This is a genomic window from Microcoleus sp. w2-18bC1, from assembly GCF_036700365.1.
Classification (GTDB): Bacteria; Cyanobacteriota; Cyanobacteriia; order Cyanobacteriales; family Microcoleaceae; genus Microcoleus.
The window spans coordinates 25,988-74,003 of sequence record NZ_JAUBOS010000028.1 but is presented as its reverse complement, the minus strand read 5'-3'; the positions used below and the strand labels follow the sequence as shown (position 1 = coordinate 74,003).

39 protein-coding genes and 1 pseudogene are annotated in these 48,016 nt (G+C 46.2%); 22 read left to right on the top strand and 18 right to left on the bottom strand.

Annotation, left to right across the window (positions count from 1 at the left end):
• Nucleotides 1–840: 840 nt before the first annotated feature.
• From QT979_RS16400 to QT979_RS16385, 4 genes are all read right to left on the bottom strand, one after another.
• On the bottom strand, nt 841–1,395 hold the full coding sequence (locus QT979_RS16400; protein WP_006635267.1) for an NYN domain-containing protein: 555 nt from the start codon (nt 1,393–1,395) through the stop codon (nt 841–843).
• 180 nt (nt 1,396–1,575) lie between these two features.
• On the bottom strand, nt 1,576–2,436 hold the full coding sequence (gene murI, locus QT979_RS16395; RefSeq protein ID WP_333215140.1) for a glutamate racemase: 861 nt from the start codon (nt 2,434–2,436) through the stop codon (nt 1,576–1,578).
• A 149-nt stretch (nt 2,437–2,585) separates the two neighbouring features.
• Nucleotides 2,586–4,382, bottom strand: a complete 1,797-nt coding sequence (locus QT979_RS16390; protein ID WP_333215142.1) for an N-acetylmuramoyl-L-alanine amidase — start codon at nt 4,380–4,382, stop codon at nt 2,586–2,588.
• Nucleotides 4,383–5,983: 1,601 nt separating this feature from the next.
• Nucleotides 5,984–7,006, bottom strand: a complete 1,023-nt coding sequence (locus tag QT979_RS16385; protein ID WP_333311039.1) for an alpha/beta fold hydrolase — start codon at nt 7,004–7,006, stop codon at nt 5,984–5,986.
• A gap of 417 nt (nt 7,007–7,423) precedes the next feature.
• On the opposite strand from QT979_RS16385, the gene infC reads away from it, so the two are divergent.
• The 3 genes from infC to QT979_RS16370 all read left to right on the top strand — a co-directional run bounded on the left by infC (nt 7,424) and on the right by QT979_RS16370 (nt 11,798).
• Nucleotides 7,424–7,960: a translation initiation factor IF-3 gene (gene infC / locus QT979_RS16380; protein WP_006635262.1), complete on the top strand. Its 537-nt coding sequence runs from the start codon at nt 7,424–7,426 to the stop codon at nt 7,958–7,960.
• A gap of 107 nt (nt 7,961–8,067) precedes the next feature.
• Entirely contained in the window at nt 8,068–11,112 is a 3,045-nt protein-coding gene (locus tag QT979_RS16375; protein ID WP_333215147.1) for a HEAT repeat domain-containing protein, read from the top strand.
• 209 nt (nt 11,113–11,321) lie between these two features.
• On the top strand, nt 11,322–11,798 hold the full coding sequence (locus tag QT979_RS16370; protein ID WP_190660410.1) for a Crp/Fnr family transcriptional regulator: 477 nt from the start codon (nt 11,322–11,324) through the stop codon (nt 11,796–11,798).
• Nucleotides 11,799–12,030: 232 nt separating this feature from the next.
• On the opposite strand, the pseudogene QT979_RS16365 reads toward QT979_RS16370, so the two are convergent.
• Together QT979_RS16365 and QT979_RS16360 are read right to left on the bottom strand one after the other, a co-directional pair.
• Nucleotides 12,031–12,563, bottom strand: a pseudogene (locus QT979_RS16365) (transposase); the annotation flags it as partial.
• A gap of 201 nt (nt 12,564–12,764) precedes the next feature.
• On the bottom strand, nt 12,765–13,178 hold the full coding sequence (locus QT979_RS16360) for a peptide chain release factor 1 (protein ID WP_333217039.1): 414 nt from the start codon (nt 13,176–13,178) through the stop codon (nt 12,765–12,767).
• Between the two features lie 166 nt (nt 13,179–13,344).
• On the opposite strand from QT979_RS16360, the gene QT979_RS16355 reads away from it, so the two are divergent.
• Entirely contained in the window at nt 13,345–13,551 is a 207-nt protein-coding gene (locus QT979_RS16355) for a hypothetical protein (RefSeq protein WP_190740439.1), read from the top strand.
• 238 nt (nt 13,552–13,789) lie between these two features.
• Complete coding sequence (locus QT979_RS16350; RefSeq protein WP_333217037.1) at nt 13,790–14,212, top strand: DUF6335 family protein; 423 nt, start codon at nt 13,790–13,792, stop codon at nt 14,210–14,212.
• Nucleotides 14,213–14,305: 93 nt separating this feature from the next.
• Here QT979_RS16350 and QT979_RS16345 read toward each other — a convergent pair whose 3' ends face one another.
• The 3 genes from QT979_RS16345 to QT979_RS16335 all read right to left on the bottom strand — a co-directional run bounded on the left by QT979_RS16345 (nt 14,306) and on the right by QT979_RS16335 (nt 17,252).
• Nucleotides 14,306–14,986: a response regulator transcription factor gene (locus QT979_RS16345; RefSeq protein WP_333217035.1), complete on the bottom strand. Its 681-nt coding sequence runs from the start codon at nt 14,984–14,986 to the stop codon at nt 14,306–14,308.
• Entirely contained in the window at nt 14,983–16,437 is a 1,455-nt protein-coding gene (locus QT979_RS16340; RefSeq protein WP_333311036.1) for a HAMP domain-containing sensor histidine kinase, read from the bottom strand. The genes QT979_RS16345 and QT979_RS16340 overlap by 4 nt, the downstream gene beginning before the upstream one ends.
• A gap of 203 nt (nt 16,438–16,640) precedes the next feature.
• Complete coding sequence (locus tag QT979_RS16335; protein WP_333311034.1) at nt 16,641–17,252, bottom strand: cupin; 612 nt, start codon at nt 17,250–17,252, stop codon at nt 16,641–16,643.
• 408 nt (nt 17,253–17,660) lie between these two features.
• On the opposite strand from QT979_RS16335, the gene QT979_RS16330 reads away from it, so the two are divergent.
• The 4 genes from QT979_RS16330 (at nt 17,661) to QT979_RS16315 (ending at nt 20,953) form a co-directional block, all read left to right on the top strand.
• The gene (locus QT979_RS16330; RefSeq protein WP_333311033.1) at nt 17,661–18,134 is read left to right on the top strand and encodes a thioredoxin domain-containing protein; all 474 of its coding nucleotides are present in this window, start codon (nt 17,661–17,663) and stop codon (nt 18,132–18,134) included.
• 200 nt (nt 18,135–18,334) lie between these two features.
• Nucleotides 18,335–19,180 (top strand): cytochrome c biogenesis protein CcdA, encoded by an 846-nt coding sequence (locus QT979_RS16325; protein ID WP_333311031.1) that lies wholly within the window; start codon nt 18,335–18,337, stop codon nt 19,178–19,180.
• A 77-nt stretch (nt 19,181–19,257) separates the two neighbouring features.
• Complete coding sequence (locus tag QT979_RS16320; RefSeq protein WP_333216080.1) at nt 19,258–19,905, top strand: YHS domain-containing (seleno)protein; 648 nt, start codon at nt 19,258–19,260, stop codon at nt 19,903–19,905.
• A gap of 346 nt (nt 19,906–20,251) precedes the next feature.
• Entirely contained in the window at nt 20,252–20,953 is a 702-nt protein-coding gene (locus tag QT979_RS16315) for a DUF4079 domain-containing protein (protein ID WP_333311029.1), read from the top strand.
• Nucleotides 20,954–21,150: 197 nt separating this feature from the next.
• On the opposite strand, the gene QT979_RS16310 is transcribed toward QT979_RS16315, so the two are convergent.
• From QT979_RS16310 to QT979_RS16300, 3 genes are all read right to left on the bottom strand, one after another.
• On the bottom strand, nt 21,151–22,029 hold the full coding sequence (locus QT979_RS16310) for a sugar ABC transporter permease (protein ID WP_333216084.1): 879 nt from the start codon (nt 22,027–22,029) through the stop codon (nt 21,151–21,153).
• A 265-nt stretch (nt 22,030–22,294) separates the two neighbouring features.
• On the bottom strand, nt 22,295–23,758 hold the full coding sequence (locus QT979_RS16305) for a CIA30 family protein (protein WP_333216086.1): 1,464 nt from the start codon (nt 23,756–23,758) through the stop codon (nt 22,295–22,297).
• Between the two features lie 123 nt (nt 23,759–23,881).
• Entirely contained in the window at nt 23,882–26,401 is a 2,520-nt protein-coding gene (locus QT979_RS16300) for an ATP-binding protein (protein ID WP_333216088.1), read from the bottom strand.
• 488 nt (nt 26,402–26,889) lie between these two features.
• On the opposite strand from QT979_RS16300, the gene QT979_RS16295 reads away from it, so the two are divergent.
• Nucleotides 26,890–27,264 (top strand): hypothetical protein, encoded by a 375-nt coding sequence (locus tag QT979_RS16295; RefSeq protein ID WP_333083474.1) that lies wholly within the window; start codon nt 26,890–26,892, stop codon nt 27,262–27,264.
• 135 nt (nt 27,265–27,399) lie between these two features.
• On the opposite strand, the gene QT979_RS16290 is transcribed toward QT979_RS16295, so the two are convergent.
• Together QT979_RS16290 and QT979_RS16285 are read right to left on the bottom strand one after the other, a co-directional pair.
• On the bottom strand, nt 27,400–28,257 hold the full coding sequence (locus QT979_RS16290) for an Hpt domain-containing protein (protein WP_333216090.1): 858 nt from the start codon (nt 28,255–28,257) through the stop codon (nt 27,400–27,402).
• Between the two features lie 191 nt (nt 28,258–28,448).
• A complete protein-coding gene (locus tag QT979_RS16285) occupies nt 28,449–29,375 on the bottom strand; it encodes a DMT family transporter (protein WP_333216092.1) in 927 nt (308 codons plus the stop codon).
• Between the two features lie 420 nt (nt 29,376–29,795).
• Between QT979_RS16285 and QT979_RS16280 the strand changes: the two genes are divergently transcribed.
• A complete protein-coding gene (locus tag QT979_RS16280; RefSeq protein WP_333216094.1) occupies nt 29,796–30,599 on the top strand; it encodes an SDR family oxidoreductase in 804 nt (267 codons plus the stop codon).
• Nucleotides 30,600–30,773: 174 nt separating this feature from the next.
• On the top strand, nt 30,774–31,781 hold the full coding sequence (locus QT979_RS16275; protein WP_333216096.1) for an NAD(P)-dependent alcohol dehydrogenase: 1,008 nt from the start codon (nt 30,774–30,776) through the stop codon (nt 31,779–31,781).
• A gap of 60 nt (nt 31,782–31,841) precedes the next feature.
• Here QT979_RS16275 and QT979_RS16270 read toward each other — a convergent pair whose 3' ends face one another.
• On the bottom strand, nt 31,842–32,651 hold the full coding sequence (locus tag QT979_RS16270; RefSeq protein WP_333311025.1) for a calcium-binding protein: 810 nt from the start codon (nt 32,649–32,651) through the stop codon (nt 31,842–31,844).
• A 198-nt stretch (nt 32,652–32,849) separates the two neighbouring features.
• On the opposite strand from QT979_RS16270, the gene QT979_RS16265 reads away from it, so the two are divergent.
• From QT979_RS16265 to QT979_RS16235, 7 genes are all read left to right on the top strand, one after another.
• A complete protein-coding gene (locus QT979_RS16265; RefSeq protein ID WP_333214377.1) occupies nt 32,850–33,830 on the top strand; it encodes an ATP-binding cassette domain-containing protein in 981 nt (326 codons plus the stop codon).
• A 202-nt stretch (nt 33,831–34,032) separates the two neighbouring features.
• On the top strand, nt 34,033–34,821 hold the full coding sequence (locus QT979_RS16260) for an ABC-2 family transporter protein (RefSeq protein WP_333214375.1): 789 nt from the start codon (nt 34,033–34,035) through the stop codon (nt 34,819–34,821).
• 330 nt (nt 34,822–35,151) lie between these two features.
• Nucleotides 35,152–37,716: a nitrite reductase large subunit NirB gene (gene nirB / locus QT979_RS16255; RefSeq protein ID WP_333311023.1), complete on the top strand. Its 2,565-nt coding sequence runs from the start codon at nt 35,152–35,154 to the stop codon at nt 37,714–37,716.
• Nucleotides 37,717–37,895: 179 nt separating this feature from the next.
• A complete protein-coding gene (gene nirD / locus QT979_RS16250) occupies nt 37,896–38,255 on the top strand; it encodes a nitrite reductase small subunit NirD (RefSeq protein ID WP_333311021.1) in 360 nt (119 codons plus the stop codon).
• Between the two features lie 185 nt (nt 38,256–38,440).
• Nucleotides 38,441–40,567 carry a HEAT repeat domain-containing protein gene (locus tag QT979_RS16245; RefSeq protein ID WP_333311019.1) on the top strand — a complete coding sequence of 709 codons (2,127 nt, stop codon included), beginning with the start codon at nt 38,441–38,443 and terminating at the stop codon, nt 40,565–40,567.
• Between the two features lie 300 nt (nt 40,568–40,867).
• Entirely contained in the window at nt 40,868–41,398 is a 531-nt protein-coding gene (locus tag QT979_RS16240) for a peptidoglycan-binding protein (protein WP_333214367.1), read from the top strand.
• A gap of 232 nt (nt 41,399–41,630) precedes the next feature.
• The gene (locus QT979_RS16235) at nt 41,631–42,701 is read left to right on the top strand and encodes a patatin-like phospholipase family protein (RefSeq protein WP_333214365.1); all 1,071 of its coding nucleotides are present in this window, start codon (nt 41,631–41,633) and stop codon (nt 42,699–42,701) included.
• Nucleotides 42,702–42,763: 62 nt separating this feature from the next.
• Here QT979_RS16235 and QT979_RS16230 read toward each other — a convergent pair whose 3' ends face one another.
• From QT979_RS16230 to QT979_RS16220, 3 genes are all read right to left on the bottom strand, one after another.
• Nucleotides 42,764–42,955 carry a hypothetical protein gene (locus QT979_RS16230; protein WP_333311017.1) on the bottom strand — a complete coding sequence of 64 codons (192 nt, stop codon included), beginning with the start codon at nt 42,953–42,955 and terminating at the stop codon, nt 42,764–42,766.
• A 7-nt stretch (nt 42,956–42,962) separates the two neighbouring features.
• The gene (locus QT979_RS16225) at nt 42,963–44,672 is read right to left on the bottom strand and encodes a pentapeptide repeat-containing protein (protein ID WP_333311015.1); all 1,710 of its coding nucleotides are present in this window, start codon (nt 44,670–44,672) and stop codon (nt 42,963–42,965) included.
• Nucleotides 44,673–44,958: 286 nt separating this feature from the next.
• A complete protein-coding gene (locus QT979_RS16220) occupies nt 44,959–45,375 on the bottom strand; it encodes a hypothetical protein (RefSeq protein ID WP_333214361.1) in 417 nt (138 codons plus the stop codon).
• 50 nt (nt 45,376–45,425) lie between these two features.
• On the opposite strand from QT979_RS16220, the gene QT979_RS16215 reads away from it, so the two are divergent.
• The 3 genes from QT979_RS16215 to QT979_RS16205 are packed head-to-tail and all read left to right on the top strand — an operon-like array spanning nt 45,426 to nt 47,618.
• Nucleotides 45,426–45,581 carry a hypothetical protein gene (locus QT979_RS16215; protein WP_333075628.1) on the top strand — a complete coding sequence of 52 codons (156 nt, stop codon included), beginning with the start codon at nt 45,426–45,428 and terminating at the stop codon, nt 45,579–45,581.
• Nucleotides 45,582–45,630: 49 nt separating this feature from the next.
• A complete protein-coding gene (locus QT979_RS16210; RefSeq protein ID WP_333311013.1) occupies nt 45,631–47,400 on the top strand; it encodes a S8 family peptidase in 1,770 nt (589 codons plus the stop codon).
• Nucleotides 47,397–47,618 carry a hypothetical protein gene (locus tag QT979_RS16205; RefSeq protein WP_333085886.1) on the top strand — a complete coding sequence of 74 codons (222 nt, stop codon included), beginning with the start codon at nt 47,397–47,399 and terminating at the stop codon, nt 47,616–47,618. Before QT979_RS16210 ends, QT979_RS16205 begins: the two co-directional genes overlap by 4 nt.
• The last annotated feature ends 398 nt before the right edge of the window (nt 47,619–48,016 follow it).

The window sequence follows — 48,016 nt, the reverse complement described above, 5'->3', positions numbered from 1 at the left end:
TTAATACTTGTTGAAGAGTTTCCTTTGTTTCAGAACTTAGAAAATTTTTAGCAGGCATTCACTTTGTCTGAATATCAGTATGTTATATTATACCACTATGCGTTTTAAATGCACAACAGCTTAATACAAAAAGACTTCGATTGCCAATAAATCCGTTGGTGGCGAAGCTAGCTAACAACCCGGTCTGAGCTGACTGCCGATAGATATTGGTGCTGTTGTAAAGGTTGTTTGCAGCCGCTCAATTGTTCGGTTGGGCTACATTTCACCGATGGTCATCTTGAGTCACAATACACAAATGGTTCAACAAATAAAAACAAAAAATCTGAAGCTGGAAAATTCCAACTTCAGACTTTTACTAACTCCCCGGGTAGGATTTGAACCTACGACCAATCGGTTACACTTATCCCAACGTTTCCGAAGGGGGCGGACTATTTCATCATCCCTACAAATCATGTTTGTGATCTGTCGTCGGATGTCGGGCGCTATGAGATTTATTGGTTAGGCTCCTCATCTCTAGTCTCTGCACCTTTCTGGCTACTTGTGGTTTAAACCACGGCCTTTCGCCAGACTTGGCTCAAGATTGCCGCCACCCGAAGTGCTGCGGTTTCCTTGAATTCACCCGATTTTTCAGTACCCGTTACCGGATAGAGCTGCTATGTCACTAGGGCTTTTGGTTGATGCCAAAGGCTTGCATTCATTACAGCCGACCGCTCTGCCACTGAGCTACCGAGGATTGGGGGTTTTTGTTACCCACATTTACTAACAATAGCTGAACTTACTCGATTTGGCAAGGCCTTTGAGAAACTTTTTTTTTATCAGACAGCGAGCGGGTTTCAGCAGCTAATGCAGCCCCATTCTCAACTTGGCGAGGCGCTGCTGGGATTCTGGATCGAGGGAACTGGCAAGAAAGCGACTGGAATTTTGCTTGCGGGATTTGTGTCGGCGCTCGCTGCGGCGGGCGGTGGATTCTACGTCAGCCGCTAGTTGTTCGGCGGACATCCATTCGGCACCGTAGCCGACTACGGTCAATTGCTGCGCTCGGTCTGAGGTGGCGACAATCATGCGGCCTTTGCCTTTGACCGATCGCAACTCGTAGCGCAAACTAGCACAAGATTTTTCAATATAGGTATCTGCTGTCTGACCGAAGTCAGTGTAGTGCACTGATAAATTTTTAGTAATAATTTCTTTAACGCCGGGAGTATCTCGATAGTGCGCGTCAAACACCAGCCTGGCCTCAAAATCTTGAACGGCGCTGTAGTTAACTAAAACCTCTATTAACTCGCGGCGAGCGGTTTCGAGTTCATCGCGATCGCGCTTCTCTCGGAGTCGAGGCCAAAGTCCAATTATGTTATAGCCGTCTACAAGTAAAACTGCTTGTGATACATAGGGTGACATGGTTCAAGGCTGAAGAGCTCCAGCACGTATAGGACATTATTTGCATTGTTCATCAAAGCTTTTGTTCAATAATATTACCTATTGATGTGTAATTGCTAGGTTACATCGCAATAATTAAACCCCCCAGACCCAGCTTTACCTGAGTTTTGGGGGGTTAGATTAACGGATAAATTTTCCAGTTTATTCGGCCGATTCCAGCGATACGGGCGATGGCTTACGCCCCGCTTCCCTACGTACAACTGTCGGCAGGGATATTTTCTCAACAGCAGGAGTACAACCGAGCCACTGCACCGACAACTCGGCGAACTGCTGCGGGGGGCCGCTCACGCAAAAACGAGTCGGTAGCGCAGTACCAGGATTCCGCAGCCCCAAAAGCTCCAATTCTCTGGCTGCAGCAGCCACCACCCGTACCGCAGGATCGATCAATGTCACCCCAGCAGGCAAAAGCGAGCGAAGCACAGGAGCCAACAGCGGATAATGAGTGCAGCCGTAAATCAGCGTATCGATGCGCTGCTGAATCAAAGGAGCCAAATATTCCCGCGCCACCTCACAAGTATAAGGGTCGTGAATCCGGTTTTGCTCCACCAGCGGCACAAAAGCCGGACAGCTAACCTGCCAAACTAGGCAAGAATCGTCCATCTCCAAAATCGCATTTCGATAAGCATTGCTAGCAGCCGTAGCAGGAGTTGCGATGACCCCGATCCGCTTGCCTTGCTGCACCGCAGCCTGCGCCCCCGGCAGAATTACTCCCAGCACCGGGATATCAAATTCAGCCTGCACCATCTCCATCGCCAAAGCAGAACTGGTGTTGCAGGCCATAATGACCATTTTCACATCCTGTTCCACCAACCACGCCATAATTTCGCGGACAAACTCCACAATTTCCGACGGCGTGCGAGTGCCGTAAGGCAGCCGCGCCGTATCTCCAAAATAAAGTATCGATTCGTTGGGCAATTGTCGGTACAACTGGGTCAAAACAGTCAAACCGCCCACGCCGCTGTCAAAAATACCGATTCTTTGTTGTCCAGAGTCTGTTGTCATTTGTTAATAGTTAGTTATCTGTTGGCAGTTGGCAGTTGGCAGTTGGCAGTTGTCAGTTGTCATTTGTTAATCGTTTGCGGTGGCTAATAACAGATAACCAATAAGATTAATCAACAGTCAACAGTCAACAGTCAACACCCCACTGCCTATTATCTTTGTTGAAGATAAAACAAAATGCCGCGAGCGATCGAAGCCGCCATTTGACTGCGGTAAGCTGGGTCAGAAAGCCTAGCAGCATCCTCAGCACCCGTCACAAAACCCACCTCCAGCAAAACAGAAGGCATAGAAGTCTTCCTCAAAACATAAAATCGCGCCTGCCGCACCCGGCGGTCAGGCGCCCCCGTGCCCTCCAAAATACTGGCGTGAATCACCCTCGCCAAATCTTGGCCGTTATTGAAATAATAAGTCTCAATCCCACTGATATCCGGCCGACTCATATTAATCGCATTCGCGTGAATGCTGACAAACAAAGTAGCATTCACTCGTTCCGCCAAAGAAACTCTGGGTTCCAGGTCGATTTCCCTGTCATCAGTCCGAGTCATCACCGCCTGCACGCCTTGCTGTTCCAGCAGCCTCGCCACCTGAAGCGAGATATCCAAAACAATCTCCTTCTCCTGAATGCCCTGAATCCCGACTGCCCCCGGATCGCGGCCACCGTGACCAGGATCGATCACTATTACGGCGCGGCGGTTTGAAGCTTGGGGCAACTCATCGGTTCCGAAAGTCCTTCTCGGCAAAGGTTGCTGCTGGCTGGGAGTGCGAGTGAAAGGCTGCTGCGCGCTAGCATTCGATCGCAACTGCAAAGACAGCAACTGCGGGTTTGGTCTCGTCACCCTACCTACCTCTACCCCCGATCGCGGCTGCACCCAAATCACCACAGTCTCCGCATCTTCTTGGCTGGCTGTAAACGATACAGGACTGTTGGCATCGAGCTGAGGAATTTCCCCCGTTAGGACACCAGAAGCGATCCTGATCCAGTAAGATCTCGACCCCTGGTCCCAGCCACTGGTATAGGAGACTTGGCGGTCAGTTCTCACCACCAGTTGCGTGCCGTTACTGGCTAAATCAATTGACTGAACTCTCGCTAAATTTCCTTGAGCTTGTCTAGCCGGAGGATCTACAGTCAGGCGGCGGGGAACAGAGGGCTGTCGTACTACACTTCCAGGCAATAGCACAACCCCGCCCAAATTGCTCACTGACGCCCGCCACTGAGTATTAGGACTCTTCATCCGCAAAGTCACGCGGGTAACGGGCGGGTCTGTTGGCAGTTGCCGGACTTCAATCTTGTCAACCCCGTGCTGACCGTTAGTTTGAGGCTGTTGGCTGCTTAGGCTTGGAGCTAAACTCGCTCCTTCAATATCGAGGGTGGCAATGTCCCCAGCCCGACTTTGTTGAAAATTAATTTGGGGGCGACCGCCCTCCGTGCGGACTAAAAAACCGTCCGCCGTCACCTGAACGTTCTGAACTACAGTCGCCTCGGCCGACTGGGCTTGGGGTGCTGAAGATTCAACCGATAACCTTTCTCCCCCCGGCTCTGAAATCGGATTTTGAGTTTCTCCCCGCACCGGCGTTGGCAAATCCACTGTCCACTCGCTCGGAGAAATCCCCCGGAATTTTACTTGCTGAGGGTCTATAGTAAACCCGTCTCTGATCTCGACCACAATTCTGGTCGTATCGTTGTCAAACTGCCCTACCCGCACCGATTCGATCGCCCCTGAGAGCGGTCTGCTGACCGATGGACGACCCAGACTCGTCCCCGGCAAGTCGATTACCAACCGCATCGGGTTGAAAATCAGTTGAGCCTTGGGTTGTACTCCCCCGTCTGTTGTAATGTAAAGCCGGTTCTCTGAAGCATCAAACCGCCAAGATTGCAGTCTAGCTGCTTCGGCGGCTCCGGCGAGCAAAAATACACTTAAGAAACTCGGTAGTAGCCAGTGGAATTTCACGACAGTTTTTTCCTCGTTTGCGTTACTGCCAAAAGCTGGAAGGGCGCTGCTTGCCCTCAGAGGCTTTCAGCAGTTAGCCGCCAGCAGACCGGGGGCACGGGAGCCCTCAGTTGTTGGCTAAATTGACTTTTTTATGCGTTAACAGGATCCCAAATGCCAGATACAGGCATTTTTGAACTTTCCCGTATACTTGGGGGCGATCGGTTATAAGCAGACTGAAAGATTGTTGGCACAAGGGAAGGTATTTATTTTTAGGAGCAAGAAACAAGGTGTTTCTTGAAGCTAGAAGGTACAAGTTAGAAGGTACAAGTTAGAAAATAGAATTTTACCGTTCTTCCAGGGAGGGGTTTCATCGCTCTTTAATGTTGGCGAAGCTCGTTACGGCAAGGGTTATAATCCGCTTTACACTTGCGTTTTGTTCTAACTTTTCCTAAACTACCTCAATAACTTAACAACTTACCTCGGTAACAATCCGGATTTCCAAGATTGAGGTAACTTTTCAAGGTCACCAAATGTTAGTCCCTGACAAACTGACATATTTTTTGGAAAAAGCTTTTTTGCTACTTTTTTGCTAAGAGATTGACAGTTAAATACAACTACATATCGCCCCTGCTCTCTTTTTTTCTGGATTTTTTTAATCAGTGGCTTTCGGTGCTGCTTGACACTTAGTGGGGCGATCTTAATCGCGCCCGCCAATTTTACACTATGATAGCTAGTCCATGTTTTCAGCAGTAACGGGAGAGTTTTGTGTGTTACTTGGGTCGGCAATGCTTTGTACTTTCGACTCTTTTTGAGTGAACGATCGACACCCAGAGCATTGGTTGGTTGACCTGAGAAAAAGTTTTGACCGTAGATATAATAGTTATTGCAGTTGTAAAGTTTGTTGGACAGCAAAGACAATCGATCGGCTTCTGGGTAAAACCTGTGATTTGGTTTAATGACTTGCCTTTCGACTAACTGCATAACTTGGATGTGTACTACCAGTTAGAGAAGATACACTATCTTGGTGATTGTGTCAATCTCTGACCGAAAGCATCCAGGATACAAGCCCCCGGATTCATTCCAACGCACAGACTCAGGACCGGTGAAATAAAAAACCTGTATCCGATAAAGAAGCTCTCGAATTGATCCGTGGGGTCAATGCTTCAATTCTCAAATCTAAAATCTCAAATCTAAAATCGATTGACCTTCTAAAAAAATGGCAATCAATAACAGTAGATACATGACATCACAGAAAGACGGAGACTTACTTTCCTGCAGGAGTCGTCCACAGCAAACAAGTGGTTTAGGTTAGCTCAAGCCTGTAGATAGCCGCTGGGGAGTCAATCTCGAAGATCAAATCGACTGACTCTCAAGATAGGGAAGTTTTGTACTATAGCAAATGCCCTGACGGTGAGGACCTTCTTAATTTGTGAAACCTAAGCGGTCGATTGCGCCTTCTTGCAGGACTTCTTTTTACCCGCTTTGCTTCGCCCCTAGAGCTTTCAACATCTGCTATACAATACCCCCCCGTGCGATCGAGTTCTAGCAAATTTATTTTTGAGCGGGATCGATAGCTGCAAGTTATTTTTTCCCTTAGTAATCCACGGGCCGATGTCTAATCAACAGTGCTGCAATTCGCTCTCGCCCATAGGTGCAAAATTCCGGCTCATCCAGTTCAAAATTGCTTGATTTACTTGTTCCGGGCATTCATCCTGGGGACAGTGGCCGGCATTGTCTAATTCTACTAGCTCTACATAATTGGGATTGCATTCGACAAATTGGTGGGGTCGGGCGAACCGAGGGGGAATCATCCGGTCTTGTTTGCCCCAAATTAACAGCATGGGGATTGTTAAATTTCGCATCACAATCTTGACACTGGGGCAAAATTGTGAGCTGCCTACAGCTTTAAATAAAGCGCAGAAGGCGCGGGCGGCTCCCCGATCGCCCGCTGGTCCTGCTAGAATTTCCACTAATTCGTCGGTAACAGCTTCGGGGTTGGAGTAGGCAAAGCCAATCCAGCGACGGACAAAGGAAGGCTTGCGGGCTAAATAAAACAGAGGCCTGAGTACGATCGGAGAAACAAACAAACTTTCAACCGCTTCGATCGCCGGAAGCAGCCATCCAGGAACCGCCTCGGCTCGCACAGAGGGGTCTGGAAGGCTAATCATTACCGTGCCGGCCACCATGTCCGGGTGAGCTGCGGCGACGGCCAGACAAATCAGTGAGCCGATCGAGTTTCCTGCCAATATTACTGGCTCTCTGATAAAAGTTAGCCAAAAATCATAAACTTGATCGACCCACAAAGACACAGAGTAGTCGATCGGAGCTTTTTGGGAAGCGCCAAACCCTAACAAATCCAAGGCATAAACGGTTTGGTTTTCGGCGAGTTGGGCGAGATTTTGTCGCCAGTGACCGATCGAAGCTCCAAACCCGTGCAGTAAAATAATCGGCGTTCCCGATGCGTGCTGGGCAATTGCCGGGGCCGCAGAATCTTGAGATTTGAGCGCGCCTTGATTTCGCCCCAAAGTCGGCCGCAAATAAGTGTAGCGAGTTTGCCAACCCCGCCACATCCAGTCTCGTTGAGTTCCCACCCGTTGGTGCCACAGCAGAGAATTTGTCAATTTTGCCTCAGCTCGCAACATAAATTTACACTTGCTTATACCTATTCTACAAGGCAAATCAGGCGACTTGGGGGACTTGTCCGACCGGGCGAGATGGGCGTGGAAAAGCGACTTTAGCTCATCCTTAAGCTTTTACCCTGAATTTGTGACGGTTTTGTCGTCAATCGGGCAAGGGGGCGGACGATCGTGTGTGAAGTTAAAATAAAACTAGGCAGAAACTCAGCCAGACTGAGTAGAATAGCAAGTATTGTAAGAATTCATTTACGATCGTCCAAATATTCCCCAAGGCTTTAGCGCAGGGGACACAGGGCGCGGTAGTACGTCCGGTAAGGGTAACACCTTATAAAACAGTTTGATCGTCAATCGTGAAAAATTGACCAATCAAACCTGTAACTATCAAAAAGCTTCGCTATTAAACTACTGCTTGTAAAACCATTCATGCCTGTGATTGAAAGAAGACAAAATCGCAACCTACCCCAGATCAACGAAAATATTCGATACCCCAAAATCCGGGTAATCGATACCGACGGCGCGCAACTAGGGATATTGACGCCTGCAGAAGCGCTGCGCCTGGCAGAAGAAAAAGAACTCGATCTCGTACTTGTCAGCGACAAAGCTGACCCGCCCGTATGCCGGGTAATGGACTATGGGAAGTACAAATTTGAGCAGGAAAAGAAAGCGCGAGAAGCAAAGCGGAAGCAGCACACTGCCGATGTTAAAGAAGTGAAGATGCGCTACAAAATTGAAGAACACGACTACCAAGTGCGCCTCAAACTAGCAGACCGCTTTATCAAATCTGGGGACAAAGTAAAAGCCACGATCATGTTCAGAGGTCGGGAAATCCAACACAGCAACCTAGCAGAGGACTTGCTTAAGCGCATGGCCACAGATTTGCAGGAAATCGCAGAAGTGCAGCAAGCGCCGAAAAAAGAAGGACGCAGTATGATGATGCTGCTGTCGCCGAAAAAAGTATAAATAGATAGTCATTAGTGAGCAGTCATCAGTCATAAACTGGTGACTGATAGCTGATGACTTCCGAAGTTAGTCAGGAATAAGCTACCACACAGGGAAATCAACGCTGCATGGAAAATTTTCAAATCAGCGGTTCGGCGGGAGTAAGACAAGGAGTGCTACGATCGCTCAACCTGCGATCGGAAGAAGTAGAGCGAACCGTACTCATGTTCCTCGTCTACACTCTAACCTCTGTCGGGCTGATCTGGCTGGAACTGAGCACAGTAGGTCTGTTTTTAGACGAGTACGGTGCCGACAAAATGCCTTTTATCTACATAGCCAGTGCCTTTATCGGTTCTGGCTTGGGATTTGTCTACTCGTGGCTGCAAAAAATCCTGCCGCTGAGGCGCACCGTCGTAGTGGTTCTGGGCATGATGTCGGTACCGCTATTTTTGTTTCGATTCGGCATCGGCTACGAAAATACTAAGATAGCTGGCATCAGCATCGCTTTTATTACTATTTTTTTGATGTGGCTATGGGTGGAAGCTTGCTATGTCCTCAATGACCTTAATACTTCTATCACTTCCAACCAACTGTTTAATATTAGAGAAATCAAGCGCACCTATCCGTTAGTCAGTAGCGGCTATCTAGTAGCTGGAGTAGTCAGCGGATTTTCTCTGCCTGTTTTGCTGTACGTAGTCGGACTCAAAAACGTTACCCTCATATCGGGGCTGATGGTGGCAACAGGCTCGGTGTTGCTCTACTACCTCACGGAAAAATACAGCCAAGCATTCCCGGAAACTGCTCACTGGACGGATGACGACGAAGACGACGACCAAGAAGAATTTACCGCCCGCAAAGTTACAGGCCCACTTCAAAAATACGCCGTACCTCTAGTCAGTTTCTTCATCCTCGCAGAAGTCGTCTATGTGCTGGTAGATTTCCAATTCTACAGCCAGCTAGAATACCAAAACCCGGGGGACGGAGCTAGCTGGATCGCTAGCTTCCTGGGCATTTATGAAGGCATACAAGGCCTCTTTCAAGTGGCGACTCAGTGGTTCGCTTCGAGCCGCTTGGTGGAAAGAATCGGTGTATTCGTGACCGCGATGATTTTGCCGGCGGGCATCGCTATACTAGGGGTGCTGACCATAGGAGCATCTCTGGGTCAGCTAGTATCTGTGTTTATCGGGCTAATATTGCTGAGATTTTTAGACGAACTGCTGCACTACACGCTTTTGGAAACCGTTAGCCCGGTTTTATTTCAACCGATTCCCGACAATATTCGATCGGGCATTCAAACTCTGGTCAACGGTGTGGGCGAACCTTTGTCCTGCGGAGCTACAGGAGTAGGCATCCTGATTATGCTGTGGGTGACAGGCAAGATACTCCCCCAGCAAGACGAAAATGTATTTCACGACCAGCAAAGCTTGATATTTATTGGCGTGATCGTCATATTGGCACTGTTGTGGGTGTTTGTCGTATGGTTGATCCGCTCTCAATACGTGGGTTTGTTGGTCAAAAGTGCGGAGCGGGGGCGCTTGGGAGTCACAGACGTTGACCTCAAAGCTCTCAAACGCGCAGTGGTGGAAACTCTACAAAAGCCGGGGGGCGAAGATGAAAAGCGCTCTTGCATAGAACTCCTGACGCAAATTGACCCCAAAAATGTCGGAGAAGTTCTGGCTCCCCTCCTCGATTCGCTGTCCCCAGGTTTGCAGCGCCAGAGCTTGGAAACGATGCTGCAACACCCGAACCCCGCATATTTAGAATCAGTCCGCGCACTCTCGCAGCAATCCTTGCCACCGGAGGTTCTGGCCTTGGCTTTGCGCTACATCTGGCTGACGGAAGCTGAACCGAATATTGAGAGCTTGAGGCCTTACTTGCAGCCGACGGTCGATCCGGTGGTGCGGGGGACGGCGGCTGCTTTAATTATGAGAAGGGGCGATCGCCTGCAAAAGGCAGAGGCTACTAACACGCTGCGGCAAATGCTGACACACAAGCAAGAGCGGGAACGTGTTATGGGGACGCGGGCTCTGGGAGAAGCTGATTATTTGCAAGGACTGCGGCTGCATATCCCGAATCTGTTGCAAGATGAGTCTCTGCGAGTGCGCTGCGCTCTGTTAGACGTGATTTCGTCTACTCATTCGGAAGAATATTATCCTTCGCTGCTGCGCGGACTTGGTTACAAGTCGACTAGGGAAGCGGCTTTGCAGGCTATAGTCAAACTTCACAACGATGCCATTCCTTTGCTCGTGTATTTGGCTGAGGATATCCACAAGTCGGATTTGGTCAGGTTGCAAGCTTGGACGGCTCTGGGTCAAATTGGGACAAATGAGGCGATCGACATTTTGGTCAGCAATTTGATGACGGCTTGGGGAACGACGAGGCGCAATATCCTCCGCATCCTGTTGAAAATGCCTTCGGAAGCTGGGATAGAAGGGGTTCTAGACCGCATCGGCCGTAGCGGCTTGGAAACTCTTATCGAACAGGAGTTAATGTTTATCGGTCAAATTTATGCAGGTCTGGTAGATTTGTCTGGGGTAACAAGCTACGGCCATTTCTCAGAGCGAGAGGCCAACAGCGCTCGGAAACCTGGGAACGATACGGCTCAATTGTTGCAGCGGGCTCTGGCTGGGTTGGAAGCTGATGCTAGGGACCGGTGTTTTTTGCTGATGAAGTTTCTTTATCCGCTGGACACGGTACAAGCCGCTGCTTTCAACATCGCTTCTGGCCAACCTTCTTTGGTTGCTAGGGGATTGGAAATTCTCGATAATACTGTGGATATAGCTAGGAAGCGATCGCTCATCAATTTGTTAGACCAACACTCGGAAAGAGAAAAATTGAGCAACCTCTCGGAATTGATGGTTTACAAACCTCTAGCCCCTAGCGATCGTTTGCGCCGCTTGCTAGAATTGCGCCACTTCCTTTCGGATTGGGCCTTGGCCTGCTGCTTTCACTTGGCGAGGGAAGCGCGCTGGAGTCTTACGGCTCAACAAACTCTCGTCTGTCTGCAGCACCCGACGGGTTTTGTCCGCGAAGCAGTGTTAGCCTATTTGAAAATAGCCTCGCCCCGGGCTTTGGTCGAATTGTTGCCCAGGCTGCAAAATGACCCCGATAATTTGGTATCCGCTCAAGTTGAAGAGATGATGGCAGAGTTGGGTGCTGGGGGAAAAAGGTAAAGAAGGAAGAAGGAAGTTCGGCAACGGATTCGCTCGACGGATGTAACGGATGTAACGGATGTCGGGAAGAGGGAAGAGGGAAGAGGGAACAAAAAGAAACTATGCCCAATGCCCAATGCCCAATGCCCAATGCCCAATGCCCAATGCCCAATGCCCAATGCCTCTTCCTCTTCCTTTGTTTAAGTTTAAATTAATCATTGCATCTCATTATGTTAACAAGCGTCGAACGCCTATTGTTTGTGAGGGAGGTTCCGATTTTTAAGGAACTGCGGGATGATTTTCTCGTGCGTCTAGCATCGGTAATGGATGAACTTTCGTTTCCTTCCAAGCACAGGATTTTTACGGAAGGACAAGAAGGGCGGTCTCTCTATATTTTGGTATCGGGAACGGTGCGGGTTCATATCGGCGATCGGGATTTGGCACAGTTGAAAGCAGGGGCTTGTTTCGGAGAAATGTCGCTGTTTGATGCGGAACCTCGATCGGCTTCTATTTCTACTCTTGAACAATCCGAGTGTTTGATGCTGACTCAAATGCAGCTTTATGATGCGATTGATGAAACGCCGGGAATTGCGGTGAATATTATTCGCTTGCTTTCGCGCCGGATTCGGGAGTTGAATCAAAAGTTGAATGCTAAAGAAGCCATGATGCCTCCTACAGAGACTGTGAGAGTTCCTGAAATGCGATGAAATTGGGGAATTGAGAATTGTGTTTTTAGTCGATCGGTAATTCTGCACAATTTATATTCTGTAAGGTGGCAATAGCGCACAATTTCTCTTGCTAGTGTCCGCTATTGCCGCCTTACGAATAGCCAGGGTAAACGCATCTAAATTAATTTGATAACAAGGTGAATTTGTGCATAACTAAATAGGGCTTGCTGAATAATTGATCGCTTTTTGCCGATGGGGAGTGATTGATTGTTCAACCAGAGTTAAAGATGAGTTTTTTCAGCCTTATTTTGAGTAAAATATAAGCGCAAATTATGTTAAGCCCAAAAACAGGGATTGTTTTCCCCGAACCGCATACAAACATACAAAAAACCCGGCGCCACCAGGTAGAAAGGTTCATTACTAATAAAGTGATAGTGATAGCAATAGCTGTAATAGAGGTATTCTCAAGTTTTGTCATTACCAGATTCAGGTTAAATCTTCGTTTACGCAAGCCCCAAATTTTCTTTCAATTGCCTGACGAATCCTCTCCTCTTCCTTTGTTTGCTTCTTTTTTTCTTTACTCACATTGGCTGGAGGTCTTTCTAGAGGTGGTTCACTGATTCTAATTCCTTTTTCTTTACACCAAGCTCGGTTTTCTCGCTTTACGTACGATAAATCCGCTCTGTATGAACGGACTCACCGATAATATCCTGTGAAGCTATAATAAGCTTCTACTGAGGTTTTCAAGTCTCCTGATTCCTTAAAATTATCCCAGCTCATCCGGTATAAAAATACATATCCTTCAAATTAAGATTGAATTTAATCGCTGGTATTTATAATTATGAACTTTCTTTAAAGACTAAATTAGATATCGCCTGAGACTTTCGCAACAGGTCTAATAATATTCTCATCAAAAAAAATGTAACTATAGACAAGCACCAAACCCGAATCTTTATCAGTCATAGCCAATCTCAAATCTCAAATCTCAAATCTCAAATGGCATGACTATCGCCAATAAGGCCGGCCCTTCCAAAAAACTCCCACAGTAACTCCGATTAGTGCAGCTTCCGATAAACTTGCTAATAAAGGAGGGATGGGTAGGAATGACTTTAACACCAAACCCAAGAGCACGCAGAAAACTAAAACCCACAAACTAATTCGGTTGAGCAAAAATTGTTGTTGCCAATACTCTAAAAAGTACACTGCTAAAGCTCCCATTCCCAGTGCAGCAACGAAAGGTATCAATGTCCCGAGGGATGGGCCGTAAAGAAGCGTCACGACGTTGCGGATTGGCCGCGATTGCGTGAAACCCCAGGCTAAAAATAACTCCAATCCAACCACGATGCAGTTGACGAGGGTGGCAATTTGCAGCATTTCTCGCCAAGGTAAAAGTTTTAAGCGCCGCAGAAAATTACTCACGATCGGCAGATTAGGTAGGTTGCTTTGATTTTATAACAGTTTTGCCCTGGCGATCGACCTTTGATGGCAATTTGTGAAGTAAAATAAAGATATAGAGCAGTCTCTTGACAAATTCACCCAGAGTACCTGCCTATTAGTTGTTGGAACCGTGAAAGGAAAAAAAGTTATGGTGGAGAACACTGTCGATTGTGCTGTAGCTTGCGTCAATGGCTGCGTTCTGGGCGACAAGTGCCCGAAGCGGGAATACGCAGAAGCAACGTCCAACTTCATTGAAAATACTTCTCTGGATAAAATGCTAGAAATAGCAGAGGAAGCGGTGAGAAGGAAACGGACGGAACCCCCCAAATGGATAATTCCTGATTTTCCCGAATAGAATTAACATCCACATTAAAAAGCGATCGCCCGTTGCAAAAGGGCGATCGCTTTTTGTATTCCCAATGAAATAGCTGAGCCGAATCAATATATTTCCTGGGATAGAAGCTTTGAGCTTAAATAGCAATTATGATGCCACTTAATGACAGCTATTAGCAATAAGTAAAAATAATTCAGATCAAGCGAAATTCGGACATTTTTAATTTAATTGAGTTCAAAAACAAACAGGAGCAAGTCTCGTGGCACAGCAAAAGGAACGCAACGCAAAAACAACAAGAGATAATGATAATTTGGGCGAATTGCCTCAAGAAATTACCGAATCTTACGGTACCGGCTTCATCGATCAACCGGGAGTGAGCGAAGACGACATAACAACCCTGCAGGACAGCAGTTCGGGATACTCTTCCACCAGTTCCCAAATCGGCGGCGAGGATGGCGATCCTGCTGCGGAACAAGAAAGTGCCACTGGCGAGCAATCGGTGGGCGGAACCACGCCTACTCCCGACCTGGATATTGTTGACGAACTCGGAGCCGCTGCGGGCATAGAATTGCCAGATGGGGCTATTTTGCACACAACAGAGATGCTGGAACATCGAGATGAAAGTCGGTGGGAATTAGATCCGAGTTCTGCGGAAGATTATCAGGAACGACCGGATTTTTAGGTCAATTTTTTACCAGAAAATAGGTACTAGAATAGGAGCGGGTTCACTATTATCCATACTTCATATCCCAAGTATTTGTAAATCCGCCCCTCCTCACTTTTGCTCTCGCAACACATATCCAACTCCCCGAACAGTATGCAGCAGGCGTTTTGAGTTATTTGCTTCTAACTTAATCCGTAACGCACGAATATACACTTCAATAATGTTTGACTCGCCCATAAAATCGTAACCCCATACTTTTTCTAAAATTCGGTCGCGGGTAATGACTTGACGGGGATTTTGCAGCATAAATTGTAACAAATCAAACTCTTTGGCAGTGAGTTCAATTAGTTGACTGCCTCGATAAACTTCACGGGTTAAACCGTTTAATACTAGGTCTTCAAACTGTAAATTATCCGGGTCATTTGCTTGAGTTCGGCGCAGACGTGCTTTAACTCTCGCGAGGAGTTCTTCCATACTGAAAGGCTTGGTAACATAATCATCAGCTCCAGCATTTAATCCAGTCACGCGATCGGGTACTTCATCTTTTGCTGTCAACATAATTATTGGTACTTGAACACCAGTCGATCGCAACCTTAAACAGATGTCTAATCCAGAGATGCCGGGAAGCATCCAATCTAAAATTAATAAATGCGGTTGAACATCACGAGCGATCGTTAATCCATCCAATCCATTTGGGGCGACAGTGACGTGATATCCTTCCAGAGTAAGTTCAGATTCGATGAATTTTGCCAGTTTAGGGTCATCTTCAACAAGGAGAATGCGATCGCTCATAGCTGCGGATTCCAGACAGGTAAGGTGATAGTAAAAATACTACCTTCTCCCGGTTTAGAGCGGAGCGTAATACGTCCTTCCATGCCTTCGATCAGGCTTTTGGCGATCGCCAATCCCAGCCCTGTACCGTCTCTAGAGCGCGTCATTGACTCATCCACCCGGTAAAATCGCTCAAAAATCCGGTTTTGATGAGGGAGAGAAATACCAATGCCGCGATCGCCCACGTGAATCATCACCTGCTGTTCCCTCTTTTCCAAGACTAACTCAACTGGTTGTTCGGGAGCAGAATACTTGATTGCATTATCGACTAAGTTAATTAACACTTGTTGTAAACGATCCTGATCCGCACAGGCTACAACATCCTCATCATTTGACACGAAAATAATTTTTCGATTGCTAACTTTTTGACTCATCTGGGCTACCTCAGCCACCAGAGTATTCAGTATCACCGGATTCAAACGAAAGTGCAAGTTGCCACTATCAGCCCGTGCCAAATCGAGCAAATCTTCTAACATCCGAATCGTGCGTTCAGTTTCCCCAACGGCTGTTTCCAGTGCTTGTTGCTGATAGTCACTTAAGTTAGTGCTGCGTCGCAGCAAACTTTGTAAATAACCAACTACAACCGTCAGAGGAGTGCGTAATTCGTGGGAAACATTACCGACAAATTGGCGTTGCTGCTCCCAAGAACTAGATAAGCGAAACAACATCTCATTAAAGGTTTGCGCTAGTCCTAAAATCTCATCAGGAGCCTGATGCAGTTGGAGTTCTGCCGCCTGCAAATTATCAGCAGACAAAGTGCTAGCTACCTGACTCATATGTTCCAAAGGATGGAGAGCATGACGAATGCGACTGGCGATCGCCAACATTAACACTAAGATTACCACAATACTGACAAAAATTAGACTGCGAATCCCATCATTTAATTGACGTTGCTCATCAGTGATATCTTGAGAGAAATATACCGTACCCAGCGACTCATTTTTAATCCTCAGAGTTGTGCTACAGATCACCAAGTAGCGATCGCCCACCTGAACAAAAGTAGGCTCAGCAGGTACTTCCGTCAACGATATCATCTTCGTAACCTTAGAAGATTGCAGATCCATATCAGGTGAATTTACCAAAAGCATCCCATCATTTCGCTTCACCCACACCATGATTCCTCCTGTGGAAGCTTTATGGACGCTTCGGGTTAAGCCAATTTCTAGTGAGCCCATTTCACTATAAAGCTCAACCTGTTCGGGAAAGCGTATTCCAATGTATTCTAGGGTTTTTTTATGGGCACCGACTAGATTTTGTGACCTTTGCCAGCCGGCCCAAAATGCCACACTGCTAAGTCCTAAAATCGAGAGTACCAGCAATTCTAGCGTCAGGCGAAACTGAAGCGAAGAGGTGGAAATTCGCTTGCCCGTGAGAGGGTTGATAGCGGCTCTAACTTGGCGAATTAGCTTCATTATATCGTCAGGTAGTGAGGATAATTAAGCATCAAAATTATGAAAATCCAAACTATAGCAATCAAAAGCCGGAGTTGTGGTTCATGCCTCCGAACCCGTCCAGTCTCGAAGCCTGAACCACGCCTGAAAGTTGGTGCAGCCGCGATTGCCATCGCCCGATATATTTGATATTTGTTGATATTTGCTTTCATCAGGCTGCTATCTTAAAAGTTGTCCGCAGTACCTTTAATCTGGTTAAACTCAAATCGTCGATCGTAATCTGTTACACCATAAAGATTAAAACTAATGGTTGGTTTATCTCCGAGTGCTTCCACATGATGAATCGCATCTGGCATGAAGCACAAAACGTCACCAGGGGCTAGCAAAATATCTCCTACTGTTGTGATTTGATCTGGAAACTTGCGAGTTGGCGATCGCTGCCAAAAAGTATTTTTCTCCTGTCCATCAAGTAGCGCCACCAGTCCCCAACTGGCATGATTATGAATCGGAGAAACTGCACCCGGAGCCCAAGCGACCAACTGCACCGTCAGAGGGAAAAATGGTTCATCATACAGTGTTTGTACGGCCCAGCCTGTCTCAGAGTCAGGCTCAAGGAGAGCAATTTGAAACCAGGAAGAACTATCTAACAACCTGCGGACAAGAGGACAAATTGCCTGGAGTCGTAAATAATCATCACTAATTTGCTCTAATACATCTTCCAAGTCAGTTAAAAAGCGGTAAAGTCGGTAGGGATGGGTCAAATCTTCAATTTGACTTGTAGGCTCAAAAATATTGCACTGTCCATCATCAGTCACAAACCAATTTTTTCCTGTCATCGTTGCTCAACTCGCGGTTAAATTACTGCACTACTAAAATATAGTCAGGTTTAATCTCCACTCTATAAAACATTCCTTGCAACTAGATGATCTGTTCATAAGGCACAGATAAATTTTAGCTGAAGAACCACGTAAATCAATGGATATGGCAATCCCAAACGAAATTTTGCTGACCAATTAGTAACTGCTCATGGTTTTATCCAAAATCCATCTGCTCTTCATCTTACACTCATATTTCTAGAATCAAATGCAGTTAATCTCAATTCATAGAGGCAGCCGGATTGAGACTCAAAAAGTTTTCTACTATCCCTCTTGTACATAAACCCTAGATTTTGGAGGTTGAATATGCGTAAACCAGCATTATGGCTCAGCTTATGTCTAAGTAGTTTGGTGCTTACATTATCGCTTGTGACTGCAACGACACTCAACACCTCTGCTACACCTAATAGTGCGATCGCGCAAACCAATCCCTGCGCGTCCAAAAACCCCTGCGCGTCCAAAAATCCCTGCGCGTCAAAGCAAGGAAACGTAGGAGGTCCACTAGCGAAACAATTGCAAGGAAAGCCTGTTGTGGTTGACATTTATGCAAGCTGGTGTGCTGGCTGCAAAAACATTGCCCCTACCATTTCCCAACTGAAACAGCAATATGCAGGAAAAGTGCATTTTGTCGTGCTAGATATGACAGATAAATCAACCATTTCTAAAGCAGAGGCGACAGCGAAACAGTTAGGACTCAGCCAATTTTTAGCGGCAAATAAGTCTCAAACGGGAAGTCTAACCATCATCGACCCTGCCACAGGAAATATTCTAGCGCAGCATCGTAACAATCCTAACAAATCTACCTATACAACCGTGCTGGATCAGGCGCTTGCCAAAAAATAGCTGGTTTCAGATTCTCGGTAATACCAAGTTTTTATGAGGCTGCACATATCCCGATTCCCCTTAACTCGCCTTAATAAAGGGGGGACAATAGCGTACTCAAAGTCCGCCTTATTAAGGGGAATTTAGAGGGGCATAGGGATAGGTGCAACTTCACATGAAATTGGTATAAGCAGATTAAATATTTATTTCAGGAGAAACCCATGACAAATCTTGAAAAGCCTCAGTCCCAAACCAAAACCCCCAAAGTTTTCAAATTTCCGAATAGATGGTTATTTTGGGGTGGATTGGTAGTCCTGAGCTTAGTGCTTGCATTGGTCATCACAGGCCCCATTTCTCAGGCGATTGAACATCTAATTTCGGTAACTGAAAACCGCTATCAGCAATGGTTTATTCAGCAAGATACAGCCAACCCACTGATGTTGTTTTCCCTGGCGTTTATCGGTGGTTTAATCGCCAGTATTTCACCATGTATTCTGGCAATGTTACCCGTTAATTTGAGCTACATTGGTACTCGTAATATCACTTCCAAGGGAGATGCTTTCGTTAAAGCCAGTTTATTTGTGTTGGGAGTTATGACAATTCTCAGCTTGTTCGGGCTGGCATCTTCCTTTGCCGGGGCTGTGATGGTGGATTACCGGGGGTACATCAACATTGTTGTAGGAACCATCATTTTTATCATGGGTTTGAGCTTGCTAGGAATTGTGAAGTTGCCTTTACCAGGAGTCAATATAAATGCTTCAAATTTGGGACCATATGGGGTAGGATTGACATTTGGTTTGGTGAGTTCTCCCTGTGCCAGCCCGGTTTTATTTGCTGTACTGGCAGCGGCAGCGGCGACTGGTTCACAATTGCTAGGAACCTTGACCATGATCTGTTATGCTCTGGGATATACAATCATCATCTTTCTTGCCAGTCTATTGACAGGTTTTGCCAAGCAAGCTAAGACTTTGATGCAGCATTCCGAGTCAATTCTCCGATTTGGCAGTATCGCTCTAATTCTGACAGGTTTGTATTACATAATTGAGGGTACTCGCTGGTTCTTGTAAGATTTGTGAAGGCTTTTAAGTAAGTACGCCCACCTAAAAAAAGAATACTCTGAACCGCTGATCTGGAAATTAGACACATGAAAGTAAAATACATTACCACGATCGCCATTGCCACCATTCTCGGTTTGGTAACAACTAATTTTAGCTACGCCAATTCCAAGGCTTCCACAAACTTAAACTCTACAACCGTTTCATCCAAGGTTGCACAATCCAATCCTTGCGCCGGTAAAGCCAATCCTTGCGCGAGTAAAGAAAATCCTTGCGCGGGTAAAGCCAATCCTTGCGCGGGTAAAGCCAATCCTTGTGCTGGTAAAAGCAGCACAACAACCCTTCATCCTCAATTCTACACCGAAAACGGTGTGGCTCTTGATGGTCAGGATGTCGTAGCCTATTTCACCCAAAGCAAATTAGTTATGGGAGTTAGCCAATTTAAACATAATTGGGGTGGAACAACTTGGATGTTTGCTAGTGCAGCAAACCGTGATATGTTTGCCAACAATCCTGAAAAGTATGCTCCTCAATACGGTGGATATTGCGCCCAGGGTACCAGTGAAGGAAATCTTGTTGTCACCCAGCCTGACGCCTGGAAAATCGTTAATGGGAAGCTTTATCTCAACTACGATAAAACAGTACAAGCACAATGGATGGGGGATATTCCTGGTCACATTTTTTCAGGAAACAAAAATTGGCCGGCTATTCTGAATAACAAAGAACTGTTGCGCTAAGCTCAAAGTGATGAAGGCAATTAGTCGCCGCTAACTGCCACTTAGATTATCACCAGCAGTTTTCATTTCCCTGAGAAGAAGGTAATTGTAATTGCGTAATTGCGTAATTGAGAAAGCTGTACCTCACCCAATTGACAATTGCTATATTTTCGGATTTATCAACATTTCCGGTGAGTTACCCTTGATAAAGCGTGTTTGTAGTCAGGACTTCAGTTATCTCTAGGCAGATGAACAATTACTATGAGTCCTGACTACAAAATTACTGTGGTTAGATGGCCGGATATGATATTATGTATGGCAAAAACCGGGTTGATGAAGCCAACCCTCCTCAACAAAAAGGTTATTTATGGAATTTAAAGATTTTCTGGGTTTGCTGCATCCTATTTTAGCTGTAGCGATTGTTTTTCCTATGCTTGGTGTTGTTCTCAATATGGGGTGGCAAACCATGCAGCGTCGGAAGCAAATTGCGATCGACACCAAGAGCAAAATTCCACCTGTAGTCGGTCCAGAACACGTCAAAGCAGGTCGAATTCTGTCAGGTTCTGTGGTAGGAGTGACGTTGTTGGGTCTCGCCTACCCGATTTTTGAGCATATTTTGAGCAAGGATGTTTGGAGCAAAAACTCGTTTCAGGTCATTTTCATTGTGCTGATGTTTGTTGCAACGATCGCCTCTTTGGTGATGCTTTATCGAGCTACACCCGCTTTATGGCGTGGCATATTCGCAACGCTAACAGGTACTGGTTTGGTGATTCTTGGCACTCAAGATGGCGTTTATCGGCGAACCAATGAATGGTATTGGTCTCACTACTACATTGGCATCACCGCTGCGCTAATTATGGTTTTTTCCCTTGCCATCATTGAAGACATTTACAAAGACCGCTCAAATCGCTGGCGCACTATCCATGTGATATTGAACTCGATCGCTGTGCTGCTCTTTCTGGGACAGGGAATGACCGGAACCAGGGATTTATTAGAAATTCCTTTGAACTGGCAGAAACCCTATATTTATACCTGTGATTTCGCCAATAAAACCTGCCCAAAGCCGTGAGCGATGGCCTTATCGATATTCAAGTCTAAAATTAGGAGAAATTAGAGCCGGCGGGACACCCCACAAGGAATTTCATGTATTGTGGAACAGGCATCTTGCCTGTTTTGGAGATTTTATGTATTGTGGAACAGGCATCTTGCCTGTTCTTGAGATGAGAATGTTGCAATATCTGGATCACTACCAATCTGTCACCAATATTAATCATTGCGAGTCAAACCCTGAAGGCTAACTTGCAAAATCGACAAACCCAAAATCAGCAAAAACAAAACCAGCCCGATCGTACAAGCATAGCCAATTTCCAAATCCTTAAAAGCCCGTTCGTAAAGATAATAAACAACAGTCTTAGAACTATTTCGCGGCCCGCCTTGAGTCATAATATAAACTTCTTCAAAAACCTTAGTAGCAGAAATCGCCGAAATCACGGCTACCAAAACTAAATAAGGCTTCATCAGCGGCACAGTAATATCCCAGTGCTTTCCCAAACCATCAGAACCATCAATAGCAGCCGCCTCATAAAGTTCTGCCGGAATAGCTTGCAGCCCTGCCAAATAAATCACCATGTAATAACCCAATCCTTTCCAGATAGTAACCGCCATGACGCTAAAGATTGCTAACTTCGGATTAGCCAGCCAAGAAACAGGAGGCAAACCCAACAATTCCCCCAACTGATTCAGCAATCCAGTCTCAGCAAACAGCCACTTCCAAGCAATCCCAGCGACAACCATTGAAATCACCGCCGGCGTATAGTATGCTGCACGAAACCAGTTCATCCCCTTAAGTTTTTGGTTGCACAAAATCGCCATTCCCAACGGTAGAACAACTAACACAGGCACAACGCAGGTAAGATACAGCAGCGTATTCGTCAAAGTTTGCCAAAATGTACGATCGCCCCACAACCTGTTAAAATTCTTTAAACCCACCCACTGTGGCATTTGAGTTAAATCATATTCGTAATTAGTAAAACTCAAATAAAAAGCTTGCACCGCCGGCCACAAAACAGTCAAACTCAAAATAAATAAAGCCGGAAGTAAAAACAAATAAGGCGTCAAATAGCGTCGGGAAAAAGTCACAGACATAGTAATTGGTAATTGGTAACTTTACTCGTTAACAGGCTCTGCCTGGTAACGCATATCTGGAGGCTCGGCCTCCAATTTTCCTACTAACAAGCGAGGCAGAGCCTCTGGACATTGATTCCCAGGCTATGCCTGGGAACCAGTTAGAAAACTCGCATTTGTAGGGTACTATTCGGCGCACCAGCGCTGAGTCCTTGAAACGATTTCTTGTCCTCCCCTTACTAAGGGGGGTTAGGGGGGATCTAGACTTCGACCCTACAAATAATAATTATTTAACTCCCGAAAACAAACCCTGCCAGTCTCCGGGAGAACCGCCATTTTCCCCCTCTTTCACCTCAAAAGTAACGTTGCAAGCTTGAGGTTGTTCCAAAGCCTCCACGCACAATTCTGCAATATCTTCCCGACTAACTTTGCCCCTAATATTGTCTCCTTGCTCAAATATTAAAGCTTTGCCTCCCGGTTCTTCAGTCAAAGCGCAGGGTCTGACAATAGTATAAGGTATGCCGCTCGATCGCACACAATCTTCCCCTTTCAACTTCCAAGTCAAAATTCCCCCCAACATATCATTCATCCTGACTGCCGGCGGTTCTTCTTCCAAGTTAATTCCGGGGCGACCTGGGCGGGTAACTCCTGCCGAACTCACCATCACAAATCGCGGCAAAGTCTGTCCCCCATCAGCTTTAATAGATTCTAACTCCAGTTGAAAAATACCCGGTGTAAATTTCGGGTTGAGCGCGCCATCATATTCAAACTTGCTCAACATTAACTGAAAAGAAAAAATACTGCTGGCATCAAATTTAGAGCCATCTTTGACAGTTTTGGCGCGGAATACTGGAATTAACTCATCAAAAGGAACAGTGACAGTAATCCAGATATTGTAAACAGTATCAAACGAATAGCAATAGCCAATTCCATCCCATTTAGCTTCGCTGCGAACAATCAATTTGTAGCGCTTGCCGTCCCCTTTGACACGTAGTTGGATGCCGCTAAATCCTGTGAGATTAAGCGGAGGATCAAAGTTGCGGGTACGCACCGAAGCAAAGCCGCCCGAGTTGGCAGTAGAAACATTGCCTGTGAATATAGCTGTATTGTCTGTCAGCCGAATCGAACTTTCGCTGGTGCCACCCATCACGATATCGTCTAGCGCACCCCAAGTTTCTTTTAAATCTTGGCTGGGTTTTGTGAAGTCGAAAATTATTTTTTCGCCTGCTTGAATTAGCTGGCGGCGAACAGCTTGCACTAAATTATTGAGGCCTTTGTATTCGACTATTTCGGGAACATCCACAACTTCCGGCATATAAAATTTGATGCCTTGATAGTATTTTTCCCTGGTTGGGGTGTCTCCTTCTACTGGTTGAACTTTAGTGCCGGTACAGCAGATAACTGCTTCCACGCCCTCGGTTACTAGCGGTGTTAGGGTTTCTGGGAGAGTGATATCTCCTTCGACTAACTCGACATTTTTGCCGAGAATTTCTGTTGCTCTTTTGGTATCTCTGACGAGGGCTCGCACTCTATATCCCCGCTGTTGCAGCCGCTTGACAACTCGCTTTCCGACGCCGCCGGTAGCACCGGCTACCAGTATCAGTTTAGGTTGGTCTTTTTTAGTTTTGCTGCTGCTTCCAAAGAGTTGTTGCAGCCAGCTAATGCTGCCAATGAAGGGAATGACGCCGAAATAAGCCAAGGTTTTGAGAAACCGGCCGGCATCCCATTGGGCGGTTTTTTTTTCAGTCATACTAGCTTCCTCTGAATTGGCTCAAATCTACTTAGCTGCTTTTGTATTTTAATCGAATTTTCGATTTTTGAATTGGGGCGATTTCCTAGCCTTGGGGATAGCTTCGCTAGCGCGGACTTTTTTTCACTTGACAATGGGTGTCGGATGAGTTTGGCTCAAGGGAATCTCAATAATCAACTCGGTTCCCTCTCCGGGGGCTGAAAAGCAAGTCAATTTGCCACCGTGTTGTTCTACCGCAATTTCGTGGCTAATTGCCAAACCTATCCCTGCACCTTTCCCCAACTGTTTTGTGGTAAAAAAAGGCTCAAAAATTTTCTGGCGAACTTTTTCTTCCATGCCCCAACCGTTGTCCTTGATCCGAACTGCTACAGCTTTTTCTCCGGGACAAAGTTCAGTCACAATCCGAATTTGTCCGTACTTAATTGGCTGTTCTTCGTCGCCGTGCGACGATAAATTATTGTTAACAAAGGCATCTTCGAGAGCATCAATTGCATTTGTCAGTACATTCATAAATACTTGGTTGATTTGAACTGCGTAACACTCAACCAAAGGCAGAGAGCCATATTCTTTGATGAGATGAATTGCTGGGCGATCGGGCTTCGGTTTGAGTCGGTTGCTCAAAATCAATAAAGCGCTGTCCAATCCGTCGTGAATGTCAACTGGTTTAATCTCTGCTTCGTCAATTCTAGAGAAGTTTCGCAGCGACTGAACTATCTCGCGGATGCGGTTAGCTCCTACTTTCATTGAGCCCAGCAACTTGGGTAAGTCTTCAACTATGAACTCTAATTCTACTGCTTCTATTTGTGCTTGAACTTCTGGCGAAGGCGACGGATAGTGCTGCTCGTAAAGCTGCAATAAATTGATCATTTTTTGACTATATTCATTAGCATAGCTAAGATTGCCGTAGATGAAGTTAATCGGGTTAGTGACTTCATAAGCTACCGCCGCCACCAACTGTCCCAAACTTGACATTCTTTCACTTTGCACCAATTGAGTTTGCGCCCGCTTAAGCTCGGACATCGCTGTTTTTAAATTAGCAGTTTTTTCGCGTTCTCTGGCGACTGATGCTTCTAGTGCTGTATTTAATTTTTCGAGTTTATCGACTTGACACAGCACTATATTAATCATTGCTTTTTTCAATTCCAATGCAGCGTCTATTTCGCATTGTTTCCAAGGCAACGATTTGTACCTCACATTTTCTTTCCACAGCTCGAAGGATTTCCGAGGAGACAGTTGAGGGTTGCCATCTTCATCGGTTTCAACTGGTTTGTTGGGGTTGCCCGCCCAATTTACGGTCTTAATTACTTCCGGGCGAAACCACAAAACGTATATTTTCTGAGTTGGCGATATTGCTATCGCCAAACACCCGCTGGCCGTGTCTTTAAATTCCTCAGCTTCTGGATAGCATTTGGTGAGCGAGTCTGTATAAAAAATTTCTTTATTTAAATGCTCTTGCACCCAATTAGTTAAGTATTTGAGCGCTTCTCCTTGAGGTGTTTGCCCTACTTGATAGCAATTGTCTCCAAATACTATTGCGGCTCCCTGGGCGTTGACTGCTTCTAGTAAATTATGCTGACATTTAACTAACACTTCTGACAAGTTTTCGGACGTGGATATGTCTTCAAAAATCTTGGTTTGAATGGATTTTAAGTGTAGTTTGTAGTCGTAGTCTTCGTTTCCTTCTTTTGATTGCAGTTCTAAGGACATTACTTGCCCGATAAATTCGCAGGCTGCGCGCAATTCATAGTTGAGGTGTTTTGGTGTATAGTTGTGGCAAGCAATCAATCCCCACAGTTTTTTGTCTTTGATTAATGAGATTGACATCGAAGCTGCAACGCCCATATTTTGCAAGTATTCTATGTGGATGGGAGAAACGCTTCTCAATACGCTGAAACTAAGGTTGAGGGGCTGGGTCGTGACAGCATTATTTCCTGAAACAAGGGGGACTGGTTGATAATTGATATCTGGAATTAACCTCAGCCAATTTAACGCATACAGTTGTCTGGCTTGTTTGGGAATATCTGAACTTGGGTAGTTTAATCCTAAGAAAGGACTCAGGATTTCTGCTTTGTCTTCAGCGATTACAGCGCCGTTGCCTTCGTGGTCAAATTGATAGACCATGACTCTATCAAAACCAGATATTTTTCTGACTTCTTCTACAGTTATTTGAGATAATTCCTTGAGATTTTGGGCGCTTTGAATTTTGCTGATAGTGGCTCTCACTGAATGATAAAAACTAAAAACAGAAAGATTTTCTGGGCTGGTGGCTAATTCCAACTCGACCATCAATACTTCTTCTACTCGGTGGAGGATGCAGTCAAATTCTAAATATTTACCTTTGTTTATGACAGAGAGCTTGATGGGATTAACGGTTTTTAAGTTTTCATTACACAAACAAAGCTTGAGTTTTTTTAGTTGAACTCGATTGAAGAATAAGCTCAAATTTCGACCGATCGCACTTTCCGGCTCTACTCCTAACAAATCTTGCGTATTTTCGCTGACTTGCAGTATTTCTAGTTCAGGTTCTCGTACAACAAGTAGAACCCCGTGTGGCTGAATGTGCCCCGATATGTGAATGGGTTCTCTGTCGCAGTTTGTCAAGTCCACTTCTTCGAGTGCGGGAATTGTGATTTGTAGATCCATTTTCTTTGTCTTCCGCTGTAAAATTTCGAGAGGTTCTATTGATTTGAGATTTGAGAGCAAATTGGCTTTTCCATAAAAATCTCATATTGTTCGATCGCATAATGGCTCGATCCCTTGACGGACACGGAGAATCAATCACCCGATACTCAGCGAATCAAAAATGATTTAGTCGAAAACCAGCCTGCAGTATGTGTTGCTGTTTAAGCCGCCTCAGCGTTCTAGAATTTTTACCGACTTGGCTCTTCTATACTATCGCTTCCCGATGTTAATTATCATAGCAATTGTTGCCATTCTTCTAGTATGTTTAATAATTTCCCAAAACTTTAATATTTGTGGTAAAATTTTGCCTGCTGGAAAAGGGGGAGAGAAATGCGTCTCCAGAGCGGCCTACTTACTGAAATATTAAGTTAAGGTAAGGGTGACAAGATCTGAAAGTCAAGTCACGCTAAGCTCTTTAAGTATACCCAACAGGCCCGACAATTAGACTGATGATCGACTTCAATACAGTTACTGAATTTTCTCATACCTACTGCATAGCTATCTGTGCCTTTTTAGTTCCGGCAAACTTGCTGACTACTTTGCATACAGCGATTTTGATAGGACTAAACCGACCTCGAATGCAAATTTGGGCGTCTGTCGCTGTGGCCAGCCTTTGGGCTACAGCAATGATATTTCACGTTTTTACCTGGTTCGCGATCGGGGTAGTAATGCCTCCGACATACATCTTGCTAGTTATGGCAATTACTTGTCTGACAATCAATGTCTGGGCGATCGCTCATCCTGCAAGCATGATGCAATTAATTCGAGTTGCGGTATCAGTTGTTAGGGGATATTTCAGAAGGAAGAAGGATGTAGTTGTCTAAGAGAGACAGATATAGCTATCTAGCAACTCAACAAAAAATGGCAGGGGGTAATGTGAAAAAAATCAGGGAAAATATGGGTTTCAGAATAGTTTGTCGGAAAACAAATCGTGCTTCTGAGGGCTGAGTTTTCAGCGCTTATTCCGGTTCGCGATCGCGACAATCTTCTGCTTCCGGGCCGCGGGGATGGATCGTGCAGTTGAGCAGGTAGCCGCCATCGCTTCTGCCGTAATAGTAGCGGCATCCGATGCAAATTGCGGGAGGTTCGATCGTACTTTGGTAAACCGGATAATCCGCAGTCGCCAGCAGCGAAAAGTCGCGCTGCGTCTGAACATTCCCGATAATAGCGCCGGAGAATTCGACAGCTTGGCGGATGTTTTCGATCCTAGTGTAAGGCGGCAGGTAAATGTCAATACAAAGGCGTAGGCCCTGGCTATCCTGATCGTGGCGGGTAATAGTGCCTCCCAGCAAACCGACGCCCGAAGCAATAGCCGAGGAAAATTCGCTCAGGGAGGTGCAGTAACCGGAGAAAACGTGAATATGTTCGTCCGTAGTAGCTCTCACCGTCAGGCGAGTGGGAATTCGCAATCTCAGGTAAGCGTCGAGTTCGTCAAAAACCGGTTCGACGAGGGAGAGCATTTGGTTTGCGTCTTCGTGCTTGAGCCCAAAACCCTTAGAAACCTTGGACACAAGGGCTACTAAAATATCAAAAACTTCGCTTAAGAGCGATTTTAGCCTGCTATCAATGGCGATCGGACATTCTCTGAGCAGCTTTAAATAATCCTCCAAGCGATGAGCAATGCGCTGAATGCTGCTAAATCCGAGCATAGCTGCTCCCCCTTTAATCGAGTGCGAGGCTCGGATGAGCTGGTGTATTCTTTGGGGAGCTGGCACGGTATTTTGCAGATCTTGCAAGCCTTGTTCGATAATTTGGATCTGTTCTGTGGCTTCTTCGATAAAGTAGCCGATGATCCGCTGTAGTTGTTCTGGCAGCATAATTTTATTCTCCTAAAGGCAACCGAGTATTATTAGTCATTAGTCATTAGTCATTAGTCATTAGTCATTAGTCAGACATTTGAGAGTTTGGAACCAATATTTAAGCGACGAGTTATTTTTGTTTTTAAGCCCTAATTTGTTTTATTCTGACTCACGGCAAGTGTAGTGGCAATGTCGAAAACAGTTAACTCTTAACTGTTGACAGTAATTTTTTTTGCTCCGACGGTAGCGGTTGCTACCCCCAACAGCAGCACCCCAGCACCTGCGAGTACCGCCGGCGCGGGCACTTCCCCAAACAGCAAATAACCCAACCAACTCGCCCCAACCGGTTCAAACAAGATGGCAAGAGTTACCAGAGTTGGGGAAATCTGCATTACGGCCCAGTTCAAAATGGTGTGGCCAACTAACTGAGGCAAAGCGGCCGTTAACAAAATATAAAAATATACAATGTCGGGGTAATTAGTATAAGTAGTGCCGAAGGCGAAGGGGAGAGGCAGCAGTACGATCGCAGCAATAGTATAGGCGATCGCGATATAGCCACCAATTCCCAGTCCCCGCCGCTGAGCTTCCCGCCCCAGCAGCAAATACAAGCTGACAGCCCAGGAACCAGCCAGAGCAAGGAAATCGCCAAGCAGTTGGCTGCTGCCAGCATCGGCTGCACTCGCACTTCCCAGAGCGATCGCCATTCCCCCAGTCAGGGCTATAGTAATGCCCGTGATCGACAGTTTGCTAAGTTTTTCACCGAACCAGAAGCGCGACAACAGCGCTACCCAGACAGGATTAGTGGTGACGAGGGCAGTCGAGGCGGCGATCGAAGTATAAGAAAGTGAGGTTATCCAGAGGGCAAAATGCAGGGCCAGACACAAACCCGCAGCAGCAGCATAGCGCCTAGCCCCCGGTTGCAGGGCGTTCCACTGAATTTTTCGCCAAGCCGGAAGCAGAATTAAAGCAGATAAAGTCAGACGAGAGGCCGCGAGCACCAGACTGAAACCCAAACCGCCCGCCCCCGCTGAAAAGTTAGCCAGCCGAATTAAGATTGAGGAAGTTGAGACGGCTAAAACCCCGATAATTAACACTAGGGCGATCGACCAATTAGGTGCTTGTTTCGGAAGATTCATTTTTTAGGTATTGGGCATTGTGCATTGGGCATTGGGCATTGGGAAAATTTATATAGCAATTTTCACATAATGCTGAACACTTTCTGAAGACTTTCTCTTCCCTTCTCTTCTCCTCTCTTCCTTCGTGTCCTTCGCGTCTTCGTGGTTCGTTTAAAAAAAAACCGATCGCCATTCTTAAAAAATTCCCATATCCAAGAAATATTAATGTATAGTAGGGGCAGGGCGGGTTGATAAAATTGTATATTACGGGCAATTATTGTTTGCGAACCCGCCTACAAAATTCAACATCAAACAAGTCCGAATCATCTCGTTTCCGGTTGCATCGGTATTATTCAAACAGTCAACAGTCAACAGTCAACAGTCAACAGTCAACACTCATTCCGGTTCAGCCGGAATTGATATTACAATTTATAACTATCTATGGCTCCTACAGTTTTGATTACAGGCGCTTCTCAAGGAAGCGGCAAAGCAACAGCAATTTTATTTGCAAGCAAAGGTTACGATGTAGTGATGGTGGCTCGCCAGCCAGAGAGATTGGCAGCAGCAGCGGCTCAAGTCCAGCGAGAAGGCACTTCCGCTGTAGCTATTCCGGGGGATGTCGGCGACATTCAACAAGTGCGCGCGATCGTCCAAAAAGCCCTAGATGCCTGCGGCAACATCGATGTTTTAGTTAACAATGCTGGCATTTGTCTCACGGGGGCGATCGAGCACACTACCTCTGAAGACTGGCAGCAATTAATGAATACCAATTTTTGGGGCTGCGTTAACACAATTCAAGAAATCTTGCCACATTTTTTGGAACGAAAAACTGGGACAATAGTCAATGTTGGTTCCATTGGTGGCAAAATGCCTTTGCCTCAAATGACTGCTTATTGCGCCAGCAAATATGCAGTAACCGGTTTAACAGAAACTTTGCGATTGGAATTAGCGCCTCAAGGTATTCACGTTTGCGCCGTGCATCCGGGCCTGATTAACAGCGATTTTTTAGAAAGAGCTCAATTTCGCGATCGAGACGAACCCGCAGTCGAATTGCGCCGCCAGCAAATGAGCAAAATGCTGAAATCTGAGTGGGCAACTCAGCCAGAAGATATTGCTAAAGCTATCTGGGATGCTGTGAAGAATCAGCGTGCAGAAGTTACCGTCGGCCCTGCTTTTTTGGCATCGGAAGCTTATCGGTTGTTCCCCGGTTTGATGCAGTGGGCAATGGAAAAAGGCAAGTTGTGAGACTAATTAGTAATGGATAATTGGTAATTAGTAAAGTACCCAGGGCGCACCGGACAAATTATTAGTAACGCGCCTGATTCCTAGTTGAAGCTTCCCTTGAATATATACAACTAAAGAAAGAGACTGGGAAAGCGGCCCGAACACTATAATGGCAAACAAACCAGGAAATACACAATGCAAATCAAAGCACTAGCAGTTAAAAAAACAGGCGGATTGCTTGAAGAATACAAATTCGATGTCGAACCTCCAAAAGTACATGAATGCCTTATAAAAGTGTTAAGCTGCGGCATTTGTCACTCTGACTTGCACATGATTGACAACGATTGGGGTCAAGCCAAATATCCCCTCGTTCCCGGCCACGAAGTTATCGGAGAAGTGGCAGAAATAGGGCCGCAAGTGACTCATTTAAAAGTGGGCGATCGCGTTGGTGTCGGTTGGCAAAGGTCGTCTTGTTTGCAGTGCTGCGACTGCTTGCGGGGTAACGAAAATCTCTGCGATGAAAACCAGGGATTAATTGTTACAGGCCCGGGCGGTTTTGCCGATTATTTGATGGTAGATTCCCGCTTTGCTTTTCCTATTCCCAAAGGCATCGATTCCAACGTAGCGGGGCCGCTGTTGTGCGGCGGAATTACGGTGTACGCCGGTTTGCGAAATGCGGGGATGAGTTCCGGGCAAGAAATTGGCATTCTCGGCATCGGTGGTTTGGGACACATGGCGGTACAATTTGCGAAAAAATTAGGCAACCGCGTTACAGTTTTTACTACTTCCCAAGATAAGGCAGAATTTGCACATAAAATGGGGGCGGACGAAGCTATTGTAGTAGGAAAAGGCGAAATTCCTCAAGCCCCCAGCAGCAAATTAGATATTTTGTTGAGCACTGTTCCTGCTGCTTTAGATTGGGTTCCGTACATTGATTTTCTCGATTCTAACGGTGCGCTTGCTTTTGTGGGAGTTCCCGACGAACCTTTGAGCATTCCGTTATTTTCGCTGCTGGTAAAGCAACGCCGAATTGTGAGTTCTCTCATCGGCGGTCGCGCTATGATTAATGAAATGCTGGCAATTGCAGAGAAGTTTGAGATTGAGCCGATTGTCGAAGTTTTTGCGATCGCACAAGCGAATGAAGCCATTCAGAAAGTCCGCGACAATCAAGTACGCTATCGCGCAGTTTTGACAGTGAGTTAGATAATGGTTAATGGGTAAGGTGCGCCTAGCGCACCCTACTAAAGATATATAAGCAACGAATTAAAGCAAAGAATTAGCATTAATAAAACGACCATTTAAATCGGCTGGGGTCACGTTCAACATAGTACCCAACAAAGCATTAGTAAAACCAAATCTAATATTAGTAGCTTCCACACGACCGTTGCCATCGGGATCGAGACTTCGCTGGGAGATGCCGCCCTTAGCTAATAAGCTAGTTCCACCGGCTATACTTGCAGGATCGATCAGCAATAATCTCGGATCGTTCAAGCTATAGCTTACCTCTTCCAATGAGATATTGCTGCTGGTAAATTCCACACTAATGCCAATCGAATCGCTAGACTTATCAAAATCCACAATTACCGCGTCAGGAACTTCAATTCCAACTACTCGGATTCCCGCTTGATCGACTCTCAAAACAAATACATCGCTACCTGCACCACCTTGGTAAATATCGATATCTCTGTCGCCAATTAAAGTATCATTACCGTCACCGCCCAGTAACAAATCAACACCTTGTCCTCCGCGCAGCAAATCATTTCCCGCACCCCCATCAAGGAAATCGCTATTTCTATCTCCTGTCAAGAAATCGTCGCCAGTTTCTCCCAAAACATCGTCATCATCTTTGCCGGCGTAAATAGAATCATTGCCGACACCGCCTAGCAGACTGTCTTTACCATCGTTGCCGAAAATCCGTTCTGCATCTGACGATCCCCTGACAGTATCATTGCCACCCACCATCCAAAGTCCCCCAGGAAAACTAGCAAGTTGTCCTGGTGCAAGTGTAATATTTTCAGGAGAATTGTCTCCTACCAAACGAGAGATGCCTGAATTATCTGGGGTGAGTACCATAGTTGTAAACTTTGTGCGATGTGAGCATGGATATTGTGCAATATTCTACAGTTTAGTAGGGTGCGCCAGAACACAGTTACTTCCTGACTCGCGATCGAGCAATCGTTGGCGCACCCTACTAGACAGCTCGATCGCTCCATCTTGGCACAAGCCTGATGGAAATACCCTAGATTAAAATAAAAGTTAAAATTTGAGCCGATGCCAATTATCTTAGTTGAAGACTTGAGCAAAGTTTATCCGGTAGCGATTAAAGAACCGGGACTTAAAGGAACAGTGCGACACTTTTTTAGTCGCACTTACCGCAATATCAAAGCAGTTGAGGGCGTTTCTTTTAGTATTGAACCGGGGGAAGTCGTGGGGTTTCTCGGTGCTAACGGTGCGGGCAAAACTACTACGCTGAAAATGCTGACTGGTTTGATTTATCCGTCTGCGGGTACGGTGAGTGTGTGCGATCGTACTCCTTTCCGTCGGGAAGCAGATTTTCTGCAAAAAATCACTTTAGTGATGGGGCAGAAACAGCAGTTAATTTGGGATTTACCCGTGCTTGACTCTCTGCGAATCAATGCCGCTGTCTACGGCATTCCCGATACAGATTATCGACGGCGAGTCGGAGAATTAACAGAGATGCTGTCACTAGAAGGCAAGTTGAATCAGCCGGTACGAAAGCTTTCTTTAGGCGAACGCATGAAAGCTGAATTGATGGCGGCGCTGCTGCACCAGCCGGAGGTATTATTTTTAGATGAACCGACTTTAGGTTTGGATATAAACGCACAGTTTAGCGTCAGGCAATTTCTGCGAGAATATAACGAGCGCTATCAAGCAACGGTGTTGTTGACGAGCCATTACATGGCTGACATTACTGCTTTGTGCAAGCGCGTTTTGTTAATCCATGAAGGGCAATTAGTTTATGATGGCAGTTTGGACGGATTGCTCGACAGGTTTGCACCTTATCGGGAAGTTCAGGTAAAATTAGCTAAGCCGCTGGAAAAAGATAGTGCTTTTACTTACGGAGAGGTAGAATCTATTGAGGGACAATCGGTGCGGTTTTTAGTCAAAAGGGAGGAGCTGACGGTGAGTGTGGCGAAGATTTTGGCGGAGTTGGAAGTGATAGATTTGACTGTTACCGATCCGCCAATTGAAGAGGTAATTGGTAGAGTTTTTCGCACGGGAAAAGTGTAATGTTTTTGGCTGGGTTCATTCTCCATAACAGGCAAGATATCTGTTTCACTAAAGTTTTAATGTTCTGTGGAACGGGCATCTTGCCCGTTGCTAACACCGAAAAATGGAACAGGCAAGATGCCTGTTCCACTAAATTTTCAATGTTTTGTGGAACGGGCATCTTACCTGTTGCTAACACCGAAAAATTAAATCTACAATTGATATGACAAAATCCCTCAAAATTGCTAAAACTTTGCTAGTTACCTACTACGCTTATATGCTCGAATACCGGGCGGAATTGTTTTTGTGGGCGCTGTCGGGAGCTTTGCCGTTTATCTTGATGGGTGTCTGGATGCAGGCGGCAGAAACGGGTCAATTTGGGCTGAATGCGATCGACTTTGCCCGTTATTTTTTAGCGGCTTTCATTGTCAGGCAAACAAATGTAGTTTGGGTGATTTGGGAGTTTGAAAAGGAAGTAGTGCAAGGCAGGCTATCTAATAGATTGTTGCAGCCTCTCGATCCCGTATGGCACCACTTCGCATCTCACGTTTCCGAAAGGTTTGCGAGGCTGCCCTTTGTATGCGGATTAGTGCTGCTGTTTTTTGCACTTTACCCGCAGGCTTTTTGGCTGCCGAGTTTGGGCAGGTTTTTGCTGTTTTTGTTGGTTATCGTCTTGGCTTTTTGCTTGCGGTTCTTGATACAGTATACCTTTGCGCTGTTTGCTTTTTGGCTGGAGAGGGCAAGTGCGATCGAACAATTCTGGTTTTTAATTTACCTGTTTTTATCGGGACTTATCGCGCCGCTGGAAGTTTTCCCCGCACCCGTGCGCGAAGTAGTTTTGTGGACGCCTTTTCCTTATTTGATTCATTTTCCCGCTTCAATCTTGATAGGATTGCCCGTAGATTTAGGCCGCGGTTTGTTGGTAATGTTGGGTTGGAGTGCGGTGTTTTTTGTGTGGAATCGCTGGCTTTGGCGACAGGGCTTGAAGCAGTATTCGGGTATGGGAGCTTAAATAATAATTAAAAATTATAAAACAGTAAGCTGCGTCACAGTAAAATGTTAATCCTTTTGTCAAAAAGACTTACTTGACGCATCCTACTTAACTGTGGAGTAAATCTAAAATTTAAAATCTAAAATCGACTGACCCACCCGAATTAACTGTAGAGTAAATCTAAAATCTAAAATCTAAAATCTAAAATCGCACACATCATGCAAAAATGCAATCGCGAGTATTCGACAATTGCATAAACATCCATTTTTTGTATATATAAGTACAAAAGTTTACAATAAATTCTTATATTAATAAATCCAACGACTGATAAACGGGATAAAAGAGATTCTAATGACAGCCAAAAAAAACCTCATTGTAATCGGCAATGGCATGGTAGGTCACAAGTTCCTGGAGTTAATGGTGAGTTCGGATGCTGCCAAACACTGGAATTTAATTACTTTTTGTGAAGAACCGCGCGTTGCTTACGATCGCGTAAACCTCAGCGGATTTTTCTCTGGCAAAACAGCGGGAGATTTATCTTTAGTTGCACCGGGATTTTATCAAGAAAACGGCATCCAAATTTATATCGGCGACAAAGCAGTCGCCATTAACCGGGAACACAAAATAGTCTCTTCAGCCAACGGTTTAGAAGTTCCCTACGACAAAATTGTTCTCGCGACCGGTTCCTATCCATTTGTGCCATCAATTAAAGGTAAAGACGCTACAGGAACTTTTGTTTACCGGATAATTGACGACCTGGAATCGATGTCCGATTACGCTAAAAATTGCAAAACAGGTGTAGTAATTGGCGGCGGTTTGTTAGGTCTAGAGTGTGCTAATGCTCTGCAAAATATGGGCTTAAAAACTCACGTTGTTGAGTTTGCGCCGCGGCTGATGCCCGTGCAAGTTGACGAGATTGGCGGGGCAATTCTCCGCAGCAAAATAGAAGAGTTGGGCGTTTCGGTTCATACCAGCAAATCTACCACAGAAATTGTTAGCGAAGATGGCAAAGTTACTAAAATGCTGTTTGCTGATGGTTCGGAATTGGCAACAGATATGATTGTGTTTTCTGCTGGCATTCGCCCCCGCGACGAAATTGCCCGAAGTTGCGGTATAGAAGTAGGAGAACGCGGTGGCATAATCATAAATGATAGCTGCCAAACCTCCGATCCTGACATTTATGCGATCGGAGAATGCGCGCTGTATCAAAATCGCATCTACGGCTTAGTTGCGCCTGGGTATACAATGGCAAGCGTAGCTGCAGATATTTTGAGCCGTGTAGCAGATGACGGACAAGATGCCAGTCCCACAAGCACTTTTACTGGTGCGGATATGTCCACTAAACTCAAATTATTGGGGGTGGATGTCGCTAGTTTTGGAGATCCTTTTCCCAAGTCGGGGGATGCTAAAGAAATTGTTGTCACTGACACCTTCCAAGGCATTTACAAAAAATTAGTTTTAAATCAAGACGGCAGCCGGATTTTAGGCGGAATTCTCGTGGGAGATGCTTCGGCTTACGGCACTTTGCTGCAATTCATGCAAAATGAAATTGCTCTGCCGCCGCATCCCGAAGATTTGTTAATGCCACCGCGAGAAGGGGGAGTATCGGCGGGTTTTGGAGTTGACAGTTTGCCGGATTCGGCTCAAATTTGTTCTTGCAATAATGTTACCAAAGGGCAGATTTGTGCAGCGATTCGCGAGCATAATTTAACCGATGTTGCCAGCGTCAAGAAATGCACTCAAGCTGGGACGGGCTGCGGCGGTTGCGTGCCTTTAGTGACGGATATCTTCAAGTCGGAGATGAAGAAAGCTGGGTTTGCAGTCAAAAATAATCTCTGCGAACATTTTGAATATTCTCGTCAAGAATTGTACCATTTAGTGCGTTCTCAAGAGATTAAAACCTTTGAGGAGTTGATTGAAAGACACGGCAAAGGTAAGGGCTGCGAAATTTGCAAGCCTGCTGTTGGTTCCATGCTGGCTTCTACTTGGAATGACCATATTTTAGAGAAGTCTCACGTCGGTTTGCAAGATACGAACGATTACTTTTTGGCAAACATTCAGCGCGACGGTACTTATTCGGTGGTACCCCGAATACCGGGGGGAGAAATTACGCCGGATAAGTTGATTGTTTTGGGTGAAGTTGCCAGGGATTTTGGGCTTTATACTAAGATTACTGGCGGGCAACGGATTGATTTGTTTGGAGCTCGCGTGGATCAATTGCCGCATATTTGGCGTCGGTTGATTGATGCGGGATTTGAGTCGGGACACGCTTACGGTAAGGCTCTGCGTACTGTAAAATCTTGTGTTGGTAGCACTTGGTGCCGCTTTGGGGTGCAGGATTCTACGAGTTTGGCGATCGAAGTTGAATTGCGGTATCGTGGTTTGCGATCGCCCCATAAGCTCAAATCTGCTGTCTCTGGCTGCACTCGCGAATGCGCGGAAGCTCAAAGCAAGGATTTTGGGATAATTGCGACAGAGAATGGTTGGAATTTGTACGTGTGCGGCAACGGTGGCATTAAGCCACAGCACGCGGTTTTGCTGGCTACGGATATCGATAAGGAAACTTTGATTAAGTATATCGATCGATTCTTGGTTTTCTACATCCGCACGGCCGACAGATTGGAACGCACTGCTACTTGGTTGAACAAACTTGAGGGCGGGATTAAATACTTGAAACAAGTGATAATTGAGGACTCTCTGGGCATTTGTGCTGAATTGGAAGCGCAAATGGAACATTTAGTGAATACTTATCAATGTGAGTGGAAAACGACGATTGAAGACCCACAAAAGGTGCAGCGGTTCCAGCATTTTGTGAATTCCGATTTGCCCGATCCGAGTATTGTTCGTGTTGCGGAACGGGGACAAACGCGGCCGGCTAACGAACATGAAAAGGCTCTGGCTGGAGTTTCGGAATAACCCATCCTCAGCCCTCCCCTTGAATCAGGGGAGGGAGCAAGAATCTCGTTCCCCGGCTCTGCCTGGGAATGAAGTCCGGGAGGCTCTGCCTCCTTCGGCGAGGCGAGGCAGAGCCTCGAAACCTACGTTCCCAGCCGGAGACGGGGAACGAGATTGAAGTAAAATAACAGGAAAAGAAGATGGTTCAATCATTACAAGTTTCGGATACTGTGACTACTTGGGTAGATGTGTGTTCTCTGGATGCGATCGCCGCTTATACTGGAGTTTGCGCTTTAGTTAAAAGCGAACAAGTGGCGATTTTCCGAGTGGGAAACGGAGATGAAGTTTATGCGCTCAGCAATTACGACCCGTTTAGCAAAGCTTTTGTTTTGTCGCGGGGAATTGTGGGCGATCGCAACGGGACTCTCAAAGTTGCTTCTCCCATTTACAAACAAAACTTTAGTCTCACTACCGGGCAATGTCTGGATGATGAAACGGTAAAGATTCCTACTTTTGCGGTTCGGGTTGTAGCCGATCGCGTCCAAGTAGCTGTTAGTTAAATTCAGCGGCTTAATTGTTCGATCGCCATCCGCCACCACCTAACATTCCTGTGGGTGCTGGCGGATTTTACATTGGGGCCCTGCCGACTCAGTATTTTTCGTCTAAAATAGAGTCGATTGGCTCCATACTCCAGGCTCGCTCAAAAAAATCTCAACTAATATCCGAGCTGATGGGAGGATTGTCAATGCAAACAAACTTCAGCGAGCAGGGTATCGGTATGTTGTTAAAAAAACTTGTTTCCGAAAATAATCCCCAGACGGTAGCAGAGTTAATCCATGCCCAACTCAAAATCGGTCAACTGACTTGGGGCGAACTCAACATACAAGTTTTCGGCCAGCACTGGCGGGACGAATCTTTGCACGAAGTCCTCAGAGAAATTGCAGCTAAGCTCGACAAAGAAACAGCGAGCCAAATTATAGAATATCTCACGGATCAAAACGGTCAACAAGCAAAATTTATTAATTTGTTTTTAGCAGCGCAATGCCTGTTAAAAGTTAAAAATGATGTTAATAAAAAAACCGCCAAAAAACTGTTAAGCGCTTTAAAAAAGTTATCGCAATACGGTACGGGTTTCCTGATTCTTTATCAAAGCGCTCAAGAGTTGCAGGAAACTTATCAAATTCGCAATCGATCGATCGCGGCGATCGCCCAAACTTGGAAAAACGACCCGCAAACCCTGCCCTGGCTGAAAATACTCGCTCACTCCACAGACTGTGGCGAAGTCCGGGCCACAGCAGTCGAAGCAATAGCCCGTGGTTGGCCAGACCAGCCAGAAATTTACCTGATGCTCAAAAACCTCGCCAAATCCGATAGAAGCTGGGCAGTGCGATCGACCTGTGTGCGAGAAATGGCTTTTGGTTGGCCAGACACGAGCGATACCTTGCCACTGTTGACTGCCTTGGCTCAGTTTGATCAAAGTCCCGCAGTTCGCACCGCAGCACTCGAACAGTTGGCATTTAATTGGCCCGATCGCACAGATACCTTGCTGCTGCTGAGAACCGTCGCCGAATCCGACGAAAATTTGGGAGTACGAGTCTGTGCGTGGCAAGAAATAGCCAGAGGTTGGCACAGCCTTTTAGGCACCGCCTCCCTGCTAAAAAACCTTGCTCAGACAGGAAGTTCTATCCTGCGAACCGTAGCGGTGCGGGAGTTGGCAGCAGGCTGGCCCGCCGCAGCCGACGTTTACCTGCTGCTGAAAACCCTAGCCGAATCCGACAGCAGTAAAGAAGTGCGGACAGCAGCCTTAGAAGAATTGGCCTCGCACTGGCCCAATGAACCAGACATTTACCCACTGCTGAAGAATAAAGCCGAGTCCGACGCGAGTTCGAGCGTCCGGCGCTCAGCAGTGCAAGCAATTGCCTCTGGCTGGCCTGGGAACCCCCAAACTCTGACTTTTTTGAAAAATATAGCATTGGGCGATCGCGACGCAGACCTGCGCGAAATAGCCCTACAACAGATAGCCGCAGGTTGGCCCGACCACCCAGAAACCCTGCCCCTGCTGCAAAAAATAGCTGATTCCGAGGATTACTGGACTGTGCGGCAAGTAGTAGTGGAGGCTGTCGCCACACTGGCGTCAGAAAGTCTCGAAGTCTTTGGCTGGTTGCAAAATCTCGCCGGGTCAGACAGACACCTGAACGTCCGAGAAACTGCGGTGGAAGAAATCGCAAAACGCTGGTCTCACCGGGGCGAGACGCTGCCTTTCCTCAAAAGCCGGGTCGAGTTGGAGCATGATTCTCACCTGCTGAGCGTGCTGGTGCGATCGATCGTGCGGGGGTGGCCCGACGCCCCGGAAACCTTGTCTTGGCTGAAAATTCAGCTCGATTCTGGGGAAGCGCTAGTGAGGGAAGCGGCGGTGCTTGAACTCGCTTACAACTGGCCAGACAATCCTGAAACTTGGATGCTGCTAGAGGCTAAAGCAGAGGGCGATGAGAGTCCCGCTGTCAGGCAAATCGCTTTGCAAAACTTAGCGCGCGGGTGGACAAATCAGTCTCAAACTTTCGAGTGGCTCAAAAGTAGAGCTCAAAAAGATGAAGATTCGCAGGTGCGGGCGATCGCCCTGGTAGAGTTAATGCGGGGATGGAAAGACGAGCCGGGAATGTTTGAGTTTTTGCGCGATCGAACTTTGAGCGATCCTGAAAATCAAAACGGTTCTTTTCCTTACAACCCCAGATTTACAGCACTCGAAGCGATTATCGAACATTATCCCGAAAATCCGGGAGTTGTGCCTTTGTTGCGATCGCTTGCAGTTTCCGACGCAGAAGAGCAAGTGCGGGCCTTAGCGGGTCGCCGGCTACGCAGCCAAGACTGGTAAGTAGAAACAATCCTTTAGACACCTCGGAAAATTAATCATGCCTGCTCTTATTTCTGGAGTTTGAGGAAGCTCCAACTTTAGATGTTTAGGCATAACTTGTCTTCATTGCACTCTTAACATTCTTTCAGTATCTCATTCCGGCGCAGCCGGAAGTGATATTAACAGTTAACACTGGGACTAACTCAAACGAGTGACACTCAAATGAGTGACACTCGAAAAAGTTACTGTGCATCCACAAATTCCACCAGTTATACCTGAAATATCAAAGACCAAAACTTAAATGTTGAGAGGAACCACATTATGTACACCGAAGAAAGAAGCTTGAACAATGAAACTATGGCTCTCGTCGCCGAAACTACTTCTCAATCAACTCTGGCATTTGCTGAAACAACGGGAGTAAACAAACCCACTTTACAAAGGGGTTCAACAGGTCAAGCTGTCAAGGAACTACAACAGCTTCTATATCATTGGGGTTATTATTCCGGGGCGATTGACGGTATTTTCGGCATCCAAGTTCACAACGCCGTCAAAGGCTATCAACACCGCGTCTTTTTACAAGAAGATGGGATTGTCGGCCCTATCACTTGGCAAGCACTATACTCTGGTGCACCTGTGAATATGCCGGTAGTCATGAAGGGCAGTTCTGGTAATGCTGTTAAAATTGTTCAGAATGTCTTGAAAATCAATGGATACTATTTCGGTTCCATTGACGGATTCTTCGGGGCGATGACAGATGTAGCAGTGCGACAATTGCAACTCAGCAAGGCTTTACCGCAAGATGGAATTGTCGGCTACAAAACGTGGCACGCCCTCAGCAAGTTACGGCACTAATAACGGGTGGGATTCATATAAATTCCGGTTGCACGAGCGAAATAATTGTTGAGTGTTGACTGTTAACTCGGGGTCAAAAAACAGAATGGTTAACTGTTAACTGTTGACTCGACTTGATTATTCCGATGCAACCGGAAACCATATGATGAGCTTGGCTGTTGGTATTTTGATGCTGTAGGAGTTTGTTTCATTTCTGTTGATAATTTAAGCAATATCTAAAGGAGTACGTGTGATGGGTACTAAATTCAAGAGAAGAATTCTCTCAATTGATGGTGGTGGTATTCGGGGTATTATTCCTGCGATCGTTCTCAACTACATTGAAGAGCGCACAGGAAAACGCATAGCAACAATGTTTGATTTTATTGCAGGCACTTCAACCGGAGGAATTTTAGCACTGGGTTTAACTAGAAAAAACTCAGATTCTAGCATCAATAGTGAGCCAGAGTATACCGCTGCCGAACTTGTAAATTTCTATCGCAAATATGGACAAAAGATTTTTAATGAGTATATTATAGGGGATATTGATGATTTGTTACAACCCAAGCACAACCCAAAAGGTAGGCAACAAGTTTTAAAGGATCTTTTAGGTGAAGCTAAGGTTGAAGAGGCATTACGAGAAATTTTCATCCCCAGCTATGATATCGAACTCAGAGCACCAATTTTTTTTACAAGCAATCGGGACGCAGAGGAAATCAAGAGTTTTGATAGCCGGAAAGTATGTACGGGATTCAAAATGTGGGAAGCAGCAATGGCAACTTCTGCTGCACCGACATTCTTTCCACCCTACCAACTCGAAACGGGACATCATACCGATGAAGGATATTACGCTTTGGTAGACGGCGGAATTTTTGCAAATAATCCTTCCTCACTTGCAATGATGGAGGCGATGATTTCTTACAAGAAAAAAACGGGTGAAGAACTACAACGTACTGAGACCCTTGTTGTTTCTTTGGGTACGGGTTCACTAACTAAGAAATATAAGTATAAAGAAGCCAAAAATTGGGGTCAAATAAAATGGGCTATTCCCTTACTTAACGTTGTTCTAGATGGTCAAAGTGAATCGGTTGCCTATGAACTTGCTCAGCTAATGGTGACTAAAAAAGATCAAGAAAATAACCGAAACTACTATCGTTTTCAACTTCAATTGAGTAGCGATAATGGTCACGATCAAATCGACAACGCAAGTCCCACTAATATTGAGTACCTAGAGAACAGAGGTGAAAAACTCATTGAACATAGTAAGAAAGATTTGGATGAGTTGTGTAAGCTTTTGAAGGAGGAAACTGAACTATATCCTAATTAACCGCACCGTTAAATCGAGATCCGGTTGGAGGATTTTGAATGGGGGTAAGATTTTGTGTGTATTCATTCCCACAACAGGGCATCCCAAACCGCACCGCTTCCCCCATTACCTAACACCGATCGCGATCCGAAGCCGTTTTCTCCCACCTGATCAAATCTTCCCGAAAATTCGGGTCTTGCTTGGCATACTGCACGAGGCTTGTAGTTTCTGACCCAGTAGAACAAGTGCGGGCCGCCCGCTTCAAGTGTTAACAATTAACTGTTAATAATCGCTCAAAAGGCCGATCGCATACCGCACCGCTTCCCCCATCATCGAACCACGAACGCGATCGGACGCCGTTTTCTCCCACGTGAGCAACTGTTCCCGAAACACCGGGTCTTGCTTCGCCCGCTGCACGATCGCCTGACTGATGACTTTCTTTTGAATCTGCTCTGTCGGGATACCTTGCTGCTTCAAATAATCCAACAGCCGCTGCACGCTTTCGGAGAATTTATCCGGCGTCTGAGACATCAAAATAAACGAAATTTGGCGCACCATTCGCTGGTAGATTTCCTGTCTTCTGAGCAATATTTCCTTGTGACTCGGTTCCACCGACTCCACACTGTTACTAGGAACCCCCAAGTCGAGCAAACTCAAAATTTCAGCGTCCTTGGCTAAAACCTTTTCCAACATATCTGGATAAAGTTCCAAAATGCGATCGCCCAAAATCTTGCCGTTCACCAAACGGTTCGCGCTCAGCCTCAGTAAATTTTGTTCTCCCGCAGAGTCAAAAAATTGAACGTTAAATTTGAGTTCGTGGCTTTCCAACTCCACCCGACGCAGCGTAAAAACCAAAGCCTCCCAATTAGGAGGTTCATCAAAACACACCTTCACAATAGAACTGTCCTCTTGATGCTGCCGCCCCAATTCCCCCGACTCAAAATCGCGATTGACCGGAAAGCGATTTGCCGCAACTTTCGCAGTATAATCAAATTCAGTAAAAACATAGCTGCAGTCAACCCTCGACAGATCGACATCTTGAACTTGCCAATTTTGAATGCAGCAACCCGTAAGCTGCGCCCCCTCCAAATTCGTCCGAATCAAACGGCACTCAATCAAACAAGCTTCTCTTAAATCCGCCTCACCCAAAATCGCATCCATCAAATAAGCGCCGCTCAAATCAGCTTTCCGCAAATCAGCACTTCGCAAATTAGCTTCGCTCAAATCCGCCCGCAACAAATACACTGCTTGCAGGTTAGCTCGCAGCAAAAGCGCCTTCTTAAAACTCGCTTTCAATAAATAAGAACCTGCCAGATTAGCTCGACTCAAATCAGCGTTATCCAGCACCGCCTCAGTCAAATCCGCCCCCGCCAGCACAGCTCGGTGCAAGTCAGCGCCCGTCAGATTTGCAGATCGCATTTGAGCGCCATTCAAGTCAGATTCAATCAAATTTACACCGATTAAAATTGCCGATCGCAAATTCGCTTCCACCAAATGCGCTTCCCGCAAATTAGCACCCGTTAAATTAGCACCAACAAGACTGGCGCGGTTGAGATTCGCCTCCATCAATTCCGCCGCCATCAACTTCGCGCCGTCGAGTTTAGCCCCGGCAAAATTAATCTGGTCAGATTTAACTCCTTGAAGATTAGCACCGCCCAAATCCGCTTCGGGGAACGCAGCCCAATTGAGTTCTGCTGCTGCCAAACAAGCAAGGCGCAAATCCGCTTTCGCAAGATTTGCCCCGCTCAAATTTGCCCCACTCAGATTCGCCCCAGCTAGCCCCGCACTGCGGAGATCCGCGCGGCGCAAACAAGCCCCTATCAACTTGGCATTGCTCAAAAAAGACCAGCTCAAATTAGCACCGGTCAAGTTAGCACCAGTGAAGTCTATTTCTCGCAGGTTAACACCGCTTAAACTAGCGCCGCTGAGGTCAATGTGACCAAAGTTACGCTCTCCCTGTTGATAGCGCTGTAAAAATTCTTGTGTTTGCATTCCGCAGATTGGGGGGCTGGCAATTTAGCTGTTTTAGGACGCGCGGTTCATAACTTTAACTCTAAGGTACGCACGGAACACGAGCGGGTTAGGCACTGGGACACTACTCCTACTACTTACTGCAAGAACTCATGTCCTCCGGGTGATCCGTGGGTACTGTACCTCTATAGATGACACTTCAAAGGATTTGTTGCGTAAGTTCTATTTCTACTACCAGTTTTACAGACTTTTGTAACTTAAAGCAGCAGAGTTCACATCTTATACGCTGCCCCGCCGGAGAGTGTTTTTACCTAAAGCGCTGCAATTCTTGCTGCAAGTGTTTTCCCCATTTAGTCGCTAGAGGAATTTCTGTAAAAGGAACCTGCACCGCAGGAGCATCTTTCAACAAAAATTCGAGGGCGATTGGACTCCCAGAATTCGGTGGCGAATCTAAATCAACTGCCTGAGATTTGACTAACAACCGCAGCGATTGCACGTCTTTTAAAGAAAAAGTTTGCAAATTTACCGGCCCGCTGCGAGTAGGTTTTCCCCAAGTTAAACTGTCTTCTTGCTGACCGAGTACAGCATAAATATCGTACTTGGCTTTAGCGAATTGTTCTGCCCAGACGCGATACGCTTCCAGCTTTTGATACTCGTTCCATCCTGCCCAAGCTAGCCCAATAAAAATTGCCAGCAGCGGCAGCCACATTAAACCTCTTTCCATGCAATACCCTTTTTGAAAATAATCGCTTGTTCAGTTTCTCATCTTCTCTAATGATACAATTAATTGAACTCCTCAAACTTGCTCTGCAATTTAAACTAGAAATTAGAGCAATTTTTGAGCGAGCAACAGCCACTGCCGAAAACTACCAAACGCTCGCGTGGGAGATATCCACAAGTCGCAGCAAGGAAAACTGGCGCTGGCGGTGAAAATTGGGTTATTGTGGTGAACACGCCTTCCCTAAACGGACGATCGGCAATGAAAAAGTTTTTCCTTCTGTGCTTATTTTTAATCGGGCTTGGCTGGGCGATTTCTAATTTCCCAGGACTTGCTACTCAAGGCACTTACGACTCGATTGTGCTGGATTTCCGCGAAGATTTGGGTGCTGCTGAGATTGCGAAAGAAGTAAATGCGATCGCCCAACAGTACCAAGTCGCACCGCAACTCAACAGCGAATTCTCAGCGGCAGACAATGTATATGTAGTTAAGGGCGATCGTACTTTGCTAAACGCCCTGAGAAAATCAAATTTGGCTAAAGATACCGAATACATTGAACCGAACTACGTATATAGCGCTTTCGAGATTCCCAACGACCCCATGTATACCAAGCAGTGGAATCTCCGCAGTATCAACGTAGAATCTGCCTGGAACGAAACCAAAGGCAGCGGCACAACAGTAGCGATAATTGACACGGGTATTACTCCAGTCGCTGACTTAAAAGAAACCAAATTTGTACCGGGCTACGACTTTGTAAACGATCGCGCCGAAGCCTACGATGACAACGGCCACGGTACTCACGTCGCAGGTACTGTCGCCCAATCAACTAACAACAATTACGGCGTTGCGGGCATCGCCTACGAAGCAGCTTTAATGCCGCTAAAAGTATTAAGCGGCAGCGGTGGCGGCACGGTTTCCGACATTGCCGAAGCGATCAAATTTGCTGCTGACAACGGTGCAGATGTTATCAACATGAGTCTCGGTGGCGGCGGTGAAAGTCAGTTAATGGAAGAGGCGATCGACTACGCCCACTCTAAAGGCGTTGTCATCATCGCAGCCGCCGGCAACTCCGGCGACAGTTCCGCTTCCTATCCCGCCCGCTATCCCCACGTCATCGGCGTTTCCGCCCTCGGCCCCGACGACGAAAAAGCCTCTTACTCGAATTTCGGCGCAGGGGTTGATATTGCAGCCCCCGGCGGTTCTGAAATGGGCAAGATCCTGCAAAGTACGATCGACCCGGAAACCGGCGCCGAAGTCTTTGAAGGCTACCAAGGCACTAGCATGGCTTCTCCCCACGTTGCCGCCGTTGCAGCCCTTGTCAAGGCCTCCGGCATCACAGAACCAGACGCAATTCGCAGCGTACTCTTGCAGTCGTCGCGAACAGTCACTGAAGATCCGTTAAACCATTTTGGTTCCGGACACCTAGACGCAGCCGCAGCAGTTCAGCTAGCCCAGCGCGGACAAATCAACTTCCGCGATTTCTTCCGCTGGCTGCGCGATAACGGCTATCTCAACCCCCGCTTTTGGATTGACGGCGGCGCAGTCGCCCTGTTGCCTAAAATTGCAATGGTGCTCGGTTCTTACCTGCTGGCTTTCTTTATGCGGAATTATTTTCCGTTCCAGTGGACTTGGGGCTTTTCCGGCGGCTTGATGGCTGGTAGTTCTGGGTTCTTTTTCTTGCGGAACTTGTTTGTATTTGACTTGCCGCAGTGGCCGATGCGGGTGATGGGCAGTTCTATTCCAGAACTCGGCGGTGCAATTAATGGCAGCAGTATGCTGAATCCCTTTTTTGCTAGCGTTTTGATTCCGGGGGTTTTGATTGCTTTGCTGTTGGGACATCAACAGTGGAAGTGGATCGCGATCGCAATTTCGATCGGTTTTGCCAGCAGTTTAGCGGTGAATGCTTTTGTCTCTCCCACAGTCTGGGGATTGGGCACAGGTTTGATATCACAAACATTCTTAATTGTCAATGCTTTTCTGTGTTTCGGACTGGCGCGTTTAGCAATTAAAACAGAGGTGCGATCGGCATGAGTATTACTGTCAAAGGTGAAATTGAACGCAAAGGATTAGGCCCGGGTACTTGGGCATTGGTTGGCCAAGATGGGGAAACTTACGAACTTAAGGATGCTCCTTCTGACTTGAAAAAAGCTGGTTTGAAAGTGAGTGTTAAAGGTGAAGTCCGCAAGGATGTGATGACGTTTGCTATGATCGGCCCGGTGCTTGAGGTGCAGTCTTTTGAAGTGTTGTAGGTCGATCGACTAATCCAGCTTTCGAGCAAAAAAAACCCCGGCCAAAATTGGCTGGGGTTTATTAATCAGGGTGCATCTTTATTTACTTTCCAGTGGCTAGTACGATGTTCGGGAGAAATTTGATTTTTAACCGCAGATGCACGCAGATTAACGCGGATAATTTTTGATTTATTGAAATTTTGCTGTTTTGGCTGCAATACGAAAAAAAAACCCGGCCAAAATTGGTCGGGAGTTAATTAATCAGGGTGCATCTACTAATTTAGTCTCCGGTTCGAGGTGCACCTGTTCCGGACTGTTTGCGAAAATTTGGGAAAATTTGTGGTTTTGGCTGCAATACGAAAAAAAAACCCGGCCAAAATTGGTCGGGAGTTAATTAATCAGGGTGCATCTACTAATTT

What these genes read in the sequence shown, in the direction of transcription:
- QT979_RS16400 (WP_006635267.1), bottom strand. Translation starts at nt 1,395, where the DNA reads ATGTCACCCTATGTATCACAAGCAGTTTTACTTGTAGACGGCTATAAC.
- murI (WP_333215140.1), bottom strand. Translation starts at nt 2,436, where the DNA reads ATGACAACAGACTCTGGACAACAAAGAATCGGTATTTTTGACAGCGGC.
- QT979_RS16385 (WP_333311039.1), bottom strand. Translation starts at nt 7,006, where the DNA reads ATGTTGCGAGCTGAGGCAAAATTGACAAATTCTCTGCTGTGGCACCAA.
- infC (WP_006635262.1), top strand. Translation starts at nt 7,424, where the DNA reads ATGCCTGTGATTGAAAGAAGACAAAATCGCAACCTACCCCAGATCAAC.
- QT979_RS16375 (WP_333215147.1), top strand. Translation starts at nt 8,068, where the DNA reads ATGGAAAATTTTCAAATCAGCGGTTCGGCGGGAGTAAGACAAGGAGTG.
- QT979_RS16370 (WP_190660410.1), top strand. Translation starts at nt 11,322, where the DNA reads ATGTTAACAAGCGTCGAACGCCTATTGTTTGTGAGGGAGGTTCCGATT.
- QT979_RS16355 (WP_190740439.1), top strand. Translation starts at nt 13,345, where the DNA reads ATGGTGGAGAACACTGTCGATTGTGCTGTAGCTTGCGTCAATGGCTGC.
- QT979_RS16345 (WP_333217035.1), bottom strand. Translation starts at nt 14,986, where the DNA reads ATGAGCGATCGCATTCTCCTTGTTGAAGATGACCCTAAACTGGCAAAA.
- QT979_RS16340 (WP_333311036.1), bottom strand. Translation starts at nt 16,437, where the DNA reads ATGAAGCTAATTCGCCAAGTTAGAGCCGCTATCAACCCTCTCACGGGC.
- QT979_RS16335 (WP_333311034.1), bottom strand. Translation starts at nt 17,252, where the DNA reads ATGACAGGAAAAAATTGGTTTGTGACTGATGATGGACAGTGCAATATT.
- QT979_RS16325 (WP_333311031.1), top strand. Translation starts at nt 18,335, where the DNA reads ATGACAAATCTTGAAAAGCCTCAGTCCCAAACCAAAACCCCCAAAGTT.
- QT979_RS16320 (WP_333216080.1), top strand. Translation starts at nt 19,258, where the DNA reads ATGAAAGTAAAATACATTACCACGATCGCCATTGCCACCATTCTCGGT.
- QT979_RS16315 (WP_333311029.1), top strand. Translation starts at nt 20,252, where the DNA reads ATGGAATTTAAAGATTTTCTGGGTTTGCTGCATCCTATTTTAGCTGTA.
- QT979_RS16310 (WP_333216084.1), bottom strand. Translation starts at nt 22,029, where the DNA reads ATGTCTGTGACTTTTTCCCGACGCTATTTGACGCCTTATTTGTTTTTA.
- QT979_RS16305 (WP_333216086.1), bottom strand. Translation starts at nt 23,758, where the DNA reads ATGACTGAAAAAAAAACCGCCCAATGGGATGCCGGCCGGTTTCTCAAA.
- QT979_RS16300 (WP_333216088.1), bottom strand. Translation starts at nt 26,401, where the DNA reads ATGGATCTACAAATCACAATTCCCGCACTCGAAGAAGTGGACTTGACA.
- QT979_RS16295 (WP_333083474.1), top strand. Translation starts at nt 26,890, where the DNA reads ATGATCGACTTCAATACAGTTACTGAATTTTCTCATACCTACTGCATA.
- QT979_RS16290 (WP_333216090.1), bottom strand. Translation starts at nt 28,257, where the DNA reads ATGCTGCCAGAACAACTACAGCGGATCATCGGCTACTTTATCGAAGAA.
- QT979_RS16285 (WP_333216092.1), bottom strand. Translation starts at nt 29,375, where the DNA reads ATGAATCTTCCGAAACAAGCACCTAATTGGTCGATCGCCCTAGTGTTA.
- QT979_RS16280 (WP_333216094.1), top strand. Translation starts at nt 29,796, where the DNA reads ATGGCTCCTACAGTTTTGATTACAGGCGCTTCTCAAGGAAGCGGCAAA.
- QT979_RS16275 (WP_333216096.1), top strand. Translation starts at nt 30,774, where the DNA reads ATGCAAATCAAAGCACTAGCAGTTAAAAAAACAGGCGGATTGCTTGAA.
- QT979_RS16270 (WP_333311025.1), bottom strand. Translation starts at nt 32,651, where the DNA reads ATGGTACTCACCCCAGATAATTCAGGCATCTCTCGTTTGGTAGGAGAC.
- QT979_RS16265 (WP_333214377.1), top strand. Translation starts at nt 32,850, where the DNA reads ATGCCAATTATCTTAGTTGAAGACTTGAGCAAAGTTTATCCGGTAGCG.
- QT979_RS16260 (WP_333214375.1), top strand. Translation starts at nt 34,033, where the DNA reads ATGACAAAATCCCTCAAAATTGCTAAAACTTTGCTAGTTACCTACTAC.
- nirB (WP_333311023.1), top strand. Translation starts at nt 35,152, where the DNA reads ATGACAGCCAAAAAAAACCTCATTGTAATCGGCAATGGCATGGTAGGT.
- nirD (WP_333311021.1), top strand. Translation starts at nt 37,896, where the DNA reads ATGGTTCAATCATTACAAGTTTCGGATACTGTGACTACTTGGGTAGAT.
- QT979_RS16245 (WP_333311019.1), top strand. Translation starts at nt 38,441, where the DNA reads ATGCAAACAAACTTCAGCGAGCAGGGTATCGGTATGTTGTTAAAAAAA.
- QT979_RS16240 (WP_333214367.1), top strand. Translation starts at nt 40,868, where the DNA reads ATGTACACCGAAGAAAGAAGCTTGAACAATGAAACTATGGCTCTCGTC.
- QT979_RS16235 (WP_333214365.1), top strand. Translation starts at nt 41,631, where the DNA reads ATGGGTACTAAATTCAAGAGAAGAATTCTCTCAATTGATGGTGGTGGT.
- QT979_RS16225 (WP_333311015.1), bottom strand. Translation starts at nt 44,672, where the DNA reads ATGCAAACACAAGAATTTTTACAGCGCTATCAACAGGGAGAGCGTAAC.
- QT979_RS16220 (WP_333214361.1), bottom strand. Translation starts at nt 45,375, where the DNA reads ATGGAAAGAGGTTTAATGTGGCTGCCGCTGCTGGCAATTTTTATTGGG.
- QT979_RS16215 (WP_333075628.1), top strand. Translation starts at nt 45,426, where the DNA reads ATGATACAATTAATTGAACTCCTCAAACTTGCTCTGCAATTTAAACTA.
- QT979_RS16210 (WP_333311013.1), top strand. Translation starts at nt 45,631, where the DNA reads ATGAAAAAGTTTTTCCTTCTGTGCTTATTTTTAATCGGGCTTGGCTGG.
- QT979_RS16205 (WP_333085886.1), top strand. Translation starts at nt 47,397, where the DNA reads ATGAGTATTACTGTCAAAGGTGAAATTGAACGCAAAGGATTAGGCCCG.